Origin of the sequence: Burkholderia sp. HI2500 (assembly GCF_002223055.1) — a bacterium.
Taxonomy (GTDB): Bacteria; Pseudomonadota; Gammaproteobacteria; order Burkholderiales; family Burkholderiaceae; genus Burkholderia.
In genome coordinates this window covers 1648292-1705962 of record NZ_NKFL01000004.1, presented here as the reverse complement: position 1 = coordinate 1705962, position 57671 = coordinate 1648292, and the positions used below count along the sequence as shown (strand labels likewise).

Annotated in this window: 53 protein-coding genes and 1 other RNA gene (2 of these 54 running past the window's edge); 40 read left to right on the top strand and 14 right to left on the bottom strand. The window is 65.9% G+C overall.

Annotation, left to right across the window (positions count from 1 at the left end):
- The 7 genes from CFB45_RS10620 to trxA form a co-directional block, all read right to left on the bottom strand.
- Positions 1–121, bottom strand: the beginning of a protein-coding gene (locus tag CFB45_RS10620; protein ID WP_089425568.1) for an ArnT family glycosyltransferase. The gene continues 1712 nt to the left of window position 1, outside the view; the window shows 121 of its 1833 coding nt (coding positions 1–121); the start codon lies at positions 119–121; the stop codon falls past the left edge of the window.
- Between the two features lie 144 nt (positions 122–265).
- Positions 266–526, bottom strand: a complete 261-nt coding sequence (locus tag CFB45_RS10615) for a type B 50S ribosomal protein L31 (RefSeq protein ID WP_006753671.1) — start codon at positions 524–526, stop codon at positions 266–268.
- Positions 527–683: 157 nt separating this feature from the next.
- Positions 684–1517, bottom strand: a complete 834-nt coding sequence (locus CFB45_RS10610) for a zinc-dependent peptidase (RefSeq protein WP_089425567.1) — start codon at positions 1515–1517, stop codon at positions 684–686.
- 38 nt (positions 1518–1555) lie between these two features.
- Complete coding sequence (locus tag CFB45_RS10605) at positions 1556–3112, bottom strand: MFS transporter (RefSeq protein ID WP_089425566.1); 1557 nt, start codon at positions 3110–3112, stop codon at positions 1556–1558.
- Positions 3109–3609 (bottom strand): MerR family transcriptional regulator, encoded by a 501-nt coding sequence (locus CFB45_RS10600; RefSeq protein ID WP_089425565.1) that lies wholly within the window; start codon positions 3607–3609, stop codon positions 3109–3111. The genes CFB45_RS10605 and CFB45_RS10600 overlap by 4 nt, the downstream gene beginning before the upstream one ends.
- 133 nt (positions 3610–3742) lie before the next feature.
- Entirely contained in the window at positions 3743–5005 is a 1263-nt protein-coding gene (gene rho / locus CFB45_RS10595; RefSeq protein ID WP_006478662.1) for a transcription termination factor Rho, read from the bottom strand.
- Between the two features lie 193 nt (positions 5006–5198).
- Positions 5199–5525: a thioredoxin TrxA gene (trxA, locus tag CFB45_RS10590; protein ID WP_006402348.1), complete on the bottom strand. Its 327-nt coding sequence runs from the start codon at positions 5523–5525 to the stop codon at positions 5199–5201.
- 403 nt (positions 5526–5928) lie between these two features.
- On the opposite strand from trxA, the gene ffs reads away from it, so the two are divergent.
- From ffs to CFB45_RS10540, 10 genes are all read left to right on the top strand, one after another.
- Positions 5929–6027, top strand: an RNA gene (gene ffs / locus CFB45_RS10585) — signal recognition particle sRNA small type.
- Between the two features lie 128 nt (positions 6028–6155).
- Complete coding sequence (locus tag CFB45_RS10580; protein ID WP_089425564.1) at positions 6156–8519, top strand: DNA polymerase III subunit gamma/tau; 2364 nt, start codon at positions 6156–6158, stop codon at positions 8517–8519.
- A 92-nt stretch (positions 8520–8611) separates the two neighbouring features.
- Complete coding sequence (locus CFB45_RS10575) at positions 8612–8938, top strand: YbaB/EbfC family nucleoid-associated protein (RefSeq protein ID WP_006482124.1); 327 nt, start codon at positions 8612–8614, stop codon at positions 8936–8938.
- 31 nt (positions 8939–8969) lie between these two features.
- Complete coding sequence (gene recR / locus CFB45_RS10570) at positions 8970–9566, top strand: recombination mediator RecR (protein ID WP_006478665.1); 597 nt, start codon at positions 8970–8972, stop codon at positions 9564–9566.
- A gap of 47 nt (positions 9567–9613) precedes the next feature.
- A complete protein-coding gene (locus CFB45_RS10565) occupies positions 9614–10819 on the top strand; it encodes a CaiB/BaiF CoA transferase family protein (protein ID WP_089425563.1) in 1206 nt (401 codons plus the stop codon).
- Between the two features lie 222 nt (positions 10820–11041).
- Positions 11042–11803 (top strand): 5'/3'-nucleotidase SurE, encoded by a 762-nt coding sequence (surE, locus tag CFB45_RS10560; RefSeq protein ID WP_089425562.1) that lies wholly within the window; start codon positions 11042–11044, stop codon positions 11801–11803.
- Positions 11800–12732 (top strand): protein-L-isoaspartate(D-aspartate) O-methyltransferase, encoded by a 933-nt coding sequence (locus CFB45_RS10555; protein WP_089425935.1) that lies wholly within the window; start codon positions 11800–11802, stop codon positions 12730–12732. Before surE ends, CFB45_RS10555 begins: the two co-directional genes overlap by 4 nt.
- A 5-nt stretch (positions 12733–12737) precedes the next feature.
- On the top strand, positions 12738–13625 hold the full coding sequence (locus CFB45_RS10550; RefSeq protein WP_069248110.1) for a peptidoglycan DD-metalloendopeptidase family protein: 888 nt from the start codon (positions 12738–12740) through the stop codon (positions 13623–13625).
- Positions 13626–13636: 11 nt separating this feature from the next.
- Positions 13637–14725 (top strand): RNA polymerase sigma factor RpoS, encoded by a 1089-nt coding sequence (gene rpoS / locus CFB45_RS10545; protein ID WP_089425561.1) that lies wholly within the window; start codon positions 13637–13639, stop codon positions 14723–14725.
- A 3-nt stretch (positions 14726–14728) separates the two neighbouring features.
- Complete coding sequence (locus tag CFB45_RS10540; protein ID WP_039360281.1) at positions 14729–15505, top strand: 3'-5' exonuclease; 777 nt, start codon at positions 14729–14731, stop codon at positions 15503–15505.
- Between the two features lie 33 nt (positions 15506–15538).
- Here the strand turns inward: CFB45_RS10540 and CFB45_RS10535 are convergent, their stop codons facing one another.
- The gene (locus CFB45_RS10535) at positions 15539–16393 is read right to left on the bottom strand and encodes an endonuclease/exonuclease/phosphatase family protein (protein WP_089425560.1); all 855 of its coding nucleotides are present in this window, start codon (positions 16391–16393) and stop codon (positions 15539–15541) included.
- Between the two features lie 163 nt (positions 16394–16556).
- Here CFB45_RS10535 and rlmD point away from each other — a divergent pair, with 163 nt between their 5' ends.
- Entirely contained in the window at positions 16557–18011 is a 1455-nt protein-coding gene (rlmD, locus tag CFB45_RS10530; protein ID WP_306427029.1) for a 23S rRNA (uracil(1939)-C(5))-methyltransferase RlmD, read from the top strand.
- A 63-nt stretch (positions 18012–18074) separates the two neighbouring features.
- Here rlmD and CFB45_RS10525 read toward each other — a convergent pair whose 3' ends face one another.
- Positions 18075–18773 (bottom strand): Bax inhibitor-1/YccA family protein, encoded by a 699-nt coding sequence (locus CFB45_RS10525; RefSeq protein WP_006761414.1) that lies wholly within the window; start codon positions 18771–18773, stop codon positions 18075–18077.
- 249 nt (positions 18774–19022) lie between these two features.
- Between CFB45_RS10525 and ndk the strand changes: the two genes are divergently transcribed.
- The 18 genes from ndk to CFB45_RS10430 all read left to right on the top strand — a co-directional run bounded on the left by ndk (position 19023) and on the right by CFB45_RS10430 (position 38947).
- Entirely contained in the window at positions 19023–19448 is a 426-nt protein-coding gene (gene ndk / locus CFB45_RS10520) for a nucleoside-diphosphate kinase (RefSeq protein WP_006478674.1), read from the top strand.
- Positions 19449–19503: 55 nt separating this feature from the next.
- The gene (rlmN, locus tag CFB45_RS10515; protein ID WP_046545853.1) at positions 19504–20643 is read left to right on the top strand and encodes a 23S rRNA (adenine(2503)-C(2))-methyltransferase RlmN; all 1140 of its coding nucleotides are present in this window, start codon (positions 19504–19506) and stop codon (positions 20641–20643) included.
- A gap of 164 nt (positions 20644–20807) precedes the next feature.
- The gene (locus CFB45_RS10510) at positions 20808–21845 is read left to right on the top strand and encodes a helix-turn-helix domain-containing protein (protein ID WP_089425559.1); all 1038 of its coding nucleotides are present in this window, start codon (positions 20808–20810) and stop codon (positions 21843–21845) included.
- Positions 21846–21957: 112 nt separating this feature from the next.
- On the top strand, positions 21958–23262 hold the full coding sequence (gene ispG / locus CFB45_RS10505; protein ID WP_089425933.1) for a flavodoxin-dependent (E)-4-hydroxy-3-methylbut-2-enyl-diphosphate synthase: 1305 nt from the start codon (positions 21958–21960) through the stop codon (positions 23260–23262).
- Positions 23263–23278: 16 nt separating this feature from the next.
- Positions 23279–24619, top strand: a complete 1341-nt coding sequence (gene hisS / locus CFB45_RS10500) for a histidine--tRNA ligase (protein ID WP_039360260.1) — start codon at positions 23279–23281, stop codon at positions 24617–24619.
- Positions 24620–24674: 55 nt separating this feature from the next.
- Positions 24675–25304: a tetratricopeptide repeat protein gene (locus CFB45_RS10495; RefSeq protein WP_039360256.1), complete on the top strand. Its 630-nt coding sequence runs from the start codon at positions 24675–24677 to the stop codon at positions 25302–25304.
- Positions 25305–25345: 41 nt separating this feature from the next.
- Positions 25346–26491, top strand: coding sequence for an outer membrane protein assembly factor BamB (gene bamB, locus CFB45_RS10490; RefSeq protein WP_089425558.1), 1146 nt, complete (start codon positions 25346–25348; stop codon positions 26489–26491).
- A gap of 247 nt (positions 26492–26738) precedes the next feature.
- Positions 26739–28076 carry a ribosome biogenesis GTPase Der gene (gene der / locus CFB45_RS10480; protein WP_046545849.1) on the top strand — a complete coding sequence of 446 codons (1338 nt, stop codon included), beginning with the start codon at positions 26739–26741 and terminating at the stop codon, positions 28074–28076.
- A gap of 154 nt (positions 28077–28230) precedes the next feature.
- Positions 28231–28470 (top strand): RNA chaperone Hfq, encoded by a 240-nt coding sequence (gene hfq, locus CFB45_RS10475; RefSeq protein WP_006399927.1) that lies wholly within the window; start codon positions 28231–28233, stop codon positions 28468–28470.
- Positions 28471–28542: 72 nt separating this feature from the next.
- Complete coding sequence (gene hflX / locus CFB45_RS10470; protein WP_174946413.1) at positions 28543–29718, top strand: GTPase HflX; 1176 nt, start codon at positions 28543–28545, stop codon at positions 29716–29718.
- A gap of 47 nt (positions 29719–29765) precedes the next feature.
- On the top strand, positions 29766–31106 hold the full coding sequence (gene hflK, locus CFB45_RS10465; protein ID WP_089425556.1) for an FtsH protease activity modulator HflK: 1341 nt from the start codon (positions 29766–29768) through the stop codon (positions 31104–31106).
- 14 nt (positions 31107–31120) lie between these two features.
- Complete coding sequence (gene hflC, locus CFB45_RS10460) at positions 31121–32020, top strand: protease modulator HflC (RefSeq protein WP_089425555.1); 900 nt, start codon at positions 31121–31123, stop codon at positions 32018–32020.
- A gap of 36 nt (positions 32021–32056) precedes the next feature.
- Complete coding sequence (locus CFB45_RS10455; protein ID WP_011352254.1) at positions 32057–32248, top strand: DUF2065 domain-containing protein; 192 nt, start codon at positions 32057–32059, stop codon at positions 32246–32248.
- A 114-nt stretch (positions 32249–32362) separates the two neighbouring features.
- Positions 32363–33511 (top strand): ATP phosphoribosyltransferase regulatory subunit, encoded by a 1149-nt coding sequence (locus CFB45_RS10450; RefSeq protein ID WP_011352253.1) that lies wholly within the window; start codon positions 32363–32365, stop codon positions 33509–33511.
- Positions 33512–33624: 113 nt separating this feature from the next.
- Complete coding sequence (locus CFB45_RS10445) at positions 33625–34971, top strand: adenylosuccinate synthase (RefSeq protein WP_039360238.1); 1347 nt, start codon at positions 33625–33627, stop codon at positions 34969–34971.
- 7 nt (positions 34972–34978) lie between these two features.
- Positions 34979–35575 (top strand): phosphoribosyltransferase, encoded by a 597-nt coding sequence (locus tag CFB45_RS10440; protein WP_011352251.1) that lies wholly within the window; start codon positions 34979–34981, stop codon positions 35573–35575.
- A gap of 276 nt (positions 35576–35851) precedes the next feature.
- The gene (locus CFB45_RS10435) at positions 35852–37768 is read left to right on the top strand and encodes a potassium transporter Kup (RefSeq protein WP_069248096.1); all 1917 of its coding nucleotides are present in this window, start codon (positions 35852–35854) and stop codon (positions 37766–37768) included.
- Positions 37769–37921: 153 nt separating this feature from the next.
- The gene (locus CFB45_RS10430; protein WP_089425898.1) at positions 37922–38947 is read left to right on the top strand and encodes an IS110 family transposase; all 1026 of its coding nucleotides are present in this window, start codon (positions 37922–37924) and stop codon (positions 38945–38947) included.
- Between the two features lie 295 nt (positions 38948–39242).
- Here CFB45_RS10430 and CFB45_RS10425 read toward each other — a convergent pair whose 3' ends face one another.
- Entirely contained in the window at positions 39243–41570 is a 2328-nt protein-coding gene (locus CFB45_RS10425; protein WP_089425554.1) for a Tex family protein, read from the bottom strand.
- A 160-nt stretch (positions 41571–41730) separates the two neighbouring features.
- On the opposite strand from CFB45_RS10425, the gene CFB45_RS10420 reads away from it, so the two are divergent.
- The 3 genes from CFB45_RS10420 to CFB45_RS10410 all read left to right on the top strand — a co-directional run bounded on the left by CFB45_RS10420 (position 41731) and on the right by CFB45_RS10410 (position 45080).
- A complete protein-coding gene (locus CFB45_RS10420; RefSeq protein WP_089425553.1) occupies positions 41731–42483 on the top strand; it encodes a hypothetical protein in 753 nt (250 codons plus the stop codon).
- Positions 42484–42559: 76 nt separating this feature from the next.
- A complete protein-coding gene (locus CFB45_RS10415) occupies positions 42560–42775 on the top strand; it encodes a YdcH family protein (RefSeq protein WP_006478692.1) in 216 nt (71 codons plus the stop codon).
- A gap of 55 nt (positions 42776–42830) precedes the next feature.
- Positions 42831–45080, top strand: a complete 2250-nt coding sequence (locus tag CFB45_RS10410; RefSeq protein WP_089425552.1) for an ATP-dependent DNA helicase — start codon at positions 42831–42833, stop codon at positions 45078–45080.
- A 120-nt stretch (positions 45081–45200) separates the two neighbouring features.
- On the opposite strand, the gene CFB45_RS10405 is transcribed toward CFB45_RS10410, so the two are convergent.
- Entirely contained in the window at positions 45201–46025 is an 825-nt protein-coding gene (locus CFB45_RS10405) for an outer membrane protein assembly factor BamD (protein WP_046545840.1), read from the bottom strand.
- Positions 46026–46066: 41 nt separating this feature from the next.
- Here CFB45_RS10405 and CFB45_RS10400 point away from each other — a divergent pair, with 41 nt between their 5' ends.
- From CFB45_RS10400 to CFB45_RS10365, 8 genes are all read left to right on the top strand, one after another.
- Positions 46067–47275, top strand: coding sequence for an RluA family pseudouridine synthase (locus CFB45_RS10400; protein WP_089425551.1), 1209 nt, complete (start codon positions 46067–46069; stop codon positions 47273–47275).
- Between the two features lie 6 nt (positions 47276–47281).
- Entirely contained in the window at positions 47282–48121 is an 840-nt protein-coding gene (pgeF, locus tag CFB45_RS10395) for a peptidoglycan editing factor PgeF (RefSeq protein ID WP_089425932.1), read from the top strand.
- A 360-nt stretch (positions 48122–48481) separates the two neighbouring features.
- Positions 48482–50347 carry a PHA/PHB synthase family protein gene (locus tag CFB45_RS10390; protein ID WP_089425550.1) on the top strand — a complete coding sequence of 622 codons (1866 nt, stop codon included), beginning with the start codon at positions 48482–48484 and terminating at the stop codon, positions 50345–50347.
- 99 nt (positions 50348–50446) lie between these two features.
- On the top strand, positions 50447–51628 hold the full coding sequence (locus CFB45_RS10385) for an acetyl-CoA C-acetyltransferase (protein ID WP_089425549.1): 1182 nt from the start codon (positions 50447–50449) through the stop codon (positions 51626–51628).
- Positions 51629–51777: 149 nt separating this feature from the next.
- The gene (locus CFB45_RS10380; RefSeq protein WP_027784565.1) at positions 51778–52518 is read left to right on the top strand and encodes a 3-ketoacyl-ACP reductase; all 741 of its coding nucleotides are present in this window, start codon (positions 51778–51780) and stop codon (positions 52516–52518) included.
- Between the two features lie 119 nt (positions 52519–52637).
- Positions 52638–53204, top strand: a complete 567-nt coding sequence (phaR, locus tag CFB45_RS10375) for a polyhydroxyalkanoate synthesis repressor PhaR (RefSeq protein ID WP_006485265.1) — start codon at positions 52638–52640, stop codon at positions 53202–53204.
- Positions 53205–53669: 465 nt separating this feature from the next.
- Entirely contained in the window at positions 53670–54458 is a 789-nt protein-coding gene (locus CFB45_RS10370) for a lysozyme inhibitor LprI family protein (RefSeq protein ID WP_256978195.1), read from the top strand.
- Between the two features lie 187 nt (positions 54459–54645).
- Positions 54646–55686 (top strand): NAD(P)/FAD-dependent oxidoreductase, encoded by a 1041-nt coding sequence (locus CFB45_RS10365; protein WP_179255057.1) that lies wholly within the window; start codon positions 54646–54648, stop codon positions 55684–55686.
- Between the two features lie 23 nt (positions 55687–55709).
- Here CFB45_RS10365 and CFB45_RS10360 read toward each other — a convergent pair whose 3' ends face one another.
- The 3 genes from CFB45_RS10360 to CFB45_RS10355 all read right to left on the bottom strand — a co-directional run.
- The gene (locus tag CFB45_RS10360) at positions 55710–55964 is read right to left on the bottom strand and encodes a hypothetical protein (protein WP_069248086.1); all 255 of its coding nucleotides are present in this window, start codon (positions 55962–55964) and stop codon (positions 55710–55712) included.
- Positions 55965–56080: 116 nt separating this feature from the next.
- Positions 56081–56236, bottom strand: a complete 156-nt coding sequence (locus tag CFB45_RS38990; RefSeq protein WP_174972608.1) for a hypothetical protein — start codon at positions 56234–56236, stop codon at positions 56081–56083.
- Between the two features lie 257 nt (positions 56237–56493).
- A protein-coding gene (locus CFB45_RS10355; protein WP_089425546.1) for a M16 family metallopeptidase crosses the window boundary here: on the bottom strand, positions 56494–57671 show its 3' portion. 169 nt of this gene lie beyond the right edge of the window; the window shows 1178 of its 1347 coding nt (coding positions 170–1347); its start codon lies beyond the right edge, outside the window — the gene reads right to left on this strand; its stop codon occupies positions 56494–56496.

Sequence of the window (57671 nt, the reverse complement as noted above, 5' to 3'; positions counted from 1 at the left end):
GCAGCGCGCGCGTGGCGGAGGCGGTGAGACGGACGACAGGCTTCATGCAGATGAGCGATTTGTTATGGGCGGGTGGCCGGCGCGGATGCGCGCGGTCGAGCCGGTTTCGAGCATCCGGCATTGTAGACGCGCCCGCTGTTGCGCGTCAGGTCGATGCCCGGGCGCCGGCTGGCGCCTGCCGGGCGAGCAGAGACAAAAAAGGGCAGCCTGGGCTGCCCTTTTGTGCGGTACCGGTGCAATGCAACCACCGGATGCAGTGCGAAGCTTACTTCGCCTTGCCGCTGGCGCGAACGCCGAACTTGTTCTTGAACTTCTCGACACGGCCTGCCGTGTCCATGATCTTTTGCTGACCCGTGTAGAACGAGTGCGATTCCGACGACACTTCGATCTTGGCGAGCGGGTAGGTCTTGCCGTCGAGTTCGATGTTTTCGCGCGTCTGGATCGTCGAGCGCGTGATGAACTTGAAGCCGTTCGACATGTCTTGGAAGACGACTTCGCGGTAGTTCGGGTGGATGCCTTCTTTCATGGTCTTTCCTTGGTGAGAGCGGTAGCCAACCCGCCGCTTGCCGTGCCGGAACGCGCACATTGCGCAAACCAGACGACGCCAAGCCCGGCGCGAGCCACTTGCCTAAGGTCGAAAAACGGCGATTATGCCAGAAAATCAGATGGTTGACGAATAATTTTCACGGTGCGTCGAGCGCGCCGGTGCCGGCCGGATCCTGCCGGTAGTAGCGCGCGAGCAGCCGGTACAACTCCGGAAATTCGGACTCGAACGCCTTCGGCCGGACGAACAGCGCTTCACTGCATACCGCGAAGAATTCCGACGGATGGTCGGCGGCATAGGGATCGATCAGCGAGTCCCGCTCGAAGCGTGCCCACGCACGGTCCGGCACCGCGTCGACGCGCGCGCAGAACTGGTCGTACGCGTGCTCGAACACGTCGGCCCAGGCCTGCGCATCGAGGTGGGGCGCGTGCCAGCGGCGAAATAGGGGCGGATAGCCATCGGCCGCGCCGTTGACCATGTCGATCTTGTGCGCGAACTCGTGGATCACGACGTTGTACGCGTCGTGGCCGTCCGTCATCTGCGCGTCTTCCCAGGACAGGATCACGGGGCCGCCTTCCCAGGCCTCGCCGCTTGCGTCCTGCTCGACTTCGTGCACGACGCCGTCCTCGTCCTGCACCGTCTTGCGTATCACGAATTCGCCCGGATACACGACGACGCCGACCCAGCCGTCATACAGCGACAGATCGAGATTCAGCACGGGCAGGCAGGCCTGCGCGGCGATCGAGACGATCATCGCGTCGGTCAACTCGAGCCCGTGCGCGGTCGAGAACGATTTCTTCGCGACGAACAGGCTCGTCAGTTCGCGCAGCCGGCCGAGCGCGTCGGGCGGCAGTGCCGCAAGGAACGGCAGGCGCTCGACGGTTTCCTGCCACAGCGCGTCGGAGATCGGGTGGCTGCGCAGCGCGCGGTCGCGGCGGCGGTCGTCGAACCAGCGGGTCAGTTTCGAGAGCATGAAGGCGGCTCGCGGAAATCCAAAGCCTGTCTTTTAACTCAATCGATCTCTTTTTGCCATGCCGCAAAAAGGCCGCCGACGAGCGCCACGCCCGCCAGGAAGTAAAAGCCGTCGAGCGACGCGAGGAACGACGCCTGTTGCGCGACCATGCGCGCGATCGACGCGATCGCGAGGCCGTGCGCCTCGTTCAGCGCATGGCCGGCGGCGGCATAGCTGTGCGTCAGCGCATCGACGGTCTGCTGGAACAGCGGATCGAACACGTTTGCACGCTCGACGAGCCGCGTCTGGTGCACGGCCACGCGGTGCTGTTCGACGATGATGACCGACGACGTCGCGAACGAGATCGTCAGTTGCCGCACGATGTTCTTCAACCGGTAGCCGTGCGTATATTCGTCGATCGCGAAGATCCGGAATGTCAGGTTGGCCACCGGCAGCACGATGAAGAGCAGCAGCAATCCGCGCAGCAACAGCGGGACGATCAGCGCGGCTTCGCCGACCTGCGGCGTCATCCGCGTCATCCACAGCGCGGCCGTGATGGCGATCGCGAACCCCGGCACGACGAACCACTTCTTGTGCGTGACGAATTTCGCGTAACGCAGGTACGCGAACAGCGCGGTGGCTGAAATCAGCGACATCGTGCCCACCAGCCGCCCGGCGTTCTCGACCGGATAGCCGAGCCCGCTTTCGAGAAAACGCGACGTCAGGTAACTGAAGCCCGTCGACTCGTAGTAATAGAACATGTAGAGCAGCAGCCCGACCTGGAACGTCCGTTCGCGGAACGCGTGCAGGCGCACGAGCGGCGTCGGATGATGCCACTGGTGATACGCGAACCACGCAAGCGCGCCGATCCCTGCGATCGTCAGCAGGATCAGCATCGGCGAGCCGCTATAGAGCTGGTAATGCACCTGCTGCAGCACGATCTGCAGCGCGCCTTGCGCGAGCGCGAACACGACATACGGCCAGAAGTGTCCGGAGCCGCGTTCGTCGTCGGGTGTCCGGCCCGAATCGGGCAGCGTGAGCAGCGCGAGGATCGCGAACGCGATGCCGGCCGGCGCCGAGCACGCGAACAGCGCGCGCCACGTCGAATGTGCGACGAGCAGGCCGCCCACGATTGGCGCGAGCGCGCTGCCGAGCAGGATCATGATCAGGAACGCGCGTGTCGCGGGCGGCCGTTCCTGCGGCTTGAAACTGATCTGGATCAGGATCCGGCACGCGCCCATCATCGGGCCGATGAAATAGCCCTGAAAGCCGCGCGCGAACGCGAGCTCGAGCGACGTGTCGGCGAGCGCGGCCGCGATCGCGCCGAACGAGAACATCAGCATGCAGCCGGCGACGTAGCGGCGATGGCCGAGCCGGTCGACCCACCATTGCTGCTGCAGGATGCCGAGCACGGCGGTGACCGCGTAGGCGCTCGACGACCACACGAGTTCATCGGGCGATGCGTTGATGCCACCCGCGATGTAGCTCGCGAAGAACGAGAAGATCGCGTTGTCGAAGTAGTCGATGCCGGTAACGAGCGCGAGCGCCCACGGGAACAGGTCCGCGCGCAGGTTCGCGCGGCTCCACAGTGGCGAGCGACCGGGCATCGCGCTCACTCGCGCGCCTTGCGCGTGCGCCGCGTGCCGGCTTCGGCCTGCCGCTGCGCGATCAGTGCATCGGCGTTTTCGCCGGCAAGACGCCGTTCGACGTAGTCGATGTCGTGCTGCAGTTCCTTGCGCAGCGCGACGGCTTCCTTCAGTTCGCGCTGGACGGCCGCGATCCGCCGGTCGAGCGTGTCGACCTGCTCGGCAAGGCCGGTCCGGATGTCGCGCAGCGACGCGTCCGAATAGCGGCGCCGGCCGTCGCCCGTTTCTTCCAGCGGGCGCTTCAGCATCTCGGTGATGCCATGCAGCGAGAAACCGAGCGCGCGCAGCCGCAGGATGCGGGCGAAGCGCTCGAGGTCGGCCTCGTCGTACAGGCGGTAGCGGCCTTCGCTGCGCGACGGCGTGACGAGCCCGCGCTCTTCGTAATACTTCAGCGTGCGCGGCGTGACGCCGAGCCGTGACGCCGCATCGCTCACGGTCAGCAGCGGGGTGGAGGTGTCATTCGGCATCGGGAGGACGAGGGGGTTCGGACGATGACGCGATTATAGATCAACCTGTACGTTCACGTTCAGGTTGGCACCGAAAAACGGCCGCCGGGCAGGATGCGCGGGCGGCCGTTTTTGGAGTGCGGGGTGACGGTAATCAGCCGCCGCGGCGCATCAGGTCGAAGAACTCGGAGTTGCTCTTCGTCTGGCGGATCTTGTCGAGCAGGAATTCCATCGCTTCGACTTCGTCCATGTCGTGGATGAACTTGCGCAGCACCCAGATCTTCTGAAGGATCTCGGGCTTGATCAGCATTTCTTCGCGACGCGTGCCCGACTTGTTCAGGTTGATCGACGGATACACGCGCTTTTCCGCGAGACGGCGCTCGAGGTGCACTTCCATGTTGCCGGTGCCCTTGAACTCTTCGTAGATCACGTCGTCCATGCGGCTGCCGGTTTCGATCAGTGCGGTGCCGATGATCGTCAGCGAACCGCCTTCCTCGATGTTGCGCGCCGCGCCGAAGAAGCGCTTCGGACGCTGCAGTGCGTTCGCGTCGACACCACCCGTCAGCACCTTGCCCGATGCCGGGATCACGGTGTTGTACGCGCGTGCGAGACGCGTGATCGAGTCGAGCAGAATCACGACGTCGTGCTTCATTTCGACGAGGCGCTTGGCCTTCTCGATCACCATTTCGGCGACCTGGACGTGGCGCGTGGCCGGTTCGTCGAACGTCGATGCGATCACTTCGCCGGCGACCGAGCGCTGCATTTCGGTCACTTCTTCAGGGCGCTCGTCGATCAGCAGCACGAACAGGATCACGTCCGGGTGGTTCTGCTTGATCGCGTGTGCGATGTGCTGGAGCATCACGGTCTTGCCCGACTTCGGCGACGCGACGAGCAGGCCGCGCTGGCCCTTGCCGATCGGCGCGATCATGTCGATGATGCGGCCCGTGACGTTTTCCTCGCCGCGCATTTCGCGTTCGAGCGACAGCGGCTTGTTCGGGTGCAGCGGCGTGAGGTTCTCGAACATGATCTTGTGTTTCGAGGCCTCGGGCGGCTGCCCGTTGACTTTGTCGACCTTCACCAGCGCGAAGTAGCGCTCGCCGTCCTTCGGCGTGCGGACTTCACCTTCGATGGTGTCGCCGGTGTGCAGGTTGAAGCGGCGGATCTGCGACGGGCTGATGTAGATGTCGTCGGTGCTCGCGAGGTACGACATTTCCGGCGAGCGCAGGAAGCCGAAGCCGTCCGGCAGCACTTCGAGCGTACCGTCGCCGAAGATCGTCTCTCCCGTCTTGGCGCGCTTTTTAAGAATGGCAAACATCAACTCCTGCTTGCGCAGGCGGTTCGCGTTTTCGATCTCCAGGCCATTGGCCATTTCGATCAGTTCGGAGACGTGCAGAGACTTGAGCTCGGATAAATGCATACGGAGAACCCGCCAGGGAGGAGACGACGAAAGAAATAAAGGGAGGAGGGCGAGCGGAAGCGCTCAGAGACTTAAATGCGTCTTGTAGACGTTTTTTAATTCTAGCATAGGCCGATTCGCGCTTGAGCGAGCGATCGGCGGCTTGTCGACGGACGTGTTGCCGGCTGACAACACGTCCGCGGAACTGCCTGTATTACAGGTGGCTGTCCAGGAATGCGGTGAGCTGCGACTTCGACAGCGCGCCGACCTTCTGCGCGGCGGCCGCGCCGTTCTTGAACAGGATCAGCGTCGGGATGCCGCGCACGCCGAATTTCGCGGGCGTTGCCTGGTTGTCGTCGACGTTGATCTTCGCGATCTGCAGCTTGTCGCCGTAGTCCTTCGCGACTTCGTCGAGGATCGGGGCGATCATTTTGCACGGGCCGCACCATTCGGCCCAGAAATCGACGAGCACGGGCTTGTCGGATTTGACGACGTCCTGTTCGAACGATGCGTCGCTGATGTGTTTGATCTGTTCGCTCATTGGGTCAATACCTCTTACGGTTCGGGGACTGCCTGCTTGCGCGTTGCGGCGTACCGGCTGCCGTGGGCGGCCGGCCGCTGCGGCAGGTCACTCCACTCTCCGGAAAGGAGGCGTGTAAGCGCTGCATGCCGCGGCTCGCGGGTCGTTCGGGCGTCATATTAGCCTAAATTGCTATCTGCTGCGGGCGGCGATAGTAGCCGCTACGCGAGTAGGGGTACGACGCGACGTTCGACCGTTGTGTCCAGCAGGTGGAGGCCGGCTCGCAAATTACAAGGGGTGGACGCGCGGGCCATTCCCGTCGGGTGGGCTTCGTGGCCCGATGCGCGTCGGTTTGTCGGGTCATATTCGCATTGGTGCGAACAAACGGTCGCATTCATCCGGAAGCGGTGATAGAATATGCCGTGACGGGCCTCCTCGCATGGTGGGGCGGTGAACCTGGTCAGGTCGGGAACGAAGCAGCCACAATCGTTTTCCGCCAGTGCCGAGGGTTGGGCTCGTCACCTTCCATCTCGCCCCGTTCGCCGGGCGTTTTTTATTTCTGCATCCCACTCCGTTTTACCTGCGCGTTTGCCTGTCTTCCGCACCGTTTCGCGTGTCGGCGCGACGCAGCGTTACTGATACAATCTCCTGATGACCTATCAAGTTCTCGCACGCAAGTGGCGTCCGAAGGATTTCGCTTCGCTCGTCGGCCAGGAGCACGTCGTCAGGGCGCTCACGCACGCGCTCGACGGCGGGCGTCTCCATCACGCCTATCTGTTTACCGGAACCCGCGGTGTCGGCAAGACGACGCTGTCGCGGATCTTCGCCAAGGCACTCAATTGTGAAACCGGCGTCACGTCGCAGCCGTGCGGCGTGTGTCGCGCCTGTCGCGAGATCGACGAAGGGCGTTTCGTCGATTACGTCGAGATGGATGCCGCAAGCAACCGCGGCGTCGACGAAATGGCCGCGCTGCTCGAGCGCGCGGTGTACGCGCCCGTCGATGCGCGCTTCAAGGTCTACATGATCGACGAAGTGCACATGCTGACGAATCACGCGTTCAACGCGATGCTGAAGACGCTCGAAGAGCCGCCGCCGCACGTCAAGTTCATCCTCGCGACCACCGATCCGCAGAAAATCCCCGTCACCGTGCTGTCGCGCTGCCTGCAGTTCAACCTGAAGCAGATGCCGGCCGGGCACATCGTGTCGCATCTCGAACGGATCCTCGGCGAAGAGCAGATCACGTTCGAGCCGCAGGCGCTGCGCCTGCTCGCGCGCGCCGCACAGGGCAGCATGCGCGACGCGCTGTCCCTCACCGACCAGGCGATCGCCTATTCGGCCAACGAGGTGACCGAGTCGGCCGTGTCCGGCATGCTCGGCGCACTCGACCAGACTTACATGGTGCGCCTGCTCGACGCGCTCGCCGCGGGCGGCGGCCCGGAAATCCTCGCGATTGCCGACGAGATGTCGCTGCGCAGCCTGTCGTTCTCGACCGCGCTGCAGGATCTCGCGAGCCTGCTGCATCGCATCGCGTGGGCGCAGTTCGCGCCGGGCTCGGTGCTCGACGAATGGCCCGAAGCGGGCGACCTGCGCCGCTTCGCCGAGACGCTGAGCCCCGAGCAGGTCCAGTTGTTTTATCAGATCGCGACGGTCGGTCGCGCCGAGCTCGGCCTGGCGCCGGACGAGTACGCCGGTTTCACGATGACGCTGCTGCGGATGCTTGCGTTCGAGCCGGCGGTTGCCGCCGGCAGTGCGCCGGTGGGCCAGCCGTCCGCGCCGCGTGCGGTGCCGGGCCCGCGCGTGGCGGCGGCATCGGCCGCTGCGGCGAAGCCGGTATTGGCTGCACCTGCCGAAGCAATGCGGCCGCAGGCTATTGCCCCGGCAGCGCCCGCGGCACCGGTTGTGCGTGCAGCGCCGGTGCAGTCCGGCGACGAAACAGACCGGCCGGCCGTGAAACCGGCTGCCGTCGAAGCAGCCGCGCCGGCCCCGGTTGACGCGCCAGTCATCGAAACGCCGCAGCCGCAGACGGCTGCAGCACCGCAAGCGGAGCCGGCCGGCGATCACCCGACGCCTGTCCGCAAGGAACCCGAGCCGCCTGCTGCCGTTGCGCAGCGAAGTGACGAGCCGGCTGCGCCGGCCGAACCGATGCCGCGTGCTGCGCCGCCCGAGCCCGCCGCGCGTCCGGCGGCGCGTTCCGGAGGCGCCGCCGCCGCGCTCGACGTGTTGCGCAATGCGGGGATGCGCGTGTCGTCCGACCGCGGGCGTGCAGGCGCCGCCGCCGTGAAACCGGCAGCCCAGCCGGCCGCCGAGAAGCCGGCTGCGCCGCGTCCCGCTGCCGTCCAGGTGCCGACGCCGCGCGCTGCGGCCCGTGCGCCGCAGGCGGCCGATTCGCGCCAGGCGTCGCCGCCGTGGGAGGACATCCCGCCCGACGACTACGTGCCCCTCAGCGCCGACGAAATGTTCGGTGGCCCGTCCGACGATGGCTTCGTGCCGGTGTTCGACAGCGGCCCCGACGACGTGCGCGTCACGCCTCGGCCGGCGGAAACCCGTCCGTCCGCACCGGTCGACACGCGTCCGTTGCCGCCCGCGATTGCACTCGATCCGGTCGGTTTCGACGGCGAATGGCCGGCACTGGCCGCGCGGCTGCCGCTCAAGGGCGTCGCGTACCAGCTCGCGTTCAACAGCGAACTGACGGCCGTCGACGCGACGACGTTGAAACTTTCCGTGCCGGTGCCGCAATATGCGGACGCCGCGCAGGTGGCGAAGCTGAAGGCCGCGCTGGCCGATGCGCTCGGCAAGCAGGTCGAGGTGGCCGTCGAAGTCGGGCCCGCACGGCGTACGGCGGCGGCGCTCGATGCGGCCGCGCGCGCGGCGCGCCAGCGCGAGGCCGAGCAGGAGATTCACGGCGATCCGTTCGTGCAGCAGCTCGTGCGCGATTTCGGTGCGCGTATCGTCGAGGGTTCGGTGCGCCCGCTCGCCGACGCGGCGCCGGACGGGCCGCCGCCGACGCTGCATTGAACTGAGCGCCCCGCGACAGGCACAATCACGCCCACACATTGGCCGGCACGCGCCGCGTGCCGGTTTTCACACGATCAAGAAGGAGTATTCCCATGTTGAAAGGCAACCTCGCCGGACTGATGAAGCAAGCGCAGCAAATGCAGGAAAACATGAAGAAGATGCAGGAGCAGCTTGCGCTGATCGAAGTCGAAGGGCAGTCGGGCGCCGGTCTCGTCAAGGTGACGATGACGTGCCGCAACGAAGTGCGTCGCGTGTCGATCGACCCGAGCCTGCTCGCGGACGACAAGGACATGCTCGAGGATCTCGTCGCGGCCGCGTTCAACGACGCCGTGCGCAAGGCCGAAGCGACGTCGCAGGAAAAGATGAGCGGCATGACGTCGGGCCTGCCGTTGCCCCCGGGCTTCAAGCTGCCGTTCTGAGCGTAGCGTCCGTGTCATTTTTTGCTGCCGTATGAAACAGCCGTCCGCCCTGTCCGCGCTCGTCGAAGCGTTGCGCGTGCTGCCCGGCGTCGGGCCGAAATCCGCCCAGCGCATGGCGGTCCACCTGATGCAGCACGATCGGGAGGGCGCGGAGCGGCTCGGCCGGTCGCTGTTGTTCGCGACCGAGCACCTTCAGCACTGCGAGAAGTGCAACACGTTCACCGAAGCGCAGATCTGTGAGGTCTGCAGCGACGAAGAGCGTGATCCGACGCTGCTGTGCGTCGTCGAGACGCCTGCCGACCAGATCATGCTCGAGCAGACGATGACTTACCGCGGGTTGTATTTCGTGCTGATGGGCCGGCTGAGCCCGCTCGACGGGATCGGCCCGAAGGAAATCCATTTCGACCGCCTCGTGCGGCGCGCGTCCGATGGTGTTGTCAAGGAAGTCGTGCTCGCGACCAACTTCACGAACGAAGGCGAAGCCACCGCGCACTACCTCGGCCAGACGCTGAAGGCGCGCGGGCTCGCGGTCACGCGCCTCGCGCGCGGCGTGCCGGTGGGCGGCGAACTCGAGTACGTCGACGCGGGCACCATCGCCCGCGCGATGCTCGACCGCCGCACGATGTAAGCCGGGCGCCGCCGGCGGCGGCGCCGTTCCTCATGCCAGGGAGACACATGAGCACCAGCCAGGGCCCGCTCGCGGGCGTCAAAGTGCTCGAATTCGGAACGCTGATCGCGGGGCCGTTCGCGTCGCGGCTGTTCGCCGAATTCGGCGCGGAAGTGATCAAGATCGAGGATCCGAACGGTGGCGACCCGCTGCGCAAGTGGCGCAAGCTCCATCCGGAGCAGGGCGGCACGTCGCTGTGGTGGTCCGTCCAGGCGCGCAACAAGAAATCGGTCACGCTCAACCTGAAGGCCGACGCCGGCAAGGCGATCGCGCGGCAACTCGCGCGCGAAGCCGACATCGTGATCGAGAATTTCCGCCCGGGCCTGCTCGAAAAGCTCGGGCTCGGCTACGACGTGCTGTCGGCCGAGAACCCGGGCCTCGTGATGGTGCGCCTGTCCGGTTACGGGCAGACCGGCCCGTACCGCGACCGGCCCGGCTTCGGCGCGATTGCCGAATCGATGGGTGGGCTGCGTCACATCACCGGCTATCCCGAGCTGCCGCCGCCGCGCATCGGCATCTCGATCGGCGATTCGATCGCCGCGCTGCACGGCGTGATCGGCGCACTGATGGCGCTGCATCACCGCAAGGTCAACGGCGGTGCGGGGCAGGTGGTCGACGTTGCACTGTATGAAGCCGTCTTCAACATGATGGAAAGCGTGGTGCCCGAATACGGCGTGTACGGGATGGTGCGCGAGCGCACCGGCGCGTCGCTGCCGGGCATCGTGCCGTCGAATACGTATGCGTGCCGCGACGGCAGCATCGTGATCGGCGGCAACAGCGACCCGATCTTCAAGCGGTTGATGAAGGCGATCGAGCGCGACGACCTCGCCGACGATCCCGCGCTCGCGCAAAACGACGGGCGCGTGCCGCGCACACAGGAAATCGACGACGCGATTGCCGCGTGGCTTGCGCCGCGCACGATCGAAGAAGCACTCGTCGTGCTCAATGCGGCCGACGTGCCGGCCGGGCGCATCTACAGCGCCGCCGACATGTTTACCGATCCGCAGTTCGTCGCGCGGCAGATGATCCAGCGCTTCAAGCTGGCCGACGGCACCGACATCCCGCTGCCGAACATCACGCCGAAGCTGTCCGACACGCCGGGCGAAACGCGCTGGCTCGGGCCCGAACTCGGCGAGCATACGGACGAGGTGCTGCGCGGCCTCGGCTACGACGCGCCGGCGATTGCCGCACTGCGCGAAGCGGGCGCGATTTGAGCATCCTCGGGCCTGTCGCTTCGCGCCGGGCTCCCGGAACTGGGCATTCCCCAACGGCGACCCGTTAGCGGGGGAAAACCCGGGGCGGCGCGGCGTTTTCCTGAGCACGGGGAACGCCGCGCCGCAACGCAGCGACGCAGCGTGTCCGGGTGCCCGCAGCCGTCCATCCGCAGTCGCCGGACTGTCGCTCTCGCGCCATCTTTCCTCGGTTACAATCGCCGGATGCGAATCCTACTCAGCAACGACGACGGCTATCTCGCCCCCGGTCTCGCCGCGCTCAGCGACGCGCTGCAGCCGCTGGCCGAGCTCACGGTGATCGCGCCCGAGCAGAACTGCAGCGGCGCGTCGAATTCCCTCACGTTGTCGCGGCCGCTGTCGGTGCAGCGCGCGGCGAGTACGGGTTTCTTCTACGTGAACGGCACGCCGACCGATTCGGTACACGTCGCGTTGACGGGGATGGCCGACGCCAGGCCGGACCTCGTCGTTTCCGGGATCAACAACGGCCAGAACATGGGCGAAGACACGCTCTATTCGGGGACAGTTGCGGCCGCCACCGAAGGCATCATGTTCGGCGTGCCGGCCATCGCATTCTCGCTGGTCGACAAGGGCTGGGCCCATCTGGCGGACGCCGCGCGCGTCGCCGCGGAAATCGTCGAGCACTCTCTCGCGCATCCGCTGCCGGGCCAGCCGCTGCTCAACGTCAATATTCCGAACCTGCCGTACGACGAACTGAAAGGCTGGAAGGTCACGCGCCTCGGCAAGCGTCATCCGTCGCAGCCGGTGATCCGCCAGACCGACCCGCGCGGCGAACCGATCTACTGGATCGGCGCGGCGGGCGAAGCGCTGGACGCCAGCGACGGCACCGATTTTCACGCAGTGGCAAACGGTTTCGTGTCGATCACGCCGCTGCAGCTGGACCTCACGCACACGCAGATGCTGCCCGCGACGCGCGAATGGGCGCGCGCCGGAGGGCGGGCTTCATGAGCGGCGAGCGCGCGAAGCGGTTCCCGCTCGCGCTCGAAGATCTCAAGCGAGCGCCACGCAAGTCGGACGGTCGGGCCGGCGAACGCCATGCGGCGGTTGCGGTATCGAAGGCCGCCGACAAGCCTGCGGCCGTGCTGAAACCGGTTGCGGTGAAGCCTGCTGCGACGCGATCGGCGTTGCCCGGCTCCGCCGCCGCGAAGCCGGCGACCGCACCGAAGCCGACCGCACTGAAGCCCGCGATGCCGAAGCCGGCCGCACCGAGCGTCGCGCCGGCCGGCGCGTTCGCGCTCACGTCGGAACGTGTGCGCGAACGGATGGTCGAACGGCTGCGCGCGAACGGTGTGACCGACGCGCGTGTGCTGGAAGCGATGGCCGCGGTGCCGCGACACATGTTCGTGGATCCGGGCCTCGCAACGCAGGCCTACGAGGATTCGGCGTTGCCGATCGGCCACCAGCAGACCATTTCAAAGCCGTCGGTCGTCGCGCGCATGATCGAGCTTGCGATGGCCGGCCGCACGCTCGAGCGCGTCCTCGAGATCGGCACGGGCTGCGGCTATCAGGCCGCCGTGCTGAGCCACGTGGCACGCGACGTGTATTCGATTGAACGCATCAAGCCGCTCTACGAGCGCGCGAAGCTGAACCTGCGGCCGCTGCGCGTGCCGAACATCCGTCTGCACTACGGCGACGGGCGTGTCGGCCTGCCGTCCGCGGCCCCGTTCGACGCGATCGTGATCGCGGCGGCGGGGCTCGACGTGCCGCAGGCGCTGCTCGAGCAGCTCGCGATCGGCGGGCGGCTCGTCGCGCCCGTCGGCGCGCAAAGCGGGCAGCACCAGGTGCTCACGCTCGTCGAGCGCGTCGCGCATGCGCAATGGCGAGAGTCACGGCTTGATCGCGTTTTCTTTGTCCCTTTAAAATCCGGAGTAATTTGAAACCGATGAGTATGTTGCGCGCGATGCAAAACAACCGTTCCAGGGAACCGCTCACGCTCGCCCAGCGGGCGATCTGCGTAGCTGCGTTCTCCACGCTTCTGGCCGCCTGTGCGACGCGGCTCGACAACGCGCCCGTCGTCGATCGCTCCGGTTCGCTCGGCACGACCGGCACCGCGCAGCCCGCGGCGCCGCTTCCGCCGGCGCCGCCGGGTTACTACCGGGTGAAGCCGGGCGACACGCTGTACCGGATCGCACTCGAAAACGGGCAGAACTATCGCGACATCGCCGCGTGGAACAACCTGGCGAACCCGAATCAGATTGAAGTCGACCAGCTGCTGCGCGTTTCGCCGCAGGCCGGTGCCGCCGTTGCGGGCACGCAGGTCGCCGCACCGATCGCGGGCGCCGCCGTTGCGACCGCGCCGCTCAGCAGCGGCCCGGCAACGCCGGCCGCCGGCACGTCGTCGTCGGTCGCGACGCCGCCGGCCGCAGCAGCCGCATCGAGCGATACGGCTGCCGCGCCGAGCGGCCCCGTGACGTTCGCATGGCCCGCGCGCGGTCCCGTGCTGAACGGTTTCGACGACGCGAAGAACAAGGGCGTCAATATCGGCGGGTCGGCCGGCGAGACCGTGAAGGCGGCGGCCGACGGTCGCGTCGTCTACTCGGGCAATGGCCTGCGTGGCTACGGCAACCTCATTATCATCAAGCACGATGCAACTTACCTCACGGCGTATGCACACAATCGCGCTTTGATGGTAAAAGAGGGGGACGCGGTAACGAAGGGGCAGAAGATCGCCGAGATGGGGAACAGCGATTCCGACCGCGTGATGCTGCATTTCGAGGTTCGCCGGCAGGGTAAACCTGTCGATCCGCTGAAGTATTTGCCGCCTCAATAACCGAGACGACCATGCCGAAATCGAAGCGCCACGAGCCGCAAGCCGAGTCTGAGAAAATCAGTCGAGCCACGCAAGCATCGGTGGGGCGAGCTGGTGCTTCGACGGACGACGAAGACGACGTCGCGGACAACGAGCGTGACCTCGAGGCACGCGACGCCGACGCGGACGGTGGCGACGACGAGCGCGAAGGCCGTGCCGAGGCGGCGCCCGATGTCGACGATTTCCGCACGATGCTGCAGGCCGAGCTCACGGCCGACACGATCCAGCATTACCTGAACCGCATCAGCGTGAAGCCGTTGCTCACCGTCGAGGAGGAGCAGCGCTATTCGCGTCTGGCCAAGGCCGGCGAATTCGAGGCGCGGCAGGTGATGATCGAGCGCAACCTGCGTCTCGTCGTCAGCATCGCGAAGGGGTATCTGAACCGTGGCGTGCCGCTGCTCGACCTGATCGAGGAAGGCAACCTCGGCCTGATGCATGCCATCGAGAAATTCGACCCGACGCGCGGCTTCCGTTTCTCGACCTACGCGACGTGGTGGATCCGGCAGAGCATCGAGCGCGCGATCATGAACCAGGCCCGCACGGTGCGCCTGCCGGTGCACGTGATCCGCGAACTGAACCAGGTGCTGCGCGCGAAGCGCCACCTCGAAAAGAACTCGATGTCGACGGGTGAAGCGGCTGAGCGCCGCGAAGCCAGCATCGACGACATCGCCTATCTCACCGGCAAGACCGCCGAGGAAGTCACCGACATCCTTGCGCTCAACGAGCACACGGCGTCGCTCGACGCGCCGCTCGACCTCGATCCCGCGAGCAGCCTGCTCGACCTGCTGCCCGACGACCAGAGCCAGTCGCCCGACGCGGAGGTTCAGCACCGCGAGCTCGAGACGCTGACGCGCGCGTGGCTGTCGCGGCTGTCCGACAAGCATCGGCATGTGATCGAGCGCCGCTTCGGCCTGAACCACATCGAACCGGCAACGCTCGAGGAGCTGGCCGACGAAATGGGGCTCACGCGTGAGCGCGTGCGCCAGATCCAGCAGGAAGCGCTGGTGCGCCTCAAGCGGTTTTTCGCCTCCAACGGCGTGCGCAAGGACGCCGTTCTGTAACTGATGACTCCGATTCTTGTTTTTGACATCGAGACGATTCCCGATGTCGACGGCATTCGCCGTCTGGAAGACCTGCCCGCGACACTCGACGATGCCGCGGTGGCCGAGCATGCATTCGCGGCCCGCCGCGAGAAGACCGGCGGCGATTTCCTGCCGCACCACCTGCAGCGCATCGCGGCGATTTCATGCGTGTTCCGCGACAACAACGGTTTTCGTGTGCGCTCGCTCGGCACGCCGCAGGACAACGAAGCGACGCTGATCCAGTCGTTCTACCGCGTGATCGAGAAATACACGCCGCAGCTCGTGTCGTGGAACGGCGGCGGTTTCGATCTGCCGGTGCTCCATTACCGCGCGCTCGTGCACGGCATCCCCGCGAGCCGCTACTGGGATCTCGGCGAGGACGATCGCGATTTCAAGTGGAACAACTACATCTCGCGCTACCACTCGCGGCACACCGACCTGATGGATGTGCTCGCGATGTATCAGGCGCGCGCGAATGCGCCGCTCGACGCGCTCGCGAAGATGTGCGGCTTTCCGGGCAAGCTCGGCATGGACGGCAGCCAGGTGTGGCCGGCGTTCCAGGCCGGGCGGATCGAGGAAATCCGCAACTATTGCGAAACCGACGTCGTCAATACCTACCTGCTGTACTGCCGGTTCCAGTTGATGCGCGGCGGCCTGACGCCGAGCGAGTATGCGGACGAGATCCTGCTCGTGAAGAACTCGCTTGCACAGGAGCCCGCGTCGCACTGGGCCGAATACCTGGCCGGTTTCGACGCATAGCGCGGGCGAGGTGCGCTGCGGCCGGCGGCGCGATCATGCCAGGTCGAGCAGCACCGGCTGGTGATCGGACGCGCGCACGTCGCCGTCGATTTCACAGCGCGTAACGCGCGGCAGCAGCGTATCGGTCACGAACACGAAATCGCACGCGAGCGGCCCCTCCGACCATTGCACCGTGTCGTAGACACCCGCCGTCGGCGGTGGCATGCGGCCCGGGTGTCGCGCGACCCATGTGTCGATGAAGCACGGCGCGTCCGGGATCGGCTCCAGGAGTCGGCAATAGGCGTCACTGCCGAACGCGCTGTTGAAGTCGCCGCAGACGATCGCATCGCATGGCTGGCCGGTTGCGCTGAACGGCCCCTCGGCGGTTTCGGCGGGCGCCGGTCGTGCCGCATGCGCGCAGGCCTCGCGGTGCCGGTCGCGCAATGCGTCGACCTGGGCGAGCCGCTGGCGCGCCGAATAATATTCCAGATGCGTGGTGACCACCCGCAGTGGCCCGAAGGGCGTCTGCAACTCGACGTCGAGCGCGACGCGCGGCATCGACGGCGCGCCGGCGTCGGCCGGCCACGGCAGCAACTGGCGGAGCACGCGCCCGACCGGCAGGCGGGTCGCGATTGCGTTGCCGAACTGGCGGCGCGGTGCGCCGGTTTCAATGGGCGGCAAGTCGGCACCGATCGCGTCGACGATCGTATATCCGGGCAGCAGCGCCGCGAGTTCGGCGAACTGGTCGGCGCCGGGCCGCCCGGGCAGTGCGCCAAAGCCGCGCGTGACTTCCTGCAGGCACAGCACGTCGAAGTCGCCGAGCGCGCGGATCGCCGCGACGGTACGCGACAGATCGACGATGCCGTCCGCGTCCCGACCCCATTGGATGTTCCAGTCGATCAGTTGCATGGTCGAATCTCCTGTCGGGCGGATCTCGAGCCAGGGCGTACCTGAGTCGGCGCCGCGGTCCACGTGGCCGCTGGCGCTCTCGGGCCCGCCTGTCCGGCCGTTCCGGCGCCATCCCGGGCCGTCTATGCTTAAGTATCGGCGCTTGGCGCATGCAAAGCGGGCGATGCGGGCCCGCGTCGTCTACAATCTCGCCTTCTTCAACGTTTGTCAGGAAAAGCTGGTGTCCGAAGCCGCCCCCACTTCTGCGCGCAAATCAAGAAACGCGCCCGTCGCGCCCGGAATCGCCCCGGTCCTCGAGATCGAATCGCTCGACATGGAAGCGCGCGGTGTCGGCCGCACGATCACCGAGGACGGTGAACCGGGCAAGGTCATCTTCGTCGAGGGCGCGCTGCCGGGCGAGCGCGTGACCTATTCGAGCTTCCGCCGCAAGCCGAGCTACGAGCAGGCGACGGTCGTCGACATTCTGCGCCCGAGCGTGATGCGCACGAAGCCGAAATGCGCGTTCTTCGGCACCTGCGGCGGCTGCTCGATGCAGCATCTCGACATGCGTGCGCAGGTGGCGGTCAAGCAGCGCGTGCTCGAAGACAATCTGTGGCACCTGGCGAAGCTGCGCGCGGAAACGATGTTCGCGCCGATTCACGGCCCGTCGTGGGGTTATCGCTACCGCGCCCGCCTGACCGTGCGCAACGTCGCGAAGAAGGGCGGCGTGCTGGTCGGGTTCCACGAGAAGAAGAGCAGCTACGTCGCCGACATGACGAGCTGCGAAGTGCTGCCGCCGCACGTGTCGGCGATGCTCGTGCCGCTGCGCCGGCTGGTCGAGGGGTTGTCGATCCGCGATCGGATGCCGCAGATCGAGCTCGCGGTCGGTTCGGAAGTCACGGCGCTCGTGCTGCGCGTGCTGGAGCCGATCAACGCGGACGACGAAGCGCTGCTGCGCGCGTTCGCGGACGAGCACAAGGTGCAGTTCTGGCTGCAGCCGAAAGGGCCGGACACGGTGACGCCGTTCTATCCGCTCGACGTGTCGCTCGACTACACGCTGCCGGAATTCGGCATCCGCATGCCGTTCAAGCCGACCGATTTCACGCAGGTCAACCATCAGATCAACCGCGTGCTGGTGGGCCGCGCGCTGCGCCTGCTCGCGCCGTCGCGCGACGACCGCGTGCTCGACCTGTTCTGCGGGATCGGCAACTTCACGCTGCCGCTCGCGCGGCTGTCGCGCGAGGTGATGGGCATCGAAGGCAGCGATACGCTGACGACGCGCGCGCTGGCGAATGCGCGCGAGAACGGTGTCGACGGCCACACGACGTTCGCATGCCGGAACCTGTTCGAAGTGACGGGCGACGACATGCGTGCGCTCGGCGCATTCGACAAGTTCCTGATCGACCCGCCGCGCGAAGGCGCGCTCGCGGTGTCGAAGGCGCTGGCCGAGATCGCGCAGAGCGGCGAAGGTCCGCTGCCGAAGCGCATCGTGTACGTGTCGTGCAACCCGTCGACGCTGGCGCGCGACGCAGGCCTGCTCGTGCACGAGGCCGGCTACCGCCTGAAGGGCGCCGGTGTCGTGAACATGTTCCCGAATACGTCGCACGTCGAATCGATCGCGCTGTTCGAGCGCGACTGAGTCAGGCGGCGGACGTAAAAAAACCGGCCCGCGGGCCGGTTTTTTCATGGCGTGTAGCGAACGTCAGTTGCGGTTGCCGCCGAAGATGCCGAGCAGTGCGAGCAGGTTCGTGAACACGTTGTACAGGTCGAGGTAGATCGCGAGCGTGGCCGAGATGTAGTTCGTCTCGCCGCCGTTCACGACGCGCTGGACGTCGAACAGCATGTAGGCGGAGAAGATCGCGATCGCGAGCACCGACACGGTGAGCATCAGCGCGGGGAGTTGCAGGAAGATGTTCGCGACCGATGCGAGCAGGATCACGATCACGCCCATGAACAGCCACTTGCCGAGCCCCGAGAAGTCACGCTTGCTGACGGTGGCGATCGTCGCCATCGCGGCGAAGATGATGCCGGTGCCGCCGAACGCGAGCATGATCAACGACGGGCCGTTCGAGAAGCCGAGGATGAAGCTCAGCAACCGCGACAGCATCAGGCCCATGAAGAACGTGAAGCCGAGCAGCACGAATACGCCCGCTGCGCTGTTTTTGGTCCGCTCGATCGCGAACATGAAGCCGAACGCGATCGCGAAGAACGCGAGCAGGCTCATCATCGGGCTCGTGGCCGCGAACAGCGAGAAGCCCGTCGCGACGCCGACCCAGGCGCCCAGCACGGTCGGCACCATCGACAGCGCGAGCAGCCAGTACGTGTTCCGCAGCACGCGGTTGCGAACCTCGGCGGTGCTGACGGAACCGCCGCGGCCGAAATTGTACGGATAGTCGTTCATGGTTTCTCCTAACATTGAACGCGTGGGCGTCCGGGGCCGGTTCGGCACACGCGGTGTGCGGCGCAGCAAACCGGAGCAGCTATGGCTAAGATACGTTCCGTGCCGGGAGGTTTCAATGGCCAGGCGGCACAAAACATATGGATTCGGAACCTTTCACGTGTGTAAGGGTTCAATCGCAATGATACACGGGATCGTGCTACAATAGCGGATTCATTTGAACCTGTAACTTCTTAATTTTTTGGAGTTTTTATGGCAATCGAGCGCACCCTGTCGATCATCAAGCCGGATGCGGTGGCAAAGAACGTGATCGGCCAGATCTACAGCCGTTTCGAAGGCGCCGGCCTGAAGATCGTCGCATCGCGCATGGCACACCTGTCGCGTGCTGACGCAGAGAAGTTCTACGCGGTTCACGCAGCGCGTCCGTTCTTCAAGGACCTCGTCGATTTCATGATCTCGGGCCCGGTGATGATCCAGGTTCTGGAAGGTGAAGGCGCGATCCTGAAGAACCGCGACCTGATGGGCGCAACGGATCCGAAGAAGGCAGAAAAGGGCACGATCCGCGCCGACTTCGCCGACAGCATCGACGCGAACGCCGTGCACGGCTCGGACGCTGCTGAAACGGCAGCGGTCGAAATCGCGTTCTTCTTCCCGGAAATGAACGTTTACTCGCGCTAAGCCCTGGCTGGCAGCAAGTAGGCAGGATTCAGCGCACGCGGCAAGGCAGCACATCATGACGAGCGAAACTTCCGTCAATCTTCTCGACTTCGATGCCGAGGGTCTTGTCGCGTACTGCGGCAGCCTCGGCGAGAAGCCGTTCCGCGCCAAGCAGTTGCAGCGCTGGATCCACCAGTACAACGCTGGCGACTTCGACGGCATGACCGATCTCGCGAAGTCCTTGAGAGAAAAACTCAAGGGCCGCGCGTCGATCGGCATGCCCGAGATCGCCAGCGATCACGTTTCCGCCGACGGCACGCGCAAGTGGCTGATCGACGTCGGAAACGGCAATGCGGTCGAAACCGTGTTCATCCCGGAAGAGACGCGCGGCACGCTGTGCGTGTCGTCGCAGGCCGGGTGTGCGGTCAACTGCCGCTTCTGTTCGACGGGCAAGCAGGGCTTTTCCCGCAATCTGTCGACAGCTGAAATCATCGGCCAGCTCCGGATGGCCGAATTTGCGTTGCGAGCGTCCCTGGGCCGCGCGCCCGGCCCGAACGGCAAGGCCGAACGGGTCGTCACCAACGTGGTGATGATGGGCATGGGCGAGCCGCTGCTGAATTACAGCGCGGTCGTGCCGGCGATGCGGCTGATGCTCGACGACAACGCGTACGGCCTGTCGCGCCGCCGCGTCACGCTGTCGACGTCCGGCGTGGTGCCGATGATGGACCGCCTCGGCGCCGAGCTGCCGGTCGCGCTGGCCGTGTCGCTGCACGCGCCGAACGATCCGCTGCGCGACGAGCTGGTGCCGCTCAACAAGAAGTATCCGCTGCGCGAGCTGATGGCGGCTTGCCAGCGTTATCTGAAAGTCGCGCCGCGCGACTTCATCACTTTCGAATACTGCATGCTGGACGGCGTCAACGACACCGAAGCGCATGCACGCGAACTGCTGGCCGTCACACGCGACGTGCCGTGCAAGTTCAATCTGATCCCGTTCAATCCGTTTCCGGAATCGGGCCTCATCCGCTCGAAGCCGGAGCAGATCAAGCGCTTTGCACAGGTCCTCATCGACGCGGGTGTCGTCACGACCGTGCGCAAGACGCGCGGCGACGACATCGATGCCGCGTGCGGCCAGCTGGCCGGCGCAGTGAAGGACCGCACGCGCCTCGCGGAACGGACGGGCGCAGCAGGAAAAATCATCGAAGTTCGGGCGATTTGACAGGGATGCCTGGCCGGGGATGCCAGGGCCTTTAAGCGGTACAACACGCGAATAGCGATCGGTCGCGGCGCCTCGGCGTCGCGCATGGTATGGACAGTTGCGGGTGCCGGCCGGCGGGAACCGGCGGCGGCCGCCAGTGAAGAAGAATCGACGCGAGGACAAGGATGAGTGAGCCGCAGCCGTCTAACGGCGCAGAGACGAATGGCGCGAAGCCGGCACCGGCAGGGTTGGAATCGCTTGCGGCAGTCGGCAGCCGACTGGCGCAGCTTCGGGAGACGCGGGGTTGGACCGTCGACGACGTGTCGGCGCGACTCAAGGTCGCACCGCAGAAGCTGCGGGCGCTCGAGGCCGGTGACATCAGCCATTTGCCCGGCGTGACGTTCGCGCTCGGTGTCGTGCGCAGCTACGCGAAGATGCTCGGCGTCGATCCGGAACCGTTCGCGCAGGCGTTGCGCCGTGAGCGCGGGGTGCCGGAAGTCGACCTGTCGATGCCCGCGTCGTCGGGCACGGATCTGCCGCGCGGTCGCGTGTCGATTCCGCTGGGCGGGTCGTCGCGGCATCACCCGTGGCTCTGGGGCACGGGGATCGTCGTCGTCGCGGTGGTTGCCGTACTGATGTGGCACACTGGCGGCGATTCGTCGAGCCTGCTCGCGCGCTTCAAGAGCGGCGATGCGGAGCATGCGTCGGCCGCGAGCGCGCCGGCGGCATCGTCGTCATCCGTCGAAGGGGCGGTTTCGAGCGGTGCGTCTGCGGCAGTCGCGAATGAGGTTCCGGCCCCGGCTGCTGCGTCTGCAGCCCCGGCGCCGGCAGTTGCGTCGGCTGCTCCGGCGCCTGCTCCGGCGCCTGCGCCCGTGGCGCCGGTCGTGACGGCAGCCGCATCGCAGCCCGTCGTGGCAACGTCGGCGGCAAGCACCGCCGCGCCGGCCCAGCCGGCGAGCGTCGCGGTGGCGGCCGGCCAGTCGATGATCGAACTGAAGGTCAAGCAGGACAGCTGGTTCAGCGTGCGCGACAAGAGCGGCAAGGAGCTGTTCTCCGGGCTGGTGCACGGCGGCGAGGCGAAGCAGGTCGCCGGCGACGGTCCGTTCAAGGTCACGATCGGCAACAAGGCGGGCCTCGACGCGATCGCGTTCGACGGAAAACCTGTCGATCCGGCAAAATATTCGGCAGCGCGGGGTAATGTGGCGCGGTTCACGTTGCCCTGACGTCAAGCGCCGTGGCGAAGGCCTGTCGTCGATATCGGCAGGCCGCGAGGGCACGGCGCTTTTTCAATTCATGCGCCGCGTCGCGGCGCATTCCGCGTAAATGGATCTATCGATGCAATCCGAAGCTCAATCCCCACGCAGCAGTCAGATTTGTTCAACCGAGCCGGTGTTCGGCGGGCACCAGCCGCGCCGCGTATCGCATGCGGTGGATGTCCGCTGGGGCGGGCAGCTCGTGACGATCGGCGGCGACGCGCCGGTGCGCGTGCAGTCGATGACGAATACCGACACGGCCGACGCGATCGGCACGGCAATCCAGATCAAGGAACTCGCGAACGCGGGTTCCGAACTGGTGCGCATCACGGTCAACACGCCCGAGGCCGCGGCCGCCGTGCCGGCGATCCGCGAGCAGCTCGACCGCATGGGCGTGACCGTGCCGCTCGTCGGCGATTTCCACTACAACGGCCACCTGCTGCTGCGTGACTACCCGGGCTGCGCCGAGTCGCTGTCGAAGTACCGGATCAACCCGGGCAACGTCGGCCAGGGTGCGAAGCGCGATACGCAGTTCGCGCAGATGATCGAGGCAGCGGCCAAGTACGACAAGCCGGTGCGGATCGGCGTGAACTGGGGCAGTCTCGACCAGGACCTGCTCGCGCGCATGATGGACGAGAACGGTGCGCGTTCGCAGCCGTGGGATGCGCAGAGCGTGATGTACGAGGCGCTGATCCAGTCGGCGATCGGCTCGGCGGAGCGTGCGGTCGAGCTGGGCCTCGGCCGCAACCGCATCATTCTGTCGTGCAAGGTCAGCGGCGTGCAGGACCTGATCGCCGTGTATCGCGAACTCAGCCGCCGCTGCGGCTTTGCGCTGCACCTCGGGCTGACCGAGGCCGGCATGGGCTCGAAGGGCATCGTCGCGTCGACGGCTGCACTCGGCGTGCTGCTGCAGGAAGGGATCGGCGACACGATCCGTATCTCGCTGACGCCGGAACCGGGCGCGTCGCGCACGGGCGAAGTGATCGTCGGCCAGGAAATCCTGCAGACGATGGGCCTGCGCTCGTTCGCGCCGATGGTCATCGCGTGCCCGGGCTGCGGCCGTACGACGAGCACGCTGTTCCAGGAACTCGCGATGCAGATCCAGACCTACCTGCGCGAACAGATGCCGGTCTGGCGCAAGGCGTATCCGGGCGTCGAGAAAATGAACGTCGCGGTGATGGGCTGCATCGTCAACGGCCCGGGCGAATCGAAGCACGCGAACATCGGCATCAGCCTGCCGGGCTCGGGCGAGAACCCGGCCGCGCCGGTCTTCATCGACGGCGAGAAGGTCAAGACGCTGCGCGGCGAGCGGATCGCCGAGGAATTCCAGCAGATCGTCAGCGACTACGTCGAACGCAACTACGGCCGCGCTGAGGCCACGAACTAATTCGTCCACACACACGATGACTGAACAAAAACGCAAGATCGAGAAGCTCACCGGCGTCAAGGGCATGAACGACATCCTTCCGCAGGATGCCGGCCTTTGGGAGTTCTTCGAAGCCACGGTGAAATCGCTGCTGCGCGCCTACGGTTACCAGAACATCCGCACGCCGATCGTCGAGCACACGCAGCTCTTCACGCGCGGCATCGGTGAGGTCACCGACATCGTCGAAAAAGAGATGTACAGCTTCACCGACGCGCTGAACGGCGAGAACCTGACGATGCGCCCGGAAAATACCGCGGCCGTCGTGCGCGCGTCGATCGAGCACAACATGCTGTACGACGGCCCGAAGCGCCTGTGGTACATCGGCCCGATGTTCCGTCACGAGCGTCCGCAGCGCGGCCGCTATCGTCAGTTCCACCAGGTCGGCGTCGAGGCGCTCGGCTTCGCGGGCCCTGATGCGGACGCCGAAATCATCATGATGTGCCAGCGCCTGTGGGACGACCTCGGCCTGACCGGCATCAAGCTCGAGATCAATTCGCTCGGCCTTGCCGAAGAGCGTGCCGCGCATCGCGTCGAACTGATCAAGTACCTCGAGCAGTTCGCCGACGTGCTCGACGAGGATGCGAAGCGCCGCCTGTATACGAACCCGCTGCGCGTGCTCGACACGAAGAACCCCGCGCTGCAGGAAATCGCGCAGAACGCGCCGAAGCTGATCGACTTCCTCGGCGACGAGTCGCGCGCGCACTTCGAAGGGCTGCAGCGCCTGCTGCTCGCGAACAACATTCCGTTCAAGATCAACCCGCGTCTCGTGCGTGGCCTGGACTACTACAACCTGACCGTGTTCGAGTGGGTCACCGACAAGCTCGGCGCGCAGGGCACGGTCGCAGCCGGCGGCCGCTACGATCCGCTGATCGAGCAGCTCGGCGGCAAGCCGACCGCCGCATGCGGCTGGGCGATGGGCATCGAGCGGATCCTCGAGCTGCTGAAGGAAGAGGATCTCGCACCCGAGCAGGAAGGCGTCGACGTGTACGTCGTGCACCAGGGCGAGACCGCGCGTGAACAGGCGTTCATCGCGGCCGAGCGCCTGCGCGACACGGGCCTCGACGTGATCTTCCACTGCAGCGCCGACGGCGCGCCGGCGAGCTTCAAGTCGCAGATGAAACGGGCCGACGCAAGCGGCGCCGCGTTCGCGGTGATCTTCGGTGAAGAAGAGGTCGCAAACGGCACGGTGGGCGTGAAAGCGCTGCGCGGTGCGGGCGGAGACGGGGAAAAGAACGTTCAGCAGACCGTACCGGTCGAAGGCTTGACCGAATTCCTAATCAATGCGATGGTTGCATCCGCCGAAGACGGCGACGACTGATCGCGCTGGCATCCGCTCGACAAGAAAAGCCTGAACAGGAAGGAATCGCTCGCCGATGAGTTACCACGACGAACAAGAATCGATTGAAAGTGTCAAGGCGTGGTGGGCCCGCTGGGGTAACCTCACCACGTGGATCGTGCTCGCGGCGCTCGTCGTCGCGGCCGGTTTCAACGGCTGGAACTACTGGCAGCGCCGTCAGGCTGCCGAGGCGTCCGGGCTGTACGAACAGGTCCAGAAGGCCGCCGCCGCGAACGACAAGGCGACGATCGCTCGCGCGGCCGCCGACATGGAAGACAAGTTCGGCAGCACGCCGTATGCGCAGATGACTGCACTTTCCGCTGCGAAGACGCTGTACGCAGCCGGCGACTCGGCCGGTGCGAAGGCGCAGCTGCAATGGGCCGTCGATCACGCCAAGGATGACGAGTACAAGCAGATCGCGAAGCTGCGTCTCGCGTCGCTGCTGCTCGACGAGAAGGCGTACGATGCGGGCCTCGCGCTGCTGTCGGGTACGCCGGTCGATGCATTCAAGGGCCTCGTGGCCGATCGCCGCGGCGATCTGCTTGCCGCGCAAGGCAAGACCGACGATGCGCGCGCGGCGTACAAGCTCGCGCTCGACGGCCTGTCGAAGGACGACCAGTCTGCGCGTCAGCTCGTGCAGTTCAAGCTGGACGCGCTCGGCGGCTGAACCCCGGTCCCCTCAACCTCTTAACTCTGCTTCGCTAACCGATGAATTTGCTGAAACGTTACGCTGTGCCCGTTGCCTGCGCGGCGGCTGTCCTCGCACTGGCGGCCTGCTCGTCGTCGAAGGACGCGCGCCGCGTGCCGACGCCGCTCACCGAGTTCAAGCCCGTGATGGACGTGCAACAGGTCTGGAAGGCGAGCGTCGGCAAGGGCGGGCGCTACCTGTTCTCGCCGGTGGCCGTGGGCGACGCCGTCTATGCAGCGGGCGAGAACGGTTCGGTCGAGAAGATCGACGCGAAGACGGGCCAGACGCTCTGGCGCGCGAAGGTCGGCTCCGACCTGTCGGCCGGTGTCGGCAGCGATGGCAACCTGACCGCGGTCGGCGCGCTGAAGGGCGGCGTGTTCGTGCTCGGCCCGGACGGCAAGCAACTGTGGAAGACCACAGTGCAGGGCGAGATCTTCTCGCCGCCGCTCGTCGGCAACGGCCTCGTGGTCGTCCGCACGATCGACGGCCAGGTGATCGCGTTCAATGCGCAGACGGGCGAGCAGAAGTGGAACTACCGCAACCGTGCGGTGCCGCTGAACCTGCGCGTGTCGGCCGGCATGACGTTCGCGGGTGACGCGGCGGTGCTGGCGGGCTTCCCCGGCGGCGGGCTGGTCGCGATCAACCTGCAGACGGGCGAGCCGTTCTGGCAGACGCCGGTGTCGTTCCCGAAGGGCGTGACCGAGGTCGAGCGCATCAACGACGTCAGCGGTCCGCCGACGCTCGTGGGCGCGGAAGCCTGCGCGGTGACGTTCCAGGGTCAGCTTGGCTGCTTCGATGCGAACTCGGGCCGCCCGCTGTGGGAAAAGGCGTTCTCGAGCCGTAGCGGCCTCGCGCAGGACGATTCGGTGGTCGCCGGCGGCGACGACTGGTCGGTCGTGACCGCGTACGACGCTGCGTCGGGCAACCAGCTGTGGCGCAACGACAAGCTGAAGAGCCGTGACGTCGGCGTGCCGTATCTGCTCGGGCATGCGGTCGTGTTGGGCGACTACAAGGGCTTCGTGCACTTCCTGTCGCGCGAAGACGGCAGCTTCATCGCACGGATGAAGACCGACGGCAGCGCGATTACGGCGGCGCCGGTCCTCGCGGGCAATACGCTCGTCGTGCAGACGAAGGACGGCGGCCTGTACGGATTCCGTCCGCGCTGACGCGCAGGAAACATGCGCGGCCGCGGCGCGACGGGCTGGTCCCGTGCGCCGCGGCCGCGTGACTTGAAGGCGGCCGGTGCTCCCGGCCGCTCGGTATTTGAAAGGCAGTTCGAGACGAAAGACGATGGCGTGCAACGCGCGCCAGGCGCGCGCATCCGGCGCGGCGCGAATTCGTGATATTTTCATTCAGCGCAGCCGCCCGCAGCAGCGGGCCTCCCGCTGCTGCGCTTCACCGTAGAAAACACAGATGAAACCGGTCATTGCCCTCGTTGGGCGCCCCAATGTGGGGAAATCCACGCTGTTCAACCGGCTCACGCGCTCGCGCGATGCGCTGGTCGCCGACTTGCCGGGCCTGACGCGCGATCGCCATTACGGCGAAGGGCGCGTCGGCGAGCGGCCGTACCTGGTCGTCGACACGGGCGGCTTCGAGCCCGTCGCGAAGGACGGCATCCTGCACGAGATGGCACGCCAGACGCGGCAGGCCGTCGAGGAAGCCGACATCGTCGTGTTCATCGTCGACGGCCGCAACGGGCTCGCGCCGCAGGACAAGTCGATCGCCGACTACCTGCGCAAGACCGGCCGGCCGATCTTCCTCGTCGTCAACAAGGCCGAGGGGATGAAGTACACGGCGGTCGCGACGGACTTCTACGAGCTCGGGCTCGGCGATCCGCGCGCGATCTCGGCTGCGCACGGTGACGGCGTCACCGACATGATCAACGAGGCGCTGGATGTCGCCTATGCGGATCGTCCGGAGGAAGAGGACGAGAACGATCCTTCGCGCGGCATCAAGATCGCGATCGTCGGCCGCCCGAACGTCGGCAAGTCGACGCTCGTGAACGCGCTGATCGGCGAGGATCGCGTGATCGCGTTCGACATGCCGGGCACGACGCGCGATTCGATCTACGTCGACTTCGAGCGTAACGGCAAGAAATACACGCTGATCGACACGGCCGGCCTGCGCCGCCGCGGCAAGGTGTTCGAGGCGATCGAGAAGTTCTCGGTCGTGAAGACGCTGCAGTCGATCTCCGACGCCAACGTGGTCATTCTTCTGCTGGATGCGCAGCAGGACATTTCCGACCAGGACGCACACATCGCCGGCTTCGTCGTCGAACAGGGCCGCGCGCTCGTGATCGGCGTCAACAAGTGGGACGGGCTCGACGAGCATGCGCGCGATCGCGCGAAAGCGGATTTGACCCGCAAGCTGAAATTCCTCGACTTCGCGAAATCGCACTTCATTTCGGCGACGAAGAAGACGGGCATCGGCACGCTGATGCGCTCGGTCGACGACGCGTACGCGGCGGCGATGGCGAAGCTGCCGACGCCGAAGCTCACGCGCGCGCTGATCGAGGCGGTCGAATTCCAGCAGCCGCGCCGTCGCGGCCCGGTGCGTCCGAAGCTGCGCTACGCGCACCAGGGCGGCCAGAATCCGCCGATCATCGTCATCCACGGTAACGCGCTCGACGCCGTGACGGAAACGTACAAGCGTTACCTGGAAAACCGGTTCCGCGAAACTTTCTCGCTGACAGGGACTCCATTGCGCATAGAGTTCCGTTCGTCGAACAATCCGTACGCGGACAAGAGCTGAAGACGTCTGTTACACGCGTCACGCAAGGGGTTGGCCGCAAGGCCTATGCCCCGGGCGGGCCAGGCAAAATCGGCTATAGTGTAGCGATTGGCGCCGGATCTCTTTTTCTTCGCCGCCAGTCCAGATCAACCTGCAAAAAAAGATGGAGTACGCCATGAGCAACAAAGGGCAATTGTTACAAGACCCGTTTTTGAACGCACTGCGCAAAGAGCACGTTCCCGTTTCGATCTACCTCGTCAACGGCATCAAGCTTCAAGGGAACATTGAATCGTTCGACCAGTACGTCGTGTTGCTCCGTAATACGGTGACCCAGATGGTGTACAAGCACGCCATCTCGACGGTCGTGCCGGCGCGCCCGGTGAATTTCCACCCGGACGCGGAAGCCTCGTCCTAACCTATCGCAGCGGCCGGCATCCGGTCGCCGCGAGCGACCGATGCCAGCCGCCTTATCTTGACACCTGAAAATTTGATCAACGCAGCGCTCGTCGGCATCGATTTCGGCAAGACCGATTTCGAAGCCAGTCTCGAAGAACTCAGTCTTCTCGCCTCCAGCGCGGGGGCCCGTCCCGCAGTCACCCTCACGGGTCGTCGCTCCAGTCCCGATGCCAAGATGTTCATCGGCAGCGGCAAAGCCGAAGAACTCCGGCTCGCCTGCGACGCGCACAACGTCGAAATCGTCATCTTCAACCACGCATTGGCGCCGGCCCAGCAACGTAATCTGGAGCAGGCACTTAACAGGCGCGTGGTCGATCGCACCAGTCTCATCCTCGACATCTTTGCCCAGCGTGCCCGCAGCCACGAAGGCAAGCTGCAGGTCGAGCTCGCGCAGCTTCAGTACCTGTCGACGCGGCTCATTCGCGCATGGACCCACCTTGAACGGCAGAAGGGTGGTATCGGCCTGCGCGGCCCCGGTGAAACCCAGCTCGAAACCGACCGCCGGCTGATCGGCGAACGCATCAAGATGCTGAAGTCGCGGCTCGACCGGCTGCGCCGGCAACACAGCACGCAACGCCGCCAGCGCGCGCGCAGCGGCACGATGTCGGTGTCGCTCGTCGGCTATACGAACGCGGGCAAGTCGACGCTGTTCAATGCGCTGACGAAAGCGCAGGCCTACGCGGCCGACCAGCTGTTCGCCACGCTCGATACGACGTCGCGGCGCGTGTACCTCGGCGACGAGGTCGGCCAGATCGTCGTGTCGGATACGGTCGGATTCATCCGCGAGTTGCCTCACCAGCTGGTCGCCGCATTCCGCGCGACCCTCGAGGAAACGATCCACGCGGATCTGCTGCTGCACGTGGTCGATGCGTCGAGCGCGGTCAGGCTTGAACAGATCGAGCAGGTCAATGGCGTGCTGCACGAGATCGGCGCGGACACGATCCGCCAGGTGCTGGTGTTCAACAAGATCGACGCCGTGCCTGAGCTGGCGGCCCGCGGCGACGCGGTCGAGCGGGACGAGTATGGTAATATTTCGCGCGTCTTTTTGAGCGCGCGCACCGGTCAGGGTCTTGACGCGTTGCGTGCCGCCATCGCCGAAATCGCCTCCGCGGAACACCTTTCCAGCGCGACGTTACCCAACGGCGCGCTCGACGGCGCCCCCGCTGAACCACACGAAGACCACACGATTTCCGAACACGGGCGCTAACCGGTCCCGGCCGGTTCGTCGGCGTCTAATCTGGTGAACAAACTCTGGTGAACGAATACAACGAGCGGAGTACCTGGCGGCGGATGCGCGCCTTGCTGTCGATCAACGATCCCCGCTGGGGACGCGGCGAAGGCAATGGCAAAGACGGATCCCGTCCCCGCCCGAACGAATCGAAGCGTCCGCAAGGCGGCGACGGCGATGGTCCGCCCGATCTCGACGAGATGTGGCGCAACTTCAACCGGCGGCTGAACGGCCTGTTCGGCGGCAAGGGCGGCAACGGCTTCCGTCCTGACAACGGGCGAGCCGCGCGCGTCGGCGTCGGCATCGTGATCGGCGTGCTGGTCGCGGTCTACGCGGGCAGCGGGCTGTTCGTCGTGCAGGAAGGGCAGACGGGCGTCGTGCTCCAGCTCGGCAAGCTGTCGGGCACGGTCGGCCAGGGCGTGCACTGGCGTGCGCCTTATCCGTTCGCGTCGCACGAGATCGTCGATACGTCGCAGGTCCGCTCGATCGAAATCGGCCGCAACAACGTCGTGCGTCTCGCGAACGTGAAGGAAGCGGCGATGCTGACGCGCGACGCCGATATCGTCGACGTGCGCTTCATCGTCCAGTACCGCATTCGTTCCGCGACCGATTACCTGTTCCGCAGTGTCGACCCCGAGCGCAGCGTCTCGCAGGCCGCCCAGGCCGCGGTACGTGCGATCGTCGGCACGCGCAGCGCGGCCGACGTGCTGAACCAGGACCGCGACGCGCTGCGCGAGCAGCTCTCCGCCGCGATCCAGCGCGATCTCGATCGCTACCAGTCGGGGCTCGAGGTGACGGCCGTCACGATGCAGAGCGTTGCGGCGCCCGAGCAGACGCAGGCCGCGTACGGTGAAGTCGCGAAGGCGCGTGATGAGCGCGAGGCCGCGAAGCGCGCCGCGCAAGCATATGCAAACGACCTGCTGCCGAAGGCGCAGGGCGATGCGGCGAAGCTCGTCGACGAAGCGAAGGCGTATGCCGATCGCGTGGTCACGGAAGCCGAAGGCGATGCCGACCGCTTCAAGCAGGTCTATGCGCAGTACTCGAAGGCGCCCGCGGTGATCCGCGAGCGGATGTATCTCGAGACGATGCAGGAAATCTATTCGAATTCGACGAAGGTGTTCGTCGGCAACAAGGGCGGCAACAGCGTCGTGTATCTGCCGCTCGACAAGCTCGTCGAGCAGGGGCGACAAAACGCCGCGACGTCCACGGGCGCATCCGCACCCGACGCCGCGTCGGCACCGGCGGCTGCCGCGCCGGCTGCAGCGGCACCCGCGAGTGCGGCGTCGGCCGTGGCGGCGTCGGGCACCGACGTGCTGCGATCGCGCGAGGCGTTTCGCAGCCGGTCGCGCGAAGACGATCTGAAGTAACGGGGAGCGAGAACATGAACCGAATCATTGCGCTCGTCGTCGCAATCGTGATCGTTGCCTTCGCGGCATCGTCAACCGTCCTTACCGTCGATCCGCGCCATGCGGCCGTGCTGTCGGGGCGCGATGGCGCGCAGCCCGAACTGGCGGGCCCTGGCATCCATTTCAAATTGCCGCCGCCGCTGCAGACGGCCACGCTGATCGACACGCGCCTGCAATCGCTCGAGTCGTCGGATCCGCTGCAACTGGCAACGGAAGACAAGCGCGACCTGCTCGTCGCCTACGCGGTGAAGTACCGGATCAGCGATCCGATGAAGTATTTCACGACGACGGGCGGTGACCCGTCGGCAGCCGGCGATCGTCTCGCCGGCGCGCTGAAGAGCGCACTCGGTGACGCGTTCGGCAAGCGCGCGCTCGACGACGCGCTCGGCGGCCAGCGTGCGATCGCCGATGCGGCCCGCGACGAAGTGAAGGCGAAGGCATCCGGTTTCGGCGTCGACGTGGTCGACGTCCAGCTGACGCGCGTCGACTTGCCGGCCGCGCAGACCGATGTCGTCTATCAGCGGATGATCGGCGCGCTGCGCGATCAGGCGGCGCAGGTGCGTGCGCAAGGCGCGGCCGACGTCGAGCAGATCAAGGCGGACGCCGAACGCGAACAGCAGGCCGTGCTCGCGAACGCGTACAAGTCCGCGCAGACGATCAAGGGCGAGGGCGACGCGAAGGCCGCGACGATTGCCGCCGACGCGTTCGGCCGCGATCCGCAGTTCTACCAGTTCTACGCGAGCCTGCAGGCTTACCGGAACACGTTCAAGCGCAACGACATCATCGTCGTCGACCCCGACAGCGAGTTCTTCCGCTTCATGCGCAGCCCGACGGGCGGTGCCGCACCGGCGGCGCCTGCTCCCCGCAAACACTGACCTTGGGGCGCCGCGTCGAGCGGCGCCGTCGCTCGCATGGACCTGGCTGGCTCGTTGTTGCTCGCAGTAGCGCTGATGCTGATCATCGAGGGGGCGTTCCCCTTCGTGTTTCCCGTCGCCTGGCGCGACACGTTTCGTAGAATAGCTGAGCGGCCGCCGCATCATATCCGGATCGGCGGGCTGATCGTGATGGTGCTCGGGCTCATACTGCTGCTGCTCGCGACCTGACCGCAGACTTGATCCGGACGGCTTATCCGCCGTTCGTCCCGCCCGAATTCAGAATTTCCGATTCATATCGCGGCGCGCGTGTCGCGCGCTGTTTCCCGTCGTAGGACCGTACCGATGTCGACCTGGTTACTTCCCGAGAATATCGCCGACGTACTGCCGTCGGAAGCGCGCAAGATCGAGGAGCTGCGCCGCAGGCTGCTCGACCGCTTCCGTTCGTATGGCTACGAAATGGTGATGCCGCCGCTGCTCGAGTATCTCGAATCGCTGCTGACGAGCGGCGGTGCAGACCTGCGCCTGCGCACCTTCAAGCTGGTTGACCAGCTGTCGGGTCGCACCCTCGGCCTGCGTGCGGACATCACGCCGCAGGTCGCGCGGATCGACGCGCACCTGTTGAACCGCCAGGGCGTGACGCGCCTCTGCTATGCGGGCCACGTGATGCATACGCGTCCGCGCGGCCTGCACGCGACGCGCGAGCAGATCCAGATCGGCGCCGAAATTTACGGGCATGCCGGGCTGGAAGCCGACCTCGAGATCCAGCAGCTGATGCTCGACGCGCTGCATCTCGCGGGCCTGTCGCGCATTCGTCTCGACCTCGGCCACGCGGGCGTGCTCGCGGCGCTGCTGGCGCGCGATGCGCAGGCCGCCGAGCGCGGCGAGTCGCTGTACGACGCGCTGTCGGGCAAGGACGTGCCGCTGCTGAACGAGCTCACCGACGATCTCGGCGCCGATACGCGCGCCGCGCTGCGCGCGCTGCCGCATCTCTATGGCGACGCAAGCGTGCTCGCCGAGGCGCGCACACGCTTGCCGGTGCTGCCCGAAATCACGCGGGCGCTCGACGATCTGGCGCAGCTCGCGGCACAGGCGAAAGGTGCCGAAGTGGCGATCGATCTCGGCGACCTGCGCGGCTATGCATATCACAGCGGTGCGATGTTCAGCGCCTACATCGACGGCGTGCCGAACGCGATCGCGCGGGGCGGCCGCTACGACCACGTCGGCCAGGCGTACGGCCGCGCCCGTCCTGCTACGGGCTTCTCGCTCGACCTGCGTGAGCTCGCGCGGATTTCGCCGGTCGAGGCGCGCGGCACCGCGATTCTCGCGCCGTGGGCGCAGGACGACGCGCTGAGCGCGGCCGTCGCGGCGCTGCGCGATGCGGGTGAGGTCGTGATCCAGGCGCTGCCGGGCCACGATCATGTGCTCGACGAGTTCGCGTGCGACCGTTCGCTCGTCGAGCGCAACGGCGCATGGGTGGTCGAACCCCGATAAACAGGCGTTCGCGGGACGTGCTTCGGCGTGCATATCGTTGAAGCGAAACGGAAAAATTCGGAATCGCCCGCGAACATAGGTAGAATACGTTTTTAACCAGCTAACGAATCAACATGTCTGCCAGCGCAGTGAACGTGACTCCCGGGCGCAATGTCGTCGTCGTGGGAACGCAATGGGGTGATGAAGGCAAGGGCAAGATCGTCGACTGGCTGACGGACCACGCTCAGGGCGTCGTGCGTTTCCAGGGCGGTCACAACGCCGGCCACACCCTCATCATCGGCGGCAAGAAAACGATCTTGCGCCTCATTCCGTCGGGCATCATGCGTGAAGGCGTCGCCTGCTACATCGGCAACGGCGTCGTCCTGTCCCCCGAAGCACTGTTCAAGGAAATCGGCGAGCTGGAAGAAGCGGGCGTGAACGTGCGCGATCGCTTGTTCATTTCCGAAGCCACGACGCTGATCCTGCCGTACCACATCGCGATCGACCAGGCGCGCGAAGCGCGCAAGGGCGCGGGCAAGATCGGCACGACGGGCCGCGGCATCGGCCCCGCGTACGAAGACAAGGTCGGCCGCCGCGCGCTGCGCGTGCAGGACCTGTTCGACGCGAAGACCTTCGCTGACCGCCTGCGCGAAAACCTCGATTTCCACAACTTCGTGCTGACCCAGTACCTGGGCGGCGCGGCTGTCGATTTCCAGGCCACGCTCGACACGATGCTGGGCTATGCAGACCGCCTGAAGCCGATGGTGGCCGACGTGTCGCGCCGCCTGTACGACGCGAACAATGCGGGCCAGAACCTGCTGTTCGAAGGCGCACAAGGCACGCTGCTCGACATCGACCACGGCACCTATCCGTTCGTCACGTCGAGCAACTGCGTCGCAGGTGCGGCATCGGCTGGCGCGGGCGTGGGTCCGCAGAAGCTCAACTACATCCTCGGCATCACGAAGGCCTATTGCACGCGCGTCGGCTCGGGCCCGTTCCCGAGCGAACTGTACGATGCGGACAATCCGCAGCGTCAGGACCAGGTTGGCGTCACGCTCGCGAACGTCGGCAAGGAATTCGGTTCGGTCACCGGCCGTCCGCGCCGCACCGGCTGGCTCGACGCAGCCGCGCTGCGCCGCTCGATCCAGATCAACGGCGTGTCGGGCCTGTGCATGACGAAACTCGACGTGCTCGACGGCCTCGACGAAGTCAAGCTGTGCGTCGGCTACAAGATCGACGGCAAGGATGTGGACATCCTGCCGCGCGGCGCCGCTGACGTGGCACGTTGCGAGCCGGTATACGAAACGTTTGCCGGCTGGAAGGAAAGCACGGTCGGCATCAAGACGTGGGAAGCACTGCCGGCGAACGCACAGGCTTACCTGACCCGCGTCCAGGAAGTGGCTGGCGTGCCGGTCGACATGGTGTCGACGGGTCCGGACCGCGACGAAACGATCCTGCTCCGCCATCCGTTCAAGGTGTAATTTTCAGATGACGCAGCAAATCACGATGACGGCGGCAGACTTGATGACCGATCCGCGCAACGACGACAAGAACCTGTGGGTAGGCTGGGACGAGTATCACCGTCTCATCGAGCTGCTCGCGCTCCAGGTGCATGCATCGGGCTGGAAGTTCGACCAGATCCTGTGCCTTGCGCGCGGCGGTCTGCGCGTCGGCGATCAACTGTCGCGTATCTACGACGTGCCGCTCGCGATCCTCGCGACGAGTTCGTACCGTGAAGCGGCCGGCACGGAGCAGGGCGACCTCGACATCGCGCAGTACATCACGATGACGCGCGGCAACCTGGCGGGCAACGTGCTGCTGGTCGACGATCTCGTCGATTCGGGCGTCACGCTTGCGCGCGTGCAGGAGCATCTGAAGGAGCGCTATCCGTCGGTGACGGCCGTGCGCTCGGCCGTGCTCTGGTACAAGGGTTGCTCGAAGGTCAAGCCCGACTATCACACGCAGTTCCTGCCGACGAATCCGTGGATTCATCAGCCGTTCGAGGAGTGGGACACGGTTCGCCCGCACAACCTCGAGGCGTGGATCAAGCGCGGTCGCGCGCAGCGCGACGGCTCGGGCGCATAAGCGGCCGGCCAATCGACGAAAAGCCTTGTACGGCGCCGCTTGCGGCGCCGTTTTTCATTGGGGCGCCATCCTTGCCGGCACCGCGCGAACCGTGGATCCGGTAGGCAGGCGCCGCTGCCCCGGCTATGATTGGCAGCCCTGCCACAGCTCGCGCCGGATTGCATGCGCAGCGTGGATCACGTGGTGACAAGGCAACAGAGCAGGGCGGCGTTTCACGGGGGCGCGAGTAGAATAGCGCTCGTTTTGTCCGACCCGGACCCGATTATTACGCTTCATATGAACGACACGATCCACGCGACCGACGCAGCACACGCGCCGCATTCGACGCAACAACACTCGATGCGGGCGCTAGCGATAGCAGCCATCGGCGTCGTGTTCGGCGACATCGGCACCAGCCCGCTGTATTCGCTCAAGGAGGCGTTCAGCCCCGCACACGGCATTCCGCTCACCGAAGGATCGATTCTCGGCGTGATCTCGCTGCTGTTCTGGGCAATCATCCTGGTGGTCGGCATCAAGTACCTGCTGTTCGTGATGCGCGCGGACAACAACGGCGAAGGCGGCGTGCTCGCGCTGATGGCGCTGTCATTGCGGCCGCTCGACTCGAAGACCCGCGTCGCGGGCGCGCTGATGGCGCTCGGGATCTTCGGCGCGTGCATGTTCTACGGGGACGCGGTGATCACGCCGGCGATCTCGGTGATGTCGGCGGTCGAAGGTCTCGAAATCGCGACACCACACCTGTCCCATCTCGTGCTGCCGATCACGATCGTGATCCTGATCGCGCTGTTCTGGATCCAGCGTCACGGGACCGCGCTGGTCGGGAAGCTGTTCGGCCCGATCATGGTGCTGTGGTTCGTCGTGATCGCGGCACTCGGCGTGTACCACATCGTGCGCGTGCCGGGCATCATGGCCGCCATCAACCCGTATTACGCGGCGTCGTTCATGGCCGATCACCTGCTGCAGGCGTACGTCGTGCTCGGCTCGGTCGTGCTGGTGCTGACCGGTGCGGAAGCGCTCTACGCGGACATGGGCCACTTCGGCGCGAAGCCGATCCGCATCGCCGCCTACGGGCTCGTGATGCCGTCGCTCGTGCTGAACTACTTCGGCCAGGGCGCGCTGCTGATCCAGAACCCGAAGGCGATCGAGAACCCGTTCTTCCTGCTGGCACCCGAATGGGGGCTGCTGCCGCTCGTCGTGCTGTCGACGGTCGCGACCGTGATCGCATCGCAGGCGGTGATCTCGGGCGCGTATTCGCTGACGTCGCAGGCCATCCAGCTCGGCTACGTGCCGCGCATGAAGGTGCTGCACACGTCGGAACTCGCGATCGGCCAGATCTACGTGCCGGTCGTGAACTGGCTGCTGCTGTTCGTGATCCTCTGCATCGTCATCGGCTTCAAGAGCTCCGACAACCTCGCGGCCGCGTACGGTATCGCGGTGACTGCGACGATGGTGATCACGACCGTGCTCGCCGCGGTCGTGATGGTGAAGGTGTGGAACTGGAACCGGCTGCTGGTCGGCGCGATCATCGCGGTGTTTCTCGCAGTCGACCTCGGCTTCTTCGGCGCGAACCTGCTGAAGGTCGCGCAGGGCGGCTGGTTGCCGCTCGGCATCGGCGCGCTGCTGTTCTTCCTGCTGATGACCTGGTACAAGGGGCGTCACATCGTCAAGGAGCGCACGGCGGCCGACGGTATCCCGCTCGAGCCGTTCCTGCAGGGGCTGCTCGCGCATCCGCCGCATCGCGTGTCGGGTACCGCGATCTACCTGACCGGCAACGACAAGCTCGTGCCCGTCAGCCTGCTGCACAACCTGAAGCACAACAAGGTGCTGCACGAGCGCACCATTTTCCTCACGTTCGTCACGCGCGACTTTCCTTACGTGCGCGACGACAAGCGTCAGTCCTCGCGTGATGCGGGCGGCGGGCTGTATATCGTCAAGGCCGAGTACGGCTTCAACGAGACGCCGGACGTGAAGGCCGTGCTCGAGGAATTCGGCCGCACGCACGACATGACGTTCGAGCTGATGGACACGTCGTTCTTCCTCGCGCGCGAAACGGTCGTGCCGACGCATCTGCCCGGGATGTCGATCTGGCGCGAGCGCGTGTTCGCCTGGATGCACCAGAATGCCGCGAAGCCGACCGACTTCTTCTCGATCCCCGCAAACCGCGTGGTCGAACTCGGGACGAAGATCGAGATCTGACACAAGGTGTGGCGCGTAGGCCGTCGGGCCGCGCGCCGTGTTTGCCGAAGTCGTAAAAAAGCCCGCCTTTCGGCGGGCTTAATAGGATGGTCAGCCCGATCCTCACTCAGTGGACTACGCTGAGTGAGGATTTTGTCCTTCTGGAGGGCCATCATGGACACGGTATCGCTGATCGGAATCGATCTCGGCAAGCACTGCTTCCACCTGCATGGACAGGATGCGTCAGGCAGGATGGTGTTCCGTAAAAAGCTCACGCGTAGCCAGATGTTCACGCTGCTGGGCAATTTTCCGCGTTGCATTGTGGTCATGGAGGCCTGCGCCGGTGCTCACTGGATCGCACGTCGACTTCAAGCGCTGGGCCATGAGGCCAAGCTGATTTCTCCGCAATTCGTCAAACCGTTCCGGCAAGGCAACAAGAACGATTTCGCGGACGCCCAGGCGATCTGCGAAGCAGCCGCTCGTTCGAGCATGCGTTTCGTGAGCCCGCACAACGAAGCCCAGCAGATCGTTTCAGCCTTGCACCGTGTGCGCGAGCGGCTGGTGCGTGACCGCACCGGCACGATCAATCAGATTCATGCGTTTCTGTTGGAGTTCGGTATCAGCTTGCCGCGCGGCATGGCAGTGATCCGGCGACTGCCTGCCGTGCTCGAGGCAGAATCGTTGCCGCCGAGGCTGGTGGTCGTGCTCGAACGTTTGCAGGCGCACTTCAAGTATCTGGACGAGCAGATCCACCAGCTCGAACGTGAGTTGCTTACCCAGCTACACGAGGATGAACGCAGCGAACGACTGCTCGAGATTCCTGGCATTGGCCCGATGACCGCCAGCGTGTTGATGTCAGAGTTGGGCGATGCTCAGCAATATGGCTCAGCAAGGCAGTTTGCAGCTTCGGTCGGTCTGGTGCCGCGGCAGTACAGCACCGGCGGCAAACCAACGCTACTGGGCATCAGCAAGCGTGGCGACAAGGAACTGCGACGGCTGCTGGTGCAATGTGCGCGGGCCGTCATGCAGCGCATCGAGCACCGCACGGATGCATTGGGCGTCTGGATTCGCAGCCTGTTGGCGCGACGACACTCGAACGTGGTGGCCTGTGCCCTGGCCAACAAACTGGCGAGGATCGCCTGGGCCATCCTCGCCAAAGGGACACACTACCGGAGCATCGAGGCTGTTCCCTCAGTCTGACGCTTCCTATCGCTTACGGCTTCAGTTTCAGTAGTCACCTCTGGTTTTGCGACGCGAGATACGTGAAGGCATAAACGACTCAACGGCCGGGCAAGTAACCTGACACAAAAAACAGCACCTCAATGCTGTGGGCTTTTTGAGGTTTGCCCGGCGCGGCTCCCATCATGGGGCGGGATCTTTCCCATCCGCGACCCCGGATAGATTCGAGCAAGTCCACTTTAGGTCAACACTGCCTCGCTTGCAAAAATCGGGCTGACCATAGATTTTTATCTGTCGCGCAGGGGCTTGCGGGTGCTCAGCGCTTCAGCTTCGCGAATGCCGCGGCCATCGCGCCTGCCGGTTCCGGCTCGCGCGAACGCTGCTGCGGGCGGGCCGCGCCGCGCCCCGCGTTGCCGCGATCCTGGCCGCCGCGCGACGACATGCCGGGCGCCGCCGCGTCGTCGTCGAGGCGCATCGTCAGCGCGATGCGCTGGCGCTTCACGTCGACGTCAATCACCTTCACCTTGACGACCTGGCCGGCCTTCACGACTTCGTGCGGATCCTTGATGAACTTGGTCGACATCGCGGATACGTGGACGAGGCCGTCCTGGTGGACGCCGATGTCAACGAACGCGCCGAACGCGGCGACGTTCGTCACGACGCCTTCGAGCGTCATGCCGGGCACGAGATCCGACACCTTTTCGACGCCTTCGCGGAACGTCGCGGTCTTGAATTCGGGGCGCGGATCACGGCCCGGCTTCTCCAGTTCGGACAGGATGTCGCGCACGGTCGGCAGACCGAAACGGTCGTCAACAAATTCCGTCGGGGAAAGGCCCGACAGCGCTTCCCGGTTGCCGAGCACGTCGTCGATGCGCTTGCTGATCTTCGCGAGCATCCGCTCGACGACCGGATACGCTTCCGGGTGCACCGACGAGCGGTCGAGCGGATTCTCGCCGCCGTTGATGCGCAGGAAGCCTGCGGCCTGCTCGAAGGTCTTGTCGCCGAGGCGCGGCACCTTGCGCAGGTGCTCGCGCGACGGGAACGGGCCGTTCGCATCGCGGTAGTCGACGATGTTGCGCGCGAGCGTCGCGTTCAGGCCCGATACGCGGGCGAGCAGCGGGGCCGACGCGGTGTTCGCGTCGACGCCGACCGCGTTCACGCAGTCCTCGACGACCGCGTCGAGCGAGCGGGCGAGTTCGCGCTGGTTCACGTCGTGCTGGTACTGGCCGACGCCGATGGCCTTCGGCTCGATCTTCACGAGCTCGGCGAGCGGATCCTGCAGGCGGCGTGCAATCGAGACGGCGCCGCGCAGCGACACGTCGAGCTCCGGGAATTCCTTCGCGGCCAGCTCGGATGCCGAATAGACCGAAGCGCCGGCTTCCGACACGACGATCTTCTGCAGGCGCAGCTCCGGGTGTTTCGCGATCAGTTCGCCCGCGAGCTTGTCGGTTTCACGTGACGCCGTGCCGTTGCCGATGCTGATCAGCTCGGCCTGCGTCTGCGCGGCGATGCGTGCGAGTTTCGCGATCGAGCCATCCCAGTCGCGGCGCGGCTCGTGCGGGTAGATCGTGTCGGTCGCGAGCACCTTGCCGGTGCGGTCGACGACCGCGACCTTCACACCCGTGCGCAGGCCGGGGTCGAGACCGATCACGGCCTTCGGGCCGGCCGGCGCGGCCAGCAGGAGGTCGTTCAGGTTGCGTGCGAACACGCGGATCGCTTCCGTTTCGGCCGTTTCGCGCAATTGCGTGAGCAGCTCGTTCTCGATGTGCGGCTGCACCTTCACGCGCCAGCACCAGCGGCATACGTCGGACAGCCACTTGTCGGCCGGGCGGTTCTGGTTCGCGATGCCGAAATGGCGCGCGATCATCGCCTCGCCGGGATGCGGCACCTGCGCGTCGAGTTCTTCGCCGAGCCCGAGCTTGACCGTCAGCACGCCCGCGTTGCGGCCGCGGAACAGCGCGAGGGCGCGGTGCGACGGCACGGTCTTGATCGTTTCCGCGTAGTCGTAATAGTCGCGGAATTTCTCGCCTTCCTCGTTTTCCTTGCCCTCGACGACGGCCGACGACACGACACCCTGGTTGTGCAGATAGTCGCGCAGCTTGCCGAGCAGCTCGGCCGTCTCGCCGAACTGTTCGGACAGGATGTCGCGCGCGCCGTCGAGCGCGGCCTTGATGTCGGCGACGCCCTTGTCGGCGTCGACGTACGCGGCTGCCTCGGCCTGCGGGTCGAGCAGCGGGTTCGCGAGGAGCGCCTGGGCGAGCGGCTCGAGGCCGGCTTCGCGGGCGATCTGCGCACGCGTGCGACGCTTCGGCTTGTACGGCAGATAAAGGTCTTCGAGCACCTGCTTGCTGTCGGCCGCGTCGATCGCGGCGCGCAGTTCGTCGGTCAGCTTGCCCTGTTCGTCGATGCTCGACAGGATCGACGCACGGCGATCCTCGAGTTCGCGCAGATACAGGAGGCGTTCCTCGAGCTGGCGCAACTGCGTGTCGTCCAGGTTGCCGGTCACTTCCTTGCGGTACCGGGCAATGAACGGAACGGTCGAGCCTTCGTCGAGGAGTTGCACGGCCGCCGCGACCTGGCGCGGCTGGACGGACAGTTCGGTGGCGATGCGCTGTACGATCTTGAGTGCTACGGTTTCCGTCATGTCGTGGATGATCTGCCTGCTGAAATCGCGGCGGGGGCCGGCAGGCCCGAAGCGGCGGGCTGCGTGGCGGGCCCGACGGGCCGGATGCCGCGGGTGAGTGAAGCGGGGCATTTTGCCATAAATGGCGGAGCGCCCAGCCGGGGGTGATAGAATTTGACACATGTCCCGCAGCTTTCCTACGACGTTGCCAACTTCCCGAATTTCTCTCGTCGCGCTCGGCGCAGCGCTCGCCGCGGCTTTGTCTGCCGGGCCTTCCAGCGCGTTCGCGCAAGCTTCGGACGCAACCGCGCCGGCCGCCGCCGCGGCGGCGCCCGTGACGGCCACGGCCGCACCGGATTTCGACGCCCGTCAAAAAGTGCTCAATCAACGCTCCGCAGAAAACGATTATCGTTATGCGGTGGCCGAGCACGATTGCTACAGCAAGTTCTTCGTCAATCACTGTCTCGGCAAGGCGCGTGAAAAGATGCGCGACGAGCGGGCGAGCATCCGCCAGGAGCAGCTCGCACTCAACGACGAGCAGCGGGCGGTGCGTGCGCAGCAGCGCGACCAGCAGCAGGCGCTGAAGGCGGCGCAGAACGCGGCGGAAGCACCGCAGCGCGCGGCGAACGATGCGGCAAACGCGGCTGCGTTCCGCGACAAGCAGGAGCAGAATGCGCTGAAGCAGGCGCAGCGTGGCGCGGAAGGGCCGCAGCGCGCGGCGAACAAGCAGGCATACGACCAGAAGCAGGGCGACTTCCAGCGCAAGCTCGACCAGGCGCACCAGCAGGCCGCGCAGAAGGCGCAGGAGCGGGCGGACAACGCCGCGCGCTACGAGCAGAAGCAGAAGGAAGCCGTGCAGCACAAGGCCGATGTCGAGCAGCGTCAGAAGGAAGCGGCCGAGAAGGCGCAGCAGAAGCAACAGCAGGGGCAGTAACGTGTTGGATTGATCGAGATCAGTCTCGGGCGCGCCGGCACGCCAGTCGGCGCGCTGCTTCGATGAGGAGGCAAGTATGCAAAACCGTCACACGGAACAGCAGCAGGAATTGCACAACCGTTTGGCTGCATTGCAGGAGCAGCACCAGCAGCTCGCTCGGGAGATCGAGCTGAAGGAAGGGCACTCCGACATCGACGACATCACGCTGCACCGGCTGAAGAAGGAAAAGCTGGCGGCCAAGGACAAAATCATTTTGCTGCAATCGCAGCTGGAACCGGATAAGCGCGCCTGAGCGCGGCCTGGCAAGCGCCGGCGCCGCCCGGGCGCTGGACACAGGAACGCTTGCCTTGAATTCACCGCTTGAAGCCACCCCCGATGCCCGGCGCGACGTGTCGCCCGCCGGGCGCGCTCGTGCGCCCGAAGGCACCTTTGAGCTGAGCCGCAAGCGCGTCGACGAACTCGACACGATCTTCGGCGAAGGCGGATTGCTGGCGCGTGCGCTCGACGGCTACCGGCCGCGACAGTCGCAGATCGAGATGGCGCGCGCCGTCGCGTCCGCGATGGAAGCGTCCGCGCGCCGGATGCCCGAACCCGAGATCTTCGAAACCCGCAAGCGGCCGGCACGTCGCCTCGGCGACGGCGACAAGGCGGCCGAAACGGGCGCGGACGCCGCCGCGGCAGCCGAAGTCGGCGGCGATGCCGGCGACAACACGCTGATCGTCGAGGCCGGCACGGGTACCGGCAAGACCTATGCGTACCTCGTGCCTGCGATGCTGTGGGGCGGCAAGGTGATCGTGTCGACCGGCACGAAACACCTGCAGGACCAATTGTTCGCGCGCGACATCCCGACCGTGCGCAACGCGCTGGCGGTGCCGGTGTCGGTCGCGATGCTGAAGGGCCGGGCCAACTACCTGTGCCACTACTACCTGCAACGCACGGCCGACAACGGCCGGTTGCCGTCGCGGCAGGATACGGCGTATCTGCAGGAAATCGTCCGCTTCGCGAAGATCACGAAGAGCGGCGACAAGGCCGAGCTCGCGAGCGTGCCGGAAACGGCGCCCGTGTGGTCGATGGTCACGTCGACGCGCGACAACTGCCTCGGCCAGGAATGCCCGCATTACAAGGATTGCTTCGTGATGCAGGCGCGGCGCGAGGCGCAGCAGGCCGACGTCGTCGTCGTCAACCACCACCTGTTCTTCGCGGACATCATGCTGCGCGATACGGGGATGGCCGAGCTGCTGCCGAACGCGAACACGGTCATCTTCGACGAAGCGCACCAGTTGCCGGAAACGGCGACGCTGTTCTTCGGCGAAACGCTGTCGACGACGCAGATCCTCGAGCTCGCCCGCGACACGGTGGCGGAAGGCCTGAGCCATGCACGCGACGCGGTCGAGTGGGTGAAGCTCGGCGGCGATCTCGAGCGTGCGGCGCGCGACTTGCGCCTGGCGTTCGCGAACGACCAGATCGTCCGCATGTCGCTCGCCCAGCTCGGCGACGATCACCCGATGTTCGGTGCGCTCGACGCGCTCGAGGCTGCGCTCGACGCGCTGGCGTCGGCGCTTGCCAGCCAGGCCGAACGGGCGGAATCGCTCGGCGCGTGCCTGCGGCGCGCACGCGAGCTGCAGGACCTGCTGGCCGGCTGGGTCGCACCCGGCGCGACGGAAGCGGCGGCGAAGGCCGACGCAACCGCGGCCGGCGACAAGGCGGCATCCGACGGCGATCCGAACGAGAAGGTGCGCTGGGTCGAAGTGTTCGCGCATACGGTCCAGCTGCACGAAACGCCGCTGTCGGTCGCGCCGATCTTTGCCAAGCAGCGCGCGGGCGTGCCGCGTGCCTGGGTGTTCACGTCGGCCACGCTGTCGGTGCGCGGTGACTTCACGCACTATGCGGCACAAATGGGCCTCAGCTCGCGTCGCTCGATGACGCTCGCGAGCCCGTTCGACTACCAGTCGCAAGGGTTGCTGTACGTGCCGCGCAACCTGCCGCAACCGTCTTCGCCGGCGTTTACCGATGCCGTCTTCGACGCCGCGCTGCCGGCGATCGAGGCGTCCGGTGGCGGCGTGTTCATGCTGTGCACGACGCTGCGCGCGGTCGACCGGATCGCGTCGAAGCTGCGCGACGTGATCGAATCGCGCGGCTGGAACATGCCGCTGCTCGTGCAGGGCGATGCAAGCCGCACCGAACTGCTCGACCGTTTCCGTGCGTATGGCAACGCGATCCTGGTCGGCAGCCAGAGTTTCTGGGAAGGCGTCGACGTGCGCGGTGACGCGCTGTCGCTCGTCGTGATCGACAAGCTGCCGTTCGCGCCGCCGGACGATCCGGTGCTGGCCGCGCGGCTCGACGCGCTGACGAAGAAGGGGCTGAGCCCGTTCGCCGTGCACCAGTTGCCGCAGGCCGTGATCACGCTGAAGCAGGGCGCGGGCCGGCTGATTCGCGCGGAGACGGATCGCGGCGTGCTGATGATCTGCGACACGCGGCTCGTCGACAAGCCCTACGGGCGCCGGATCTGGCAGAGCCTGCCGCCGTTCAAGCGGACCCGCGAGATCGCGGTCGTCCAGGACTTCTTCGACGAGCACCGTTCGGCAAAGCGCACGTGACGTTGCGTGCGGCGATCGTCGCGCGATTGCACCGGCGCCGCCCGAATGCGGCGCCAATAAAAAACCCGGCTCGATGGCCGGGTTTTTTGTTCGTGCAGCGCGTGCTGCACGCTGCTTGCGTCAGAACTGCCACCACGACTTCTTCGTGCCGGGGCGCGAGTGGCCCGTGACGTACGGGCTGTCGGGGAACGTGCCGGCGAGCACGCGCTTCGTGTCCTCGGCGAGTTCCGGCTGGTTCAGCTTGCCGTACGACAGGATCATGATGTGCAGTGCGTCCTCGATCGCCGGGGCGCCCTTGTAGTCCTTGATCGCGAGCTGCGCACGGTTGATGGCCGCGACGTAGGCGCCGCGCCGGTAGTAGTAGTCGGCCGCGTGCACTTCGTGCGACGCGAGCGCGTTGACGATGTAGCGCATCCGCGCGGCGGCGTCGGGCGCGTACTTGCTCTTCGGGAAGCGGTCGACGACGACCTTGAACGCATCGTACGATTCGCGCAGTGCCTGCGGATCGCGCTCGCTCATGTCCTGGCCGGAGAAGCGGCCGAACAGGCCGAGATCGTCGTTGAAGTGGATCATCCCCTTCAGGTAGTACGCGTACGGGATATCCGGATGATCGGGGTGGAGCTGGATGAAGCGATCGACGGCCTGGTCGGCGGCGGCCGCTTCGTTATCCTTCCAGTTGCAGTATGCAACGTTGATCTGTGCTTGCTGCGCAAAATGGCCGAACGGATCGCGACCTTGCAGCGATTCGAAATATTTCGCGCACTTGCCCCAGTCGCCGCCGGACAGTGCGTCCTGGGCCTCTGAGTATAATTTGTTGTTCGACCAGGTAGCCGTCTCGTCCTGCTTCTGCGGCAAGCCGTGGCAGCCGGCGATGAGGGCCGCGGCCGCTACCGCCGCAGCCCGGGCGGCGACGGTTCTGGCCGTGCGTTTGGTCGAATTCATCATGCTCGCATGTCCTAGCTTCAAGTCTCGGTGACCCAGTCTAAATGACCCGTTCAAGTTCGCAGAATGCCCAGCCGGGCACACCAAATCGCGAAGATTATAGCCCAAGCGATCGGCCCGCCGACGCCGCCTCGGGGGATTCCCTCGATGACGATCTGATCGGCGACGCAATGCAGCCGCCCGTCGTGCCGTCCGCGGCGGTCGATGAAGCGCCGCGCGTCGTCGAAGTGCCGATGTCGCTCGCGGGCGAACGCCTCGACAAGGCGCTCGCCCAACTGTTCCCCGAATTCTCGCGCAGCCGCCTGCAGAGCTGGATCGAGGCGCAGCGCGTGCTCGTCGACGGCGCGCCGGCAAAGATCCGCCAGCCGGTGCCGCTCGGCGCGAAGATCGAACTCGTGCCCGACCTGCTCCCCGAGCAGCTTGCCTTTACGCCGGAGCCGGTGCCGCTCGACGTGATCTACGAGGACGACGCGCTCGTTGTCATCAACAAGCCGGCCGGCCTCGTCGTGCATCCGGCCGCCGGCAACTGGAGCGGCACGATCCTCAACGGGCTGCTGCATCGCTACGGCGACGCGGCGGCCGGCCTGCCGCGCGCAGGGATCGTCCACCGGCTCGACAAGGAAACGTCGGGCCTGATGGTGGTGGCGCGCACGCTGGCCGCGCAGACGGACCTCGTGCGCCAGCTGCAGGCGCGCACGGTGAAGCGCCGCTATTTCGCGCTCGTGTGGGGCACGATGCCCGAGGAAGGCACGATCGACGCGCCGATCGGCCGCGATCCGCGCGAACGCACGCGCATGGCCGTCGTCACGGGGGCATCGGGCAAGCCCGCGCGCACGCATTTCCGCACGGTTGACACATGCCTGTGGCAACGTCAGCCGGTTTCGGCGATCCAGTGCGATCTCGAGACCGGTCGCACGCACCAGATCCGCGTGCACTGCGCGCACGCCGGGCATCCGCTGCTCGGCGATCCCGTGTACGGCCGTGCGCGCGGCAAGCGCTCGGTCACGCCGCTGCCGGACGGGTTCGCGCGACAGGCGCTGCATGCGTGGCGGCTCGGCCTCGTGCATCCGGTCACGGGCAAGGCGATGCAATGGCGCTGCCCGCTGCCGGACGACATGAACACACTCGTCGCGGCGCTCGGCTTCGGACAGGGCGACGAGGAATTCGACGACGATGACGGTGTCTACGACGATGACGATTTCGGCGACGAGTATCACGATGACGAGCCGGACCTGGACGATGAGGAGGAGTGAGTGCCGATGACGAACCTGGCGCCGTTGACGTGGCAGGACTGCGTGCAGCCCGACTGGCAGGTGTCGCCGCGCGTGCGCGCGCTGATCACGACGCGTGACGGCGGCGTGAGCGAAGGCCCGTACGGGCGCTGGCAGCGCGGAGACGCGCTGCCGGGCGGGATGAATCTCGGCCTGCATACCGGTGACGACCCGGCCCATGTGGCAGGGAATCGCGCACGCTTGCTGGCGCTGGCAGGCCAGTCGAGCGCTGCGTGGCTCGAGCAGGTTCACGGCGCGCAGATCGTGCGTGCGGACGAGGTGATCGCGGCGGCGCCGATGGCGACGGCGCCGGTGCAGGCCGACGCGAGCGTCACCGACCGGGCGGGTGCCGTCTGCGTCGTGATGGTCGCGGATTGCCTGCCCGTGCTGCTGTGCGACACGCAGGGCCGTGCCGTCGGCGCAGCCCATGCGGGCTGGCGCGGGCTGGCGGCCGGCATCGTCGAGCAGACCGCGACGCGTGTCGCGGCACTCGCGGGCGGTGCGACGGACGCGCTGCATGCATACCTCGGGCCGGCGATCGGCCCGCGGGCGTTCGAGGTCGGCGCCGACGTGCGTGACGCGTTTCTCGACACGGCCCCGCAGTCGGAGCATGATGAAACCCGGCTTGCGTTCGTCGCGATCGATGGCGCGCCCGGCAAGTTTCTCGCCGATCTCTATGCGCTCGCGCGCCTGCGTCTCGCGCGTGCGGGCGTTGCGCACGTGAGCGGCGGGACGGCCTGCACGGTCACCGAACAGGCACGCTTCTATTCGTACCGGCGCGATCGCGTGACGGGCCGCATGGCAGCAGCGATCTGGCTGGCCGATTGACGGAATGCGCATGCACGTGGATTTTGGTGCGCCGCAAAATCGGGTTATCTCGATATTTCGGCCGCTATGCCGCACTGCATGCGCGATTGAATGAAAAATCCCGAAGTCAAGTCAACCAAAATGTTTTATGTTTCGCCGGAACCCTTGTCCCGTCTGTTGTGCGAGGATTATCTCCGTACGGAAATGTTCAGCGGTTTGACATGGCGCTTCACATGGGGAAAACGATAATGATAAAAATACCGCACTGCGGCAGAATCTGGAGACGCCTCTCCAGAGCATGACGGCCCGGCTCGCAGCCGGCACGCCGCGCGCGAGCAGGATTTCACGATAGACGCTCACGAATCACCGGTAAGGCAGGTAATGACAGCATCGAAAAAATCGTCGACGTCCGCTCAGGCGGGCACTTCCCCGGGCAGCATTGGTTTCGATCCGGCCGCCCAGCCGATGCAGCAGATGTTCGAGTCGTGGTTGAACGCGTGGCGCGGTTTTGCAGATCCGGCACGCGCCGCGACTGCGTCGGCCACCGTGAATCCGTTCGCGACATTCCAGTTTCCGACATCGTTCCCGTTCCAGATGCCGTCGATGCCCGATTTCGGCGCGATGGCGTCGCCGTTCGCCGGGTTGAAGCTGCCGGCCGCCGCGATTCCGCCCGAGCGGCTGCAGGCGTTGCAGGCCGACTACGCGCGCGATTGCATGGCGCTGATGCAGCAGGCCGCCGCGGCGAAGCTCGAGTCGCCCGAGCTGAAGGACCGCCGTTTCAGCGGCGATGCGTGGAAGGCGTCGCCGGCGCATGCGTTCGCGGCGGCCTGGTATCTGCTCAACGCGCGCTATCTGCAGGAGCTGGCCGACGCGCTGCAGACCGATCCGAAGACGCGCGAGCGCATTCGTTTCACGGTCCAGCAATGGACGGCCGCGGCCGCGCCGAGCAACTTCCTCGCACTCAATCCCGACGCACAGAAATCGATCCTCGAAACGCAGGGCGAAAGCCTGCGGCAAGGGATGATGAACCTGCTCGGCGACATGCAGCGCGGCAAGATTTCGCAGACCGACGAATCGCAGTTCGTGGTCGGCAAGAACCTCGGGTGTACCGAAGGCGCGGTCGTCTACGAGAACGACCTGATCCAGCTGATCCAGTACACGCCGAAGACGGACAAGGTGTTCGAGCGACCGCTGCTGATCGTGCCGCCTTGCATCAACAAGTTCTACATCCTCGACCTGCAGCCCGAGAATTCGCTCGTCGCGCATGCGCTGTCGAACGGCCATCAGGTGTTCCTCGTGTCGTGGCGCAACGCGGACGCATCGGTGGCGCACAAGACGTGGGACGACTACATGAACGAGGGGCTGCTCGCGGCGATCGACGCCGTGCAGCAGGTCAGCGGCCGCGAGCAGATCAACACGCTCGGCTTCTGCGTCGGCGGCACGATGCTCGCGACCGCGCTCGCGGTGCTTGCTGCGCGCGGCGAACATCCGGCCGCGTCGATGACGCTGCTCACCGCGATGCTCGACTTCACCGACACCGGCATTCTCGACGTGTTCGTCGACGAGGCGCACGTGCAGATGCGCGAGCAGACCATCGGCGGCAAGAACGGTACGCAGCCGGGGCTGATGCGCGGCGTCGAATTCGCGAACACGTTCTCGTTCCTGCGGCCGAACGACCTCGTGTGGAACTACGTCGTCGACAACTACCTGAAGGGCCGCACGCCGGCGCCATTCGACCTGCTGTACTGGAACAGCGATTCGACGAGCCTGCCGGGGCCGATGTACGCGTGGTACCTGCGCAATACCTATCTCGAGAACAAGCTGCGCGAACCGGGCGCGCTGACCGTGTGCGGCGAGTCGGTGGACCTGACGCTGATCGACGTGCCGACCTTCATCTACGGTTCGCGCGAGGATCACATCGTGCCGTGGCAGACGGCCTATGCGTCGACGTCGATCCTGTCGGGCCCGCTGAAGTTCGTGCTCGGCGCGTCGGGGCACATCGCGGGCGTGATCAACCCGCCGGCGAAGAAGAAGCGCAGCTACTGGGTCAACGACAGCGACCTGCCCGAATCGGCGGACGACTGGTTCGCCGGTGCAACCGAGCACCCGGGAAGCTGGTGGACGACCTGGGTCGAATGGCTCGACCAGTACGGCGGCCGCAAGGTGGAGCCGCCCGCCCAGCCCGGTACCGCGCAGTTCCCGGTGATCGAGCCGGCGCCGGGCCGCTACGTATTGCAGCGCGATTGACGAAAACCGGACAGCGGCGCAGGCTGTCCGGTGCACCGCAGTTTTTTTAACAGGGCCGGTAGCGATGCGCCGTGTCGTGCGGGCCTGGAGGAAAGGGAAATGACGGACGTAGTGATCGTATCGGCCGCGCGGACCGCGGTCGGCAAATTCGGCGGTTCGCTTGCGAAGATTGCGGCGCCCGAGCTGGGCGCGACGGTGATCCGCGCGGTGCTGGAGCGTGCGGGCGTGAAGCCCGAGCAGGTCAGCGAAGTGATCATGGGCCAGGTGCTGACGGCCGGTTCCGGGCAGAACCCGGCGCGGCAGTCGCTGATCAAGGCCGGGCTGCCGACGGCAGTGCCGGGGATGACGATCAACAAGGTGTGCGGCTCGGGCCTGAAGGCCGTGATGCTGGCCGCGAACGCGATCGTCGCGGGCGATGCGGAGATCGTGATCGCGGGCGGCCAGGAGAACATGAGCGCGTCGCCGCACGTGCTGCCGGGCTCGCGCGACGGGTTCCGGATGGGGGACGCGAAGCTGGTTGACACGATGATCGTCGACGGCCTGTGGGACGTGTACAACCAGTACCACATGGGCATCACGGCGGAGAACGTCGCGAAGGAATACGGGATCACGCGCGAAGAGCAGGACGCGTTCGCGGCGCTGTCGCAGAACAAGGCGGAAGCGGCGCAGAAGGCCGGCCGCTTCGACGATGAAATCGTGCCGGTGGCGATTCCGCAACGCAAGGGTGAGCCGCTGCAGTTCGCCACCGATGAATTCGTGCGTCACGGCGTGACGGCGGAATCGCTGGCCGGGCTGAAGCCGGCGTTCTCGAAGGACGGCTCGGTGACGGCGGCGAACGCGTCGGGGCTGAACGACGGCGCGGCGGCGGTGCTGGTGATGTCGGCGCAGAAGGCGGCGGCACTCGGCCTGACGCCGCTGGCGCGGATCAAGGCATACGCGAACGCGGGCGTGGATCCGAGCGTGATGGGGATGGGCCCGGTGCCGGCATCGCGCCGGTGCCTGGAGCGCGCGGGCTGGACGCCGGGCGACCTGGATCTGATGGAGATCAACGAGGCATTCGCGGCGCAGGCGCTGGCGGTGCACAAGCAGATGGGCTGGGACACGTCGAAGGTGAACGTGAACGGCGGAGCGATCGCGATCGGCCACCCGATCGGCGCGTCGGGCTGCCGGATCCTGGTGACGCTGCTGCACGAGATGGCCAAGCGCGATGCGAAGCGCGGGCTGGCGTCGCTGTGCATCGGCGGCGGGATGGGTGTCGCGCTCGCGGTCGAGCGTCCGTAAGCGGCCCTCCGTAACCGGCAGTCCGTCAGCGGTCGTTCGCCACGAGCGAACCGAATTCGTGTGCCGGCCGATTGCGGCTTCGGCCGGCGTCACGTGAAGTCAGAGGGGGCCTCCGGCAGCTCTCGAAACCAAAAAATGGAGTGAGATTTATGTCTCAGCGAATTGCGTACGTAACGGGCGGGATGGGCGGCATCGGCACCAGCATCTGCCAGCGCCTGTCGAAAGACGGCTTCAAGGTGGTCGCAGGTTGCGGCCCGAACTCGCCGCGCCGGGTGAAATGGCTCGAGGAGCAGAAGGCGCTCGGGTACGATTTCATCGCGTCGGAAGGCAACGTCGGAGACTGGGACTCGACCAAGGAAGCGTTCGACAAGGTCAAGGCCGAAGTCGGCGAGATCGACGTGCTGGTCAACAACGCGGGCATCACGCGCGACGTCGTGTTCCGCAAGATGACGCACGAAGACTGGACCGCCGTGATCGACACCAACCTGACGAGCCTGTTCAACGTGACGAAGCAGGTGATCGACGGGATGGTCGAACGCGGCTGGGGCCGGATCATCAACATTTCGTCGGTGAACGGCCAGAAGGGGCAGTTCGGCCAGACCAACTACTCGACCGCGAAGGCCGGCATCCACGGCTTCACGATGTCGCTCGCACAGGAAGTCGCGACGAAGGGCGTGACGGTCAACACCGTGTCGCCGGGCTACATCGGCACCGACATGGTGAAGGCGATCCGCCCGGACGTGCTCGAGAAGATCGTCGCGACGATTCCGGTGCGGCGTCTCGGCGGGCCGGAGGAAATCGGTTCGATCGTCGCGTGGCTCGCGTCGAACGATTCCGGTTTCGCGACGGGCGCAGACTTCTCGCTGAACGGCGGCCTGCACATGGGCTGAGCGTCCGCGCTGCGCGGGCCGGGTGGCCGCGCAGCCGGGCGTTTTCCGAAGGCCCCCGCCTCCCGGATTCGGGCGGCGGGGATTCGTCACTTCCGCTACGCTGCACTCAAAGGCGTTACATGACTACTACAAAGAAGACGGCCGAACGGCTCATCAAGAAGTACCCGAACCGTCGGCTCTACGATACCGAGACAAGCACGTACATTACGCTGACCGACGTGAAGCAACTCGTGCTGGAGCAGGAGGACTTCAAGGTCGTCGATGCGAAATCCAACGAAGACCTCACGCGCAGCATCCTCCTGCAGATCATCCTCGAAGAGGAAAGCGGCGGCGTGCCGATGTTCTCGTCGTCGATGCTGTCGCAGATCATCCGTTTCTACGGGCATGCGATGCAGGGCATGATGGGCACGTACCTGGAAAAGAACATCCAGGCGTTCATCGACATCCAGAACAAGCTCGCGGATCAGTCGAAGAACCTGTACGAAGGCAATGCGATGAATCCGGAAGTCTGGTCGCAGTTCATGAACATGCAGGCGCCGATGATGCAAGGGATGATGACCAGCTACATCGAGCAGTCGAAGAACATGTTCGTGCAGATGCAGGAGCAGATGCAGAACCAGGCAAAGTCGATGTTCAGCACGTTCCCGTTCAAGCAGCCGGGCGCGTCGGAGCCGGAAAAGAAGTAACGGTTTCGCGGCGGGCCGACCGCGGCGGCCAACCCGTCGGGCGTCGGCGCCGTGAAGCGGCGCGGGTCGGCCGATCGTGCATTCGGCGCGACGATGTGCGGCCGCCGCCTGCCGGATCCTCTCGCCGACGGTCGTTCATGACCGTCGGCACCGAATGCGCATGCCGGGTTCGGGCGTGCGTGGCCGTTGTCCAGTCGATCGAGATCCCGTCACTTGCGAAGGAACACCGGGGCGTGTCGTGCCTGATGGTGCGCGTTTGTGCAGGCACGCGTACATGAGCGGCGCTGCGCGGTGTAGCGTGGAAGCTGCGTTCGGCGAAATGCAATGACGCCGCCCGGGCACGACAGGCCATGATGCGCGATGCCGCATCGAGGCAATGCGACCAAGAAAAACCGACTGAGAGAAAGCATGCGTGGGATTCGAGTGGCACCGGCTGGCCGACTGGCTGGTTTGGCTTCGATGTTCATGCTGGGCGTTGGCGTGGCGGTGCCTGCCTTTGCGATGGATTGCGCGAAAGCCGTGCAGTCGATCGAGAAGCGCATCTGCGCGAGCTCCATCCTGCGCGCAGCCGACTCGCGGATGAATTCGGCGTACGCGGGTGCGCTGAAGGCCGCACCGGACACGGCGATCCGCGACATGCTGGTGCGCAGCCAGCGCCGCTGGATCAGCGCGCGCAACAACCGTCTCGACGCCGATTACGAAGGTCGTCCGCTCGCCGTCGACGAAGTGCGCAAGGCAATCGATCGGCGCACCGCCGTACTGGCCGATCAATCGAACAAAGGGCTGATCGCGCGTGCGCAGGCCGAGCGCCAGTGGCTCGCGAAATACACGGGCGGCCCGCTTACCGGTTTCGATGCAAACTGCGACTTCATTCCCGACGATGCGACTGGCGCGCACGTTTCCTACGCATGTTTCGGCGCGGTCCATGTGCAGCATCGTGCGCGGGTCTGCAGCCAGAGTGAGGACTGGGCGACCGGGGCGGTCTATCAGTACCGGTCGGTGAGCACGGCCGATGGCGGGAAGGTGCGACCCGTTGCGTACTGCGAAGCGCAGGCCCATGGGAGTGCGTGCGACACCGGTGGCGCGCACTCGGCGTGGATGCGTGCGGGGGCGTCCGGAGGCGATAACCGCGCGTCAGCGCCGGTAGCCGGGCTGCCGCAACTCGATGCGGAAATGTGGCCGATCGGCGATGGAGACGATGCATTGTGGTTCGATCGATGCCTGAAGGCGTCGGTGTTTCCGGACACGCGGTGACGCATTCCTCGCACGAGCACGGCCCGCCATGGCGGGCCTTTTTGTTTTTTGAGCCCGAGCGTCGTGCGCAGCGGATGTCCATCAGGCGGCGCTTCGATGCCGGGTGCGAAAGGGCGGCAGGCAACCGCACAGCGGTGAAGCGGGGCGGACGGTATAGTCGGAACCCCGTAACGTTCGAATGTCACTCATGGGACACAACCTGCTGCGCGTCGTCGTGATCGGTGGTGGCATCGTCGGTGCATCCACCGCATGGCATCTTGCGCGATCGGGCGCACAGGTCACGCTGCTGGAACAGCAGACGGTGCCCGCGGGCGGCGTGACTCACTGGTCGTTCGGCTGGGTGGGTACCGGCAGCGCGCTTCCTTCTGAAAACCCGCCCGGATTCTCGCGCACGCTCGGAGCGCTCCCGGAGTTCGCGAGGCTCGAGCGTGAGCTGGGTTCGTTGCCGGTGACGACGCGCGGGGCACTTGTCTGGCTGGACTCGGATGCGCGGACGGCTGCCCTGATCGACGAGCAGCGCGCGGCGGGCGTGCACATGGAAGCGTTGGGGCGTCGGGAGGTGGCGCGGATGGAGCCGCGTCTTGCACGGCTTCCAGAGTTGATCGCATGGGCACCGGATGATTTCGTGGTCGAGCCGATCAACCTCACGCATCAGTTGCTGGCGGGTGCACAAGCGGCCGGCGCGGAGATCCGGTGCGGTTGTGCAGTCGAAGCGGTCGACACGCGCAATGGGCACGCTGTCGGTGTGCATACCGTGCACGGGCATGTGCCTGCGGATGTCGTCGTTCTGGCGAATGCGGCTTCCGCGGTTGCCATTGCCGCAGGCCTCGGTGTGTCGTTGCCGGTTCGCGAGGAGCCGGCCGTGTTGATGCGTTTTGCTGCCAAGCCCGGTCTCATCAGCCACTTGCTCTATGGACAGGATCTTGAAGTGCGGGTCGGCCCGTCGGGGAGCCTGCTGTCAGCCGCGGATCCTCCGGAAGAGGGGGACAGTGGGCTTGCAGCGCTTGCTGTGCGTACGGCCTCGGACATTTCGGCGCTGTTTGCCGAGCCGCCGACCCTCACGCCGCTCTCCGCGAAATTGGCGTTGCGGCCGATGACGAGCGACGGGGTGCCGATCAACGGATTTTTGCCCGGTGTTGCAGGCGTTTATGCCGTTGTCGTGCATCCCGGCGTGATCCTGGCGCCCCAGCTTGGGCGATTGGCGGCGAACGCGATCATGGATGCGTGACGGGGCACGCGTCTCGTCGTCCGTCAGTGCGTCTGATCGAAATCCTGCTCGCCGTCCGACGGAGGAAGGTCGAGCACGAGCTTGACGGCGCTGTAGTTGGCCTTGAGCGAAAACACGCGGCCGATCACGAGAAATGTCTGGCGCGAGTTCTCGAGCTCGACGAAGTCGCCCGGTTGCGGTACGTGCGCGCCTTGATCGTAGGAGAAGCTGGTGCTGGTTTGCTCGCCAATAGCTTCGGCTGCGTGTTCGGTGAATTCGATCGTGATGTGGGTGGTCATGCGAGCCCCGTTGGGTAATGGAAGAGAGGGAAGAGCGTGGACACTGCGATTTTCGCATAGCGACGGGGCGGTTCCGGCGGAATTGTCGGGAAGCGACGCGTGCGGGTGGATCCCCGTCACTTCGCCGATTTCCGGTCGAAGGTGGACCGCACGGTTTTGGCCAGCACGTTGCGCAGCGCCAGCCAGAGCAGCTTGATCGCCGCCTCGTCGTTCGGGAAGTTGCCACGCGTCTTGCCGCACATGGCGTTGACGGTAAGCCGATAGCCCCTCATCCCGCATCAAGCCGACGCGGTCGGCGCGCACGTTTCCTCTGCGTGTTTCGGCGCGGTCCATGTGCAGCATCGTGCACGGATCTGCAGCCGGAGCGAGGACTGGGCAACGGCGCGGATTATCAAAACCGGTCGGATTGCGACCGTCGGCGGGAAGCCGCATCCCGTGGCGTTCTGCGCAGAGCAGGCGCACGCACGATCGTGCGATGGCAGCGGCCCGGCCGAAGCCGGGCGGGGCACGGAACGAAGCGAGGCTGCGGTTATTTCTCCGCAAACGTGCCTGCTTCCACCAACGTCATCTTGTCGGGGTCCAGGTACGTGCGGATGGCGGTGTTGACCTGCTCGACGGTCAACGCGCGGACGCGCTCGGGATAAGTGTCCAGGTCACTCAGCGGGCGGTCCTGGAGCACCGTCTGGGCGATCATGGCGGCCATCTGCCCGGTGGTTTCCATCGCAACTTGATGGCGGCCGATCATGCCGTCCTTGCGTGCATCCAGTTCCGCTTGGGTCACGCCCTGTTTCCACCAGGCATCCAGAATCCGCCGCGTGCTGGCGACGCCCTTGTTCAGCAGGGGCGGGGCGAAGCTGCTGGTGATGACGAATCCGCCGTCCATCAGGGAGAGCCCGGACAGGCCGGCGCGGATGCCATAGGTCAGGCCCTCCTTGTCGCGGACCCCTGCCATCAGGCGGCCGGTGAAGCCGTTGCCCAGGATGTTGACACCCGCGCTGAGGGGCAGATAGTCGGCATCGTTGGCGCGCAGGTCGATGGCCTGACCCAGCATCACGCTGACGGATTCCTTGTCCCCCATGGCGATGCGCTGCGTGTCGGGCCGGCTTGCTTTGCGTGGCGGGCCCTGTCGCACGAGTGCCCGGCCCCCGCTCCAGCCCGCGAAGGCTTCGGTCACCATGGACTGCAGGCGGCGAGGGTCCGCGCCGCCGACCACGACCAGTGTCATGTGGGCGGGCCCGTAATAGGCTTGATGAAAGGCCTTGATGTCGTCCAGCGTGGCAGCGGCGATCGCGTCGAGCATCCGTTCGCGCGGCACCGGTGCGTTGAGGTGGGCAGCGGGGTAAATGGACCGATTCAGCGCCTCGGTGGCCCGAGCCGACGGGTTTTCTGCGGCGTTACGGATCGCGGCCTCCAGCCGGCTCTTGGCCTTGGCCAGCTCCTCCGGCTTGAAGGCCGGCAGGCGCAACTGCTCGGCCATCAGGTCGATCAGCGTCGGCAAATCCTTGGTCAGGCTTTGGCCGTGTATGCCGACATAGCCGCCGTCGGTCTGGAACGACAACTGAGCACCCAGGCTTTCCAGCAGCGCGGAGATCGCCACCTTGTCGCGACGGGTGCTGCCCTCCTGCAGCAACATGCCCGTCAGCAACGGCACGGCGGGATTGGCCGCCTTGCTGGCGGTGTCGGCATCGCCCAGGGGCATCACCCCGG

Bases quoted from the DNA above. Each gene is read 5' to 3' on its own strand.
- CFB45_RS10535 (WP_089425560.1), bottom strand. From the start codon at position 16,393: ATGCAACTGATCGACTGGAACATCCAATGGGGTCGGGACGCGGACGGC.
- CFB45_RS10400 (WP_089425551.1), top strand. From the start codon at position 46,067: ATGACCCGTTCAAGTTCGCAGAATGCCCAGCCGGGCACACCAAATCGC.
- CFB45_RS10540 (WP_039360281.1), top strand. From the start codon at position 14,729: ATGACTCCGATTCTTGTTTTTGACATCGAGACGATTCCCGATGTCGAC.
- CFB45_RS10370 (WP_256978195.1), top strand. From the start codon at position 53,670: ATGCTGGGCGTTGGCGTGGCGGTGCCTGCCTTTGCGATGGATTGCGCG.
- CFB45_RS38990 (WP_174972608.1), bottom strand. From the start codon at position 56,236: ATGAGGGGCTATCGGCTTACCGTCAACGCCATGTGCGGCAAGACGCGT.
- CFB45_RS10430 (WP_089425898.1), top strand. From the start codon at position 37,922: ATGGACACGGTATCGCTGATCGGAATCGATCTCGGCAAGCACTGCTTC.
- CFB45_RS10600 (WP_089425565.1), bottom strand. From the start codon at position 3,609: ATGCCGAATGACACCTCCACCCCGCTGCTGACCGTGAGCGATGCGGCG.
- CFB45_RS10445 (WP_039360238.1), top strand. From the start codon at position 33,625: ATGTCTGCCAGCGCAGTGAACGTGACTCCCGGGCGCAATGTCGTCGTC.
- CFB45_RS10415 (WP_006478692.1), top strand. From the start codon at position 42,560: ATGCAAAACCGTCACACGGAACAGCAGCAGGAATTGCACAACCGTTTG.
- surE (WP_089425562.1), top strand. From the start codon at position 11,042: ATGCGAATCCTACTCAGCAACGACGACGGCTATCTCGCCCCCGGTCTC.
- CFB45_RS10390 (WP_089425550.1), top strand. From the start codon at position 48,482: ATGACAGCATCGAAAAAATCGTCGACGTCCGCTCAGGCGGGCACTTCC.
- CFB45_RS10580 (WP_089425564.1), top strand. From the start codon at position 6,156: ATGACCTATCAAGTTCTCGCACGCAAGTGGCGTCCGAAGGATTTCGCT.
- rpoS (WP_089425561.1), top strand. From the start codon at position 13,637: ATGCCGAAATCGAAGCGCCACGAGCCGCAAGCCGAGTCTGAGAAAATC.
- CFB45_RS10565 (WP_089425563.1), top strand. From the start codon at position 9,614: ATGAGCACCAGCCAGGGCCCGCTCGCGGGCGTCAAAGTGCTCGAATTC.
- CFB45_RS10615 (WP_006753671.1), bottom strand. From the start codon at position 526: ATGAAAGAAGGCATCCACCCGAACTACCGCGAAGTCGTCTTCCAAGAC.
- phaR (WP_006485265.1), top strand. From the start codon at position 52,638: ATGACTACTACAAAGAAGACGGCCGAACGGCTCATCAAGAAGTACCCG.
- CFB45_RS10385 (WP_089425549.1), top strand. From the start codon at position 50,447: ATGACGGACGTAGTGATCGTATCGGCCGCGCGGACCGCGGTCGGCAAA.
- hflC (WP_089425555.1), top strand. From the start codon at position 31,121: ATGAACCGAATCATTGCGCTCGTCGTCGCAATCGTGATCGTTGCCTTC.
- CFB45_RS10365 (WP_179255057.1), top strand. From the start codon at position 54,646: ATGGGACACAACCTGCTGCGCGTCGTCGTGATCGGTGGTGGCATCGTC.
- CFB45_RS10510 (WP_089425559.1), top strand. From the start codon at position 20,808: ATGAGTGAGCCGCAGCCGTCTAACGGCGCAGAGACGAATGGCGCGAAG.
- CFB45_RS10405 (WP_046545840.1), bottom strand. From the start codon at position 46,025: ATGATGAATTCGACCAAACGCACGGCCAGAACCGTCGCCGCCCGGGCT.
- CFB45_RS10455 (WP_011352254.1), top strand. From the start codon at position 32,057: ATGGACCTGGCTGGCTCGTTGTTGCTCGCAGTAGCGCTGATGCTGATC.
- CFB45_RS10555 (WP_089425935.1), top strand. From the start codon at position 11,800: ATGAGCGGCGAGCGCGCGAAGCGGTTCCCGCTCGCGCTCGAAGATCTC.
- trxA (WP_006402348.1), bottom strand. From the start codon at position 5,525: ATGAGCGAACAGATCAAACACATCAGCGACGCATCGTTCGAACAGGAC.
- CFB45_RS10360 (WP_069248086.1), bottom strand. From the start codon at position 55,964: ATGACCACCCACATCACGATCGAATTCACCGAACACGCAGCCGAAGCT.
- CFB45_RS10550 (WP_069248110.1), top strand. From the start codon at position 12,738: ATGAGTATGTTGCGCGCGATGCAAAACAACCGTTCCAGGGAACCGCTC.
- bamB (WP_089425558.1), top strand. From the start codon at position 25,346: ATGAATTTGCTGAAACGTTACGCTGTGCCCGTTGCCTGCGCGGCGGCT.
- rho (WP_006478662.1), bottom strand. From the start codon at position 5,005: ATGCATTTATCCGAGCTCAAGTCTCTGCACGTCTCCGAACTGATCGAA.
- CFB45_RS10525 (WP_006761414.1), bottom strand. From the start codon at position 18,773: ATGAACGACTATCCGTACAATTTCGGCCGCGGCGGTTCCGTCAGCACC.
- hfq (WP_006399927.1), top strand. From the start codon at position 28,231: ATGAGCAACAAAGGGCAATTGTTACAAGACCCGTTTTTGAACGCACTG.
- CFB45_RS10495 (WP_039360256.1), top strand. From the start codon at position 24,675: ATGAGTTACCACGACGAACAAGAATCGATTGAAAGTGTCAAGGCGTGG.
- CFB45_RS10420 (WP_089425553.1), top strand. From the start codon at position 41,731: ATGTCCCGCAGCTTTCCTACGACGTTGCCAACTTCCCGAATTTCTCTC.
- rlmD (WP_306427029.1), top strand. From the start codon at position 16,557: ATGCGGGCCCGCGTCGTCTACAATCTCGCCTTCTTCAACGTTTGTCAG.
- CFB45_RS10575 (WP_006482124.1), top strand. From the start codon at position 8,612: ATGTTGAAAGGCAACCTCGCCGGACTGATGAAGCAAGCGCAGCAAATG.
- pgeF (WP_089425932.1), top strand. From the start codon at position 47,282: ATGACGAACCTGGCGCCGTTGACGTGGCAGGACTGCGTGCAGCCCGAC.
- CFB45_RS10380 (WP_027784565.1), top strand. From the start codon at position 51,778: ATGTCTCAGCGAATTGCGTACGTAACGGGCGGGATGGGCGGCATCGGC.
- CFB45_RS10450 (WP_011352253.1), top strand. From the start codon at position 32,363: ATGTCGACCTGGTTACTTCCCGAGAATATCGCCGACGTACTGCCGTCG.
- rlmN (WP_046545853.1), top strand. From the start codon at position 19,504: ATGACGAGCGAAACTTCCGTCAATCTTCTCGACTTCGATGCCGAGGGT.
- CFB45_RS10440 (WP_011352251.1), top strand. From the start codon at position 34,979: ATGACGCAGCAAATCACGATGACGGCGGCAGACTTGATGACCGATCCG.
- der (WP_046545849.1), top strand. From the start codon at position 26,739: ATGAAACCGGTCATTGCCCTCGTTGGGCGCCCCAATGTGGGGAAATCC.
- ispG (WP_089425933.1), top strand. From the start codon at position 21,958: ATGCAATCCGAAGCTCAATCCCCACGCAGCAGTCAGATTTGTTCAACC.
- CFB45_RS10435 (WP_069248096.1), top strand. From the start codon at position 35,852: ATGAACGACACGATCCACGCGACCGACGCAGCACACGCGCCGCATTCG.
- ndk (WP_006478674.1), top strand. From the start codon at position 19,023: ATGGCAATCGAGCGCACCCTGTCGATCATCAAGCCGGATGCGGTGGCA.
- hisS (WP_039360260.1), top strand. From the start codon at position 23,279: ATGACTGAACAAAAACGCAAGATCGAGAAGCTCACCGGCGTCAAGGGC.
- recR (WP_006478665.1), top strand. From the start codon at position 8,970: ATGAAACAGCCGTCCGCCCTGTCCGCGCTCGTCGAAGCGTTGCGCGTG.
- CFB45_RS10610 (WP_089425567.1), bottom strand. From the start codon at position 1,517: ATGCTCTCGAAACTGACCCGCTGGTTCGACGACCGCCGCCGCGACCGC.
- CFB45_RS10425 (WP_089425554.1), bottom strand. From the start codon at position 41,570: ATGACGGAAACCGTAGCACTCAAGATCGTACAGCGCATCGCCACCGAA.